The organism is Streptomyces sp. MBT53 (assembly GCF_016654115.1).
Classification (GTDB): domain Bacteria; phylum Actinomycetota; class Actinomycetes; order Streptomycetales; family Streptomycetaceae; genus Streptomyces.
On sequence record NZ_JAEQAZ010000065.1, the window covers coordinates 1 to 57,671 of the forward strand.

A 57,671-nucleotide genomic window follows, 5' to 3' on the forward strand; every position below is an offset into this window, starting at 1 on the left:
CCGCCAGTACGGTCGTTTGCAATCTCCATCCCCCGTCGGTGGAGGAAATGGCCGCCCACCCCCGCCCCTTCGCCCCTTCGCCCCTGTGGAGGAACCCGCTGCCGCATGACGGCGTCAGTGCCGCGCTCGTTGAGCAGCGCCTGCGGAGCAAGGGATGAGCCTCCAGGAACCCGCTCGGGTCCTGGAGGCTTCGTCGTCGCGGACCCGCCGACCACCGCAGGCGCGGCGTAAGCGCTCGTTGCTGAGATGCCCAACACCTTCGCCCCGATCACCCGCAAGCGCTCGTTTCCCAGACCCGGGAGGAGTAGGACACTGAGGCGTGTCACGAGGACTCGGGCGGGCACGGCGGGCCGTGCCGGCGTACATACGCAGCGAGCCCGGCGGCCTCAGCAACATCGGCGGCACCCCGCTGACCGCCTCGGTCACCGGCCTCGCCCGCATCGTCTACGAAGTCGGGCCCGACCGACGCCCAACGCGCCGCCGTCCGGCGGGCCGTGCGCCGCCTCGAGGCCGTCAGCCGCACCTACACCCCGCAGCGCGCACATCCCCGCTTCTGGCCGCCGCGCTACGACCGGCGCCTGACGGGGTGCACCGCCAAGGACGGCTGCCCGGGGTGCGCGGCGGACGACCGGCCGTCGCTGTACTTCACCGCGGGCGTCGTGGCGATGTTCATCGACCACTACGACAACCTCGCCGAGGCCGACCGCCGGCTGTGGCGGGCGACCGCGCACAGCTGGGCTGGCACCTGTACCCCGTCCCACTCCGGCACGATGGGCGGACGCATGACGACCCCGCACGGGCAGGCGACGGCTGAGCAGATGCTGCCCCACCCGACCGCCGCCCTACCGCACGGGGTACCGCGCGACAACGTAGGCCCGTCGCGCCGCGCAGCACCGGCGGCGTTCGACACGAAATCCCCGCCCCGCACGAGGCGCGGCGGGGACGGTACGCGAGTGCCCCGCCCGCCCGGGCACCGGAGTACAGGTTGGTCAGTAGGGCGGGTAGGTGCAGTTCGACTCGGAGTCGTACACCCCGTTCGCGGGGTTGCCCACCAGGTACGTGTAGGTGGCGCACGCCTCGGAGTGGATACCCGCGTCGTTGTGCCAGCCGGTGGGGCCGAAGGAAGTGGAGGGTGTCGAGGTGGAGTAGATGTTCGACACCCGCTGCAAGCCGCCGCCGGACGCGGTGTCCTGTTCCAGCCAGCCGGCACAGGTGTTGCCGCTGCGCATGCCGGAACCCGCCCAGCCCCACATCGCGGTGTCGCGGGTGCTGGGGTCGTAGTACAGGTCCGTGTAGCACTGCCCCACGACGACCTGATGCACCAGAGTCCCGCCGGGATTCGGTCCGCCGGCGTAGGCGGTGCTCGCGAGCGGACTGACCGCGATCACCGCCGCGGCGCCGCCGATGGCCAGAATGCGTCCGCTTGTCCTTCTGAGTCCTCTGAACGTGTCGGCACTCAACGTGCCACCCCCTGATCGAAAATCTGCCTTTGTGTCGATTCGTGGGGGCACAGTGGCACGGCCAGGTTCAGATGTCGTGGCTCGGCCCGGCTGCCGCGGACAGGATTTGCCGAGTAATTCCGCACGCCCGCCCAGGACTTGACACCGAGTGTCTGTACACAACATTTGGTAAAGCGGGCGCTCGATGTGATCAATACCGACGCCGACCGTCAGATCCTGCCGCTCCCCGGCGTCCGTCCGGGCGCGCCATCTGCGAGACGGCGCCGGTATCCGCTGTGCCGTCGTACCGACGGTGCCCCGCAGTCCGGGCACAACGCCGGAGCCGATCCCGGGGTTCTCGCCACCATGCGTAACACCCGCCCTCGGTCCTCACTTCCTCCACACCACCCTGTCCAGATGCGGCGCCACCGTCTTCAGCAACTCCTCCCCCTCGGCGAGTGTCGAGGAACAGGTGACGGAACGTCACCGGCGCAGTGTCCTACGTGCGTTTCGGTGAGATTGGGCTCGGCGCGGATGCCAGGCCGCGCAATGGTGTGGGTACGCTCCGCTGGTGTCCAAGAAGAAGCGGAAGCGGAAGCAGAAGCACCACTCAGTGGTCCGCGCTGTCGACGCGGGCACTGTTGTCCAGAGGCCGTTACCAGTGGCGATACCGTCCGGGACGGCTCGTCGTCGCCTGCACGTGGGTGTTGCGGTTCTGGGTGGGGCTAGTGCTGTGACCGGGAAGATTCACCGTGTCGCGACGGCTGGCCCGGCGCCTCGGCGCGTTGGTCGGACTATTGAGGTACGTGCGGTAGGAACCGTGGACCTCCGCCTTACGATGCACCGCACGGGCAGCCGACCGGGCGGCCCGCTTACGGTTGGTGACCTTCGCGCCCCGGTCCGGGCTCACACTCGCCGCCCCGCCCTCTCAGGCGGAAAAGACGGGGCATGCATTTAATCGGATGTGCGTGCGGCGCGGGGTTGTTAGGTTCGCTGTGTGGCGAAGCTGAATCAGATCATCGCAGTCGAAAAGGGCGTCAAGTCCAAGGCCCTGCAGGAGCTCACCCAGGCTCACCAGGACGTGCAGAAGCCCGCCCTGCTGGCTGGCATCTCCCGGACCTACCAGCCCAAGGACGAGGAGGGCGAGCAGCTGCCGCCCGAGTCCACGCGGGTGCAGATCAAGGCCGAGGATGCTCTGCGGGCGACCGCCGGGACGCTGACGCGGCTCTTCGACGTGACCGCGACGAAGGACTGGGCGAACCGGTCCGCGGTCGCGGACGTGGTGGTCGACGGTACGGTGCTGTTGCCCCAGGTGCCCGTCCCCTACCTGTTGTTCCTGGAGAAGCAACTCACCGACCTGCACACCTTCGTGCGCAAGTTGCCAGTGCTCGACGCCTCCGAGTCTTGGAACCTGGACCCCTCGACGGACTCGTGGAAGACGGACCCGGTGCGGACCATCCGCACGAAGAAGGTTCCGCGCAACCACGTGAAGGCCGAGGCCACGGAGAAACACCCGGCACAGGTCGAGGTGTACTACGAGGACGTCCCGGTCGGTTACTGGACCACGGTGAAGTTCTCCGGCGCGCTGCCCGCCCGGCGGGTCAATGAGCTCCTCGACCGCGTTGAGAAGCTCCAGCAGTCCGTCAAGTTCGCCCGCGAGGAGGCGAACAACACCGAGGTCACCGACCAGCGGGTCGGCGACGCGGTGTTCGGCTACCTGTTCCGGTAGCCTCCACACACGCCCTCCGTCGCGAGCGGAGGGTGCGCGATGAGCGCAAGCTGAAACTGATGTTGAAGCTGATGAAGGGGTGTCAGTTGGGGGTTCGAATCCCTCTCCCCGCACCACGTGCGGGGGTGGCCCAAGCCTGGCAGAGGCGGCCCCGTGAAACTCAGATTCTCGCTCCAGTCTCAGTATTCGCCGCCGAACACCGGATCGACCGAGCGTGGGCGAACATCGACGGATGGGGGTTCAAGTCCCCTCGGCGCCTCTCTCGTGGCGCTGTAGTTCAAAGGCAGAACACGTCGATCTCAACATGACCCGCGGTTCTTAAACGCCGCTGGTGTGCGCAAATGGGTGGCAAGCTGGAGCCCGGGAGCTGGACATGCTCCCGGGCTCCGTCACGTTCCGGCCCGCGGCCTGTGCTGTGACCGGGAAGGTTCACCGGGTTGAGTGGTCAGGCCGCGGTGGGTAGGGGTATGCCGCCCCTGCGGATGCCTCATTCGCTGCGGATGCGGGCGCGTTCGCATCGTCGGGCCGCGAGCATGTCGGGGTGACGGGCGTTCTGATTGGGCCAGCGCACGTAGGCATGCAGGGCCCGTGTCCGGACGGTGTGGTTCGGGTGGTTCGAGCTGGCCAGGGTGAACTGCCCGTAGCGGTCCGAAGTGCGCCTCGATGAGGTCGGCCCAGGACGCGTAGGTCGGGGTGAAGCACAGCTCGACTTTGTCCGGCCCGCCCACCCGCGGATTCTCCGGTTCAGGTGGGTGGAGAGGCTGTCGAGGATCACATAGATCGGGGCGCCGTCCGGGCGGGCTGCCCGGAGCGTCTTCAAGGCGGCCCAGGTGTGGTCGATGCCTTTGCGGCGCCGGTTGATCCCCCACATCTGGTCGCCGCCGACGGAGCAGCAGCCGTGAAAGCAGGTGATTCCCTGGGTGCGCCGGTAGGTGGTCGGGCTGCGACTGCTCGGCCCAGCAGGAGTCAGCGGCGGGGCGGATTCCCAGGGGCCCGAACTCGTCGAACGCGAAAGTGCGGCCCGGTCGTTCATTGATCGCATACTCAATCCGGGCGAGCTTCGCATCGAAGGCCACATCTGGGGAGTCCTTCCAGGTCTTGGTGTGCTGGAAGGAGATCCCGTGGCGGGCGAGTTGGCCGCCTGCACGAGTTCGGCGACCGGGGCGTCTTTGAGGAGGAATCCACCGGCCCCGGCGTGCCAGGCCTCGTAGACGCAGTCGTCGATGTCGAAGGTGGTCAGCATGAACACCTTGGGGCGGCGCACCACACCGGGCGGCGGGTCGAGCAGCTGGCGCGCCGCCTCCAGCCCGTCCATCTCCGGCATCCGTACGTCCATCAGCACCACGTCGGGATGCGTGCCGCGGCTGACCTCGATGCCGAGCCGGCCGTTGGACGCCTCCCCCACGACGTCGATGTCGTTCTGCGCCGACAGCAAGGCCGCGAACCCCGAACGCATCATGTCCTGGTCGTCCTGGTCGCCCAGGACGACCACCCCGACAGTCACGCACCTCTCTCCTGCCCCTGTCACCTGACGAGCTTCCAGCCTCCCCTCGCGGCAGGGGCCGCCGCCTCGGTCGAACGGCCATGAGCAACCGGCCCGGACGGGCGGGGCCTCGGCCGAACGGCGGATGACAGGACGTCACCAGTCCCCGGCGCCGGTCGGGACGTGGCCCTCTCCGCCCGGGACGACCGCAGCCCGGATCCCGCAGTCGGTGGGCCAAGCAAGGAACGAACCGCACCGTGACGCCGCGGGTCTCACCCGGCTACCGGCACCGGCCGCCGGTCTCTTTCACGGCGCCGGCGGCCGCGAGCCCGCTCCCTACGGCGTGGCAGAGCGCGCCACAAGGGTCACGACGACAGGTTCTCCATCGGCAGCGTCGCCGTGACCTCCCAGCCCCGGCGGTCGGGGCGGGGTCCGGTGCGCAGCTTGCCGCCGAGCGCGGTGACCCGTTCGGTGAGCCCGACCAGGCCGAAGCCCCCGCCGCGCGCGGCCTGGGGGAGCCAGGTGCCGCCACGGCCGTCGTCGCGCACCGTGACCTCCAGCACGCGGCCGTCGTAGGCCAGGCCGACCAGCACCTCAGTGGCGTCCGCGGCGTGCCGCCGCACGTTGGTCAGGGCCTCCTGGACGACCCGGTAGGCGGCGGCCTGCATCTCATGGGGCAACCCGTCGGGCACCGAGGGATCACGGCGCAACACGGCCTTGGGGCCGACGGGTCCGGCGAAGCCTCCCACCAGCTCGGGCAGCGCGGCCAGATCGCCCGTCGGGTTGCGGTCGGTGCCACCGGCCTCCGGTGCCTCGCGCATCAGGCCGACCGTGCGACGCATGGAGGCGAGGGCTTCGGTGGCGGAGCGTTCGACGTCCTTCAGGATCCCGTTCAGGCGCTCGGGGTCCGTCGTGGCGAGGAGCTGGGCCACCCGCGTCTGCACCAGGATCCCGGTGACGTGGTGAGCCACGAAGTCGTGCAGGTCGGCGGCCATGGCGAGGCGTTCGGTCCGCTGGGTCTCGGTGACCGCTAGACGGCGGCGGTGGTCCAGCGCGCGCAGGTACCCGCCGAGTCCGGCGACCACGGCGGCCAGCACCAGCATCGCGAACGGGTTGACTCCCGAGTCGCCGGGGGCCTGTCTGTAAGGCAGCGCCGAAATCGCGCCACCGTCCAGAACACCGCACACCGCCGCCCACCGCACGCGGTAGTCACGCACGGCGATCAGGAGCAGGCACAGCAGGATCGCGAGTTCGCCAGGGCCGGACAGCGCCTCCCCGCCGGACAGGAACACGGCAGCCGTCACAGCGCCGGAGAGGACCGCGGGCACGGCGGTGCGGACCACCGTGGTGAGCCACTCCGGCCGCCGGGCGGCGGGCCACAGGAGCGCCGCCAGGCCGATCGGAAGCACCGCCAGCTGAGGCCACCACAAACCGCCGTCGACGCCGGCCAACAGCACGTCCCCGCCTGCAGCCAACAGCAGAAGGGCGATGCCGAACGCTCTCAGAAGGCCCCGCCCACGGCTGGCCGCTGCGGGAGACGCACCGATGGCGCGCACGCTGCTCAGGAGATCCACGGCGCGACCCTAATCCCTTCACCGGCACAGCCGGGTCAGCCGAAAGGCCACCTTCCGCGACGCAGCGGGCCGCGCACACCGGCCGAATGGCCGAGATCGCGCGCGAACAGGCGTCTCCGCCGATTTTTCAGTGCCCGAGAGGGGCTACTGACCAATTCCCAGGAGACCAAGACTCGTTCACGGCCGACGGTACTGCACCACCGACGGCTCGGGGCGGCCCCAGCTCACACGCCCCCCTGTGTGGGCTGGAGCCGCCGGTGCGCCCGCCCGGACGGGCCCCATCCGCGACCATCCACACACTTGATTTACGGGGAAGCGAGACAGCACATTGCGCAACAAGCACAGCCGGACACGGAAGAAGTTGACGGCACGGGGTGCCGTGTACGGGATACCGGCCGTGGTGGCGGTGGCCGGGCTCACGGCCATCGCCGTCACCCCGGCGGCAGCGGGCTCGTCGGCGAACCTCGCGGCCTCAGAGGCGAGCGGGTCGGCCCGGGCCGGCGTCCACGTGACGCTGGTGACCGGTGACCTGGTGAGCATGGACGCCACGGGCCGGGTGACAGACGTGCGGCGCGGCAAGGGCCGCGAGCACATCGGCTTCTCGATACGGCGGTTCGCGGGCCACACCTACGTCGTCCCGCAGGACGCGACGCGGCTGCTGGACAGCGGGCGACTGGACCGTCGCCTGTTCGACATCACGCAGCTCGTCAAGGACGGCTACGACGACGCCCATCGCAAGCAGGTGCCGCTGATCGTCTCCTACCGGGGTGGCAGTGGCATCCAGGCAGGGGCCCGACGTGCCCTGGCAGCCGCCGACGCCGACGTCGAGCAGATGCTGCCCGCCGTCCGTGGCGTGGCGCTGTCCGTCGACAAGCCGGACGTCGGCGACGTTTGGCGGACGCTGACCGACCCCGTCGCCGACCACACCGCCGTGGCCGCCGCGCCCGGCATCGACCGGGTGTGGCTCGACGGACGGATCATGGTGTCCGCCCAGGACAGCGACGCGCCCGATCCCGAGGGCGGTGTCGCGCAGATCGGTGCCCCCGCGGCCTGGAAGAAGGGGTACGACGGCAAGGGCGTGAAGGTCGCCGTCCTGGACACCGGCGTCGACGCCACCCACCCTGATCTCAAGGGCAGCATCCTCAAGACCAAGGACTTCACCAGCTCAGACACCGGCTCCGACTCCGGCTCGACCGACGACAGGCAGGGCCACGGAACCCACGTCGCCTCCACCATCGTCGGCTCCGGTGCGGAAAGCCACGGCAAGTACAAGGGTGTGGCGCCCGGTGCGAAGCTGCTGGTCGGCAAGGTCATGGACGACACCGGCGTCGGATCCGACTCGTCGATCATCGCCGGGATGCAGTGGGCCGTGGCACAGGGCGCCAAAGTCGTCAGCATGAGCCTGGGCGACACCGACACCCCCGGAGTGGACCCCCTGGAGAAGGCCGTGAACACCCTGTCGGCCTCCTCCCACGCTCTGTTCGTGGTGGCCGCGGGCAACGACGGCCCCTCCGACACCACCGTCGGGACACCGGGCTCGGCCGCCTCGGCCCTGACCGTCGCCGCGGTGGACCGGCACGAAAAGGTCGCCGACTTCTCCAGCCGCGGCCCGACCACGGACGGCACGCTGAAGCCGGACATCGCCGCGCCCGGTGTCGACATCGTCGCCGCGCGGGCCGCCCACGGCAGCGAGGGCGAGGAGGTGGCGCCCGGCTACGTGAAGATGTCGGGCACCTCCATGGCCACCCCGCACGTCGCGGGCGCCGCCGCGATCCTCGCCCAGGAGCACCCGGACTGGACCGGCGAGCGGATCAAGGCCGCGCTGACCGCCTCGGCAAAGCCTCTGACCGGCACCACCGCGTACGAGGCCGGGGCGGGCCGGGTCGACCTGACCCAGGCGACCGACGCCACCGTCACCACCGAGCCGTCCTCCGTCGGCTTCGGCACCGCCGCCTGGCCGCACGACGACGACCGGCCGGCGACCAGGACGCTGACGTACCGCAACTCGGGCACGAAGCCCCTCACCCTGGACCTGACCTCCGAGGTCACCGGCCCCGGCGGCGGCAGCGCACCCGCCGGCATGTTCACGGTCTCCCCGGCCCGGCTGACCGTCCCGGCCGGCACCACCGCGCAGGCCACGGTCACCGCCGACACGCGGCTCGGCGGCGTCGACGGCGCCTACTCCGGCGCGGTGACCGCGACCGGCGGCGGGCAGAGCGTGCGCACCGCCGTGGGCGTCGTCCGCGAGGTGGAGTCGCACAAGCTGAAGTTGACCGTCACCCGCCGCGACGGCAAGCGCGACGACGCTCCTGGCGTCATCGTGGCGAACCTGGACACCGGCAAGCAGTACACGCCGTTCGACGACGGCAGGAACCATCCCGACGGCACGGTCACACTGCGGCTGCCCAAGGGCCACTACGTGGTCGACGTCCAGACCACCGACCCGCGGGGGAAGACCGCTCTACTGGTGGCGCCCCGCCTGATGCTCGACCACGACACCAGCCTCGCCCTCGACGGGCGCAGGGCCAAACCGGTCAAGATCACCGCTCTCGACCGCCGGGCCACCCCGCGCGACGCGCAGGTCCTCTTCGCGGCCCGCGGCGCCAAGCCGGCCTACGACTACGTCGGCGGGAACACCGTCGACGCGGGAGACACCGCCCTCGGCCAGATCGGCTCCGGCACTGCGGCCGGCTCCTTCGCCGCCCAGTTCGGCGGGATCTGGCAGCGCACCGCCGCCTCACCGACGTACGACCTGGTCACCACCCGTACCGGCGCCTTCTTCACCGGCCTGAACCGCACCTTCTCCTCCACCCGGGAGATGGCCCGGGTGAACATCTCCGTCGCGACCACGCTGAGCGGGGCCGACACCACGCCCCAGGTCAACTGGTCGGTCCCCGACTGGCCGCAGCTCGGCCGGGCCTCCGTCGCCCTGGAAGGCTCCCGGCGCCCGGCGCCGACCGCCTCCGTCGTGCAGTACCTGAGCACCGACCACGGACTGCGCTGGAACCTGGGCGCCGTGATCGGCAACGGCTCGCACAACGAGGACACCTTCAACTTCCTCACCGACCGCCGCTTCGAGCCGGGCCACACGTACCGGGCCACGTTCGACGGCGGTGTCCACGGGCCGGCCCTCGCGCCGGCCTCCGGAACCGGCGCCAAACGGCTCGGCGGGTTCTACTACGTGTGCGTGCCGATGTTCTCCGACGGCCCGGGCAACCTGGCCTACCTCCCCCAGGCCACCATCACCACCCGGCTCAGCTCCGGCTCCCGGGTCTTCACTTCCACCACCGACGACACCTGTCTCAGCACCTACGGCGGGCTGCCCGCCGGCCCGACGCGCTACCGGCTGTCCATCAGCACCGACCGCAGCGGGGACTACCGGACGAGCGACCACGTGGACGCGGTGTGGACCTTCACCTCCCGCGACAACGGCGAGACCAAGGGGGTCCCCTTCCCCCTCTCCGTCGTCCGCTTCCACCCGAAGCTCAGCCTGACCGACACGGCCAAGGCGGGCGCCCGCATCACGGTGCCGCTCTCGCTCCAGGGCCCGGCCGCGGCCAAGGGCCACCTCAAGTCGCTGACGGTGCGCGTGTCGTACGACGGCGGCCGTACCTGGAAGACGGCCGCCGTCCACACGGACCACGCCGGCAAGCGGTACCTGACCCTCACCCATCCGAAGAAGCCCGGCACGGTCTCCTTCCGGGCGTCCCTGACCGACACCGACGGCAACACCGCCGTCCAGACCGTCCGCACGGCGTACCGCACCGTGCGCTAGCCATCCGGACAGCTGCACGCCGTGTCTCCGGCCGTACCGGTCGGAGACACGGCGGTGTCGTGCGTCGGCCCCGTGTCCGCAGATTGGGCCGCAATTGCCTCGAATCGGCGGCCGAACGTAGGTTGGCGGCGATCATCCGGTGTGTTTGCACGTCGAAAGGTACGGCCCGGTGGGACGACGCGAAAAACCGCTGGACCCCGACGCCGGACCCGTGCAGAGGCTCGCGCACGACCTGCGTCTGCTACGCGAGAAGGCGGGAAAGCCGCCGTACCGGGAGATGGCCGAGCGGGCGGGCTACTCGACGACAGCCCTGTCCCAGGCGGCGGCCGGCGACCAGTTGCCCTCCCTCGCGCTGGTGCGGGCGTACGTCCAGGTACTGGACGCCGATCCCGACGAGTGGGAGCGGCGCTGGCGGGAGGCGGACGCGGAGGTCCGGGCACCCACGGCCGAGGAACGGGCACCGTACCGGGGCCTGGCCCGCTTCGAACCGGGCGACAAGGATCTCTTCTTCGGCCGGGACAAGCAGGTCGGAGAGCTGCTGGACCTGCTGCGCGCGCACCGGTTCGCGGTCGTGTCCGGCCCCTCCGGCAGCGGCAAGTCGTCGCTGCTGCGGGCCGGGCTGATCCCCGCTCTGCGGCAGGCGCAAGGCGCCGACCGCCCGGCGGTGATCCGGGTGCTCACCCCGGGCGAACAGCCCGCGCACACACACGAACGGGCGCTCGTCCCGAAGGACGGCGGGAACGGAGAGGACGGCGGCCTGGACACCTGGGTGATCGTCGACCAGTTCGAGGAGCTGTTCACCCTCTGCCATGACCCTGCGGAACGCCGCCGCTTCCTGGATCTGCTGCTGTCCGCTCGCGAGCCCACGAGCCGGCTGCGCGTGGCCATAGCCGTTCGCGGCGACTTCTACGGCCACTGCGGCACCCACCCGCAACTGGCGGAGGCGGCCGGCCGGGCGACCCTGCTGATCGGGCCGATGGGCCGGGAGGAACTGCGGGACGTGATCACGCGGCCCGCGACCGCCGAGGGCCTGAACGTCGAGCGCACACTGACCGCCCGCGTCATCGACGAGGTCACCGACCAGCCCGGCGCCCTGCCGATGCTCTCGCACGCCCTGCTGGAGACCTGGCGCCGGCGCCGCGGCCGCACCCTCACCCTGGCCGCGTACGAGGAGGCGGGCGGCGTGCACGGGGCGATCGCCGCCACCGCCGAACAGGTCTACGGCGACCTCGCGCCGGAGCAGGCCCGCGTCGCCCGCCGCATCCTGCTGCGGCTGATCGCCCCCGGCGACGGCGCCGCCGACACGCGCCGCCCGGCGTCCCGGGCCGAGCTGGGGCCCGACTCGCAGGACGTGCTGGAACGCCTCTCCGCCGCCCGGCTGATCACCCTGGACGGCGACACCGTCGAACTGGCCCACGAGGTGCTGATCACCGGCTGGCCCCGGCTGGCCGGCTGGATCGAGGAGAGCCGGGGACGGCTGCGCGCGCAGCGGCTGCTCGACGAGTCGGCCCGCGCCTGGGAGCAACTGGACCGGGATGCCGGAGTGCTGTACCGGGGGACGCGGCTGATCCAGGCCGAGGAGTTGTTCGACGGTTCCTCGCAGGACGACCTCGCCGAGCTGGAGCGGTCCTTCCTCGCCGCCTCGCGGGCCGCACGCGACGCCGAGCGGGAGGCCGAGGCACGGGGCACGCGTCGTACCCGGGTGCTCACCGCGGCCCTGTCCGCGTTCCTGGTGCTCGCACTGGCCGCGGGCCTGCTGGCCTGGCAGCGCGGCCGGGCGAGCGAGGAGGAGGCGGCCAAGGCGGCCGCCCGTCGCCTGGCCACGGTGGCCGACAGCCTGCGCTCCGCCGACCCCCGCACAGCCGCCCGGCTCTCGGTCGCGGCCTGGCGGCTCGCCCCGCTGACCGAGTCCCGCTCGGCCCTGCTGGAGGCCCTGGCCAGGCCGGAGCGGGACGCCTTCACCGACCCGCAGACGGGCGAGAACGTCCGGCGCTTCCTCACCGGTCAGGGTCGCTCCTTCGTCACCGTCACGGGCGGCAGGGTGACCGTGCGGAACGTGGCCGACCACCGTGTCACCGCCACCTACCATCTGCCCGCCGGTACGGAGGTCGCCGAGGGCGGCCCCGACGGTCGCTTCCTCGTGGTCAGCGGTCAGGACGGCGACCAACTGTGGAACCTGCCCTCCGGCAGGGCCGTCGCCCAGCTGGGCGACACAATCGACTGGGCACCCGACGGCAGCGCCTACGTCACCGGTCCCTCGGACGGCGCCGGCTCGGTACGCGTACAGAGGACCGGCGACGGCAAGGCGCTGTTCAGCACGAACGTGTCGCGCGGACTGACCACCTCCGCCGTCGGTCCGGGCGGCCGTCTCCTCGCCCTGTGCACGACCGGCGGCGCACCGCAGGTGTGGGACACCGTCCACGGCAGGAAGCTGCCGGGGGCCTGGGAGAAGGCACGCGGCGGCGTCTGCGGTACCGGTACGGGAGCGGACGGCGGCTCGCGGCTGCTGCGGTTCAGCGCGGACGGCCGGCGCCTGGCCGCCGCCGTGGGAAACACGTCCACGGTCTGGAACGTCTCCGGCGGGCGAGAGGTCGCCGACTTCGCCAGCGCCGGCACCACCGGCTTCACGGACGCCGTCCTTTCCCCGGACGGGGAGTTCCTGGCCACGGCCGACGACGAGGAGATCGCCGTGTGGCGGCTGGCCAACGGCGGTGGACAGGTCTTCCACCAGCCGTTGGCCGGCGCCGAGGTCAGCGATCTGGCGTGGGATCCGGACACGAGCCGCCGGACACTGCGCTATCTCGACGGCGCCACGGTCCGCACATACGACGTGAGCGATCGCCTGGACGCCCGCTGGCAGCGCACAGCGGCCGACTCGACCGCGCTCAGCCCGGACGGCACCGTCCTGGCCACCGCCACCCGCTCCGGCTCCGGCTACCGCTTCGAACTGCGCGCCACCGGCACCCGAGCCGTCCTCGCCCGCACCACGCTCGGCCCCCTCCCCACCGACGCCGGCGACGGCCCCCCGCAGCCGGCCTACAGCCCGGACGGCCGCTTTCTCGCCGTTGCCGACACCGTCTCCTCGCACGGCTCCCTGCGGCAGCGCTTCAGCGTTTGGGACGTCCGCGCGCACCGGGTCCGTACGTCGTTCGAGACATCCGGTGCGGCGGACCGCGCCGTCTACGCCCTGGCCCTCGGCCCCGGCGGCCGGACACTGCTGGCCGTCCGCTCCACCGGAACCGGCAGTGCGGCCGAGGTCTGGGACACCCGCAGCCACCGACGGACGACCCTTCTGAAGACCGTTTCCCAGGGCAGTCTCGCGCTGCGGCCCGACGGCCGGCTGCTCGCCGACTCCGCCGACCAGTACGCCGAGCTGCCGTCCGGTCGCGTGCACGGGCACGCCCTGGCCGACGGACGACAGGTCACCGCGCTGGCCTTCAGTCCCGACGGCACCCGGCTCGCCGTGGGCGACACCACCGGGCACGTGACGCTGTGGGACGGCGACCTGCGCCACCGCCTCGGCCTACTGACCGGCACCTCGGACACCGCCCCCCGCAGCGCCGCCGAGGCCGTGGGCGCGCTCGCCTTCTCCCCCGACGGCTCCACCCTCGCCGTGGGCGGCCAGTTCGGCACCCTGCGCCTGTGGGACACCGCCGGGCAGCAGCTCCTCGGCACCGACCTGCCCACCGCCGGCGACGAGATCGACACCCTCGCCTTCACCGATGACGACGCCACCCTGTACGCCGGTGGCCCGGACGTGCTGGTGCAGGGCTACCCGGTCGCTCCGGACGGCATCGTCCGCGTCCTGTGTTCCCGGGCCGGGGGCGGACCCACGCCTGCGCAGTGGCGGACGTACGTGCCCGACGTGTCGTACCGGCAGGTGTGCCCCGCGGCACGGTAAGTGACGACGGACGTGGAACGCCGGGAATTTTTTTGTTCACAGTGACTGCGACGGTCGCTGAAAAATAGCTCTGACCTGCAGGATCGGACCCCGATAAGCCCCCGATCCCAGGTTCTGGTCCTCATGCGCACACATCTCGTCATCCCCTCAGTCCTTCTGCTCGGCTCGCTCTGCGCGACGTCGGCATGCTCGTCCGAATCCTCCGGGACGGCGAGCTCGACGACCGCCGGAGCACGGCCCGGCTCGTCCTCCACGGTCTCCTCGGTGCGGTCGGTGGACCCCTCGAAGATCAAGGGCCTGCAGCTCGTCAGCGACAACAGCGAGAGCGCCTCCTGCGCGTGGGCCACCAGCTACCCGGACGTGCCCGGCGCGGGCGCGATGACCGACGCGATGAAGAAGTACGTGGAGAGGCGCCTGCAGACCTTCCGCTCCACGTGTCAGGGCGAGGACCAGCGCGAACTCAACATCAGCCACCAGTTCCTGGTCGCCTCGGGGGATGTCCTCGGCGTCCGGCTCACCACCCGGGACGGCTCCGCCGCCGGGAGCGGACTGTCCAGTGGCACGTACTGGTACGACGGGAAGGCCGGAGCGTACCGCACCCCACTCGCACTCGTCGCGGACGGTTCCAAGGACGCCTTCGTCACCGCCCTGAAGAACCAGCTCAAGAGGCGGGAGGGCACGGATGCGGACACGGTGGATGAGGCGTTCGCCGACAGGTCGAACCTCACGGCCCTCATCGACGACATGACCTTCACCGCGGACGGCGGGCTGCGGGTGGCCTTCGACCAGGGCGATGTCGGCGCCCCCGCCGCCGGCTCGTACCTCGTGACCCTCTCCAAGGCGACGGTCGACCCCTGGCTGTCCGCCTTCGGCAGGCGCGCACAGCACCAGACCGTCCAGCCGTCCCGCTCGCTCGACCTCGGGGCGACGAGCACGCCGACGGCCGCCGCGCCGACCCATGAGGCATCCGGCGACGACGACACCGACTGCAAGCGGGTCCGCTGCATCGCCCTGACCTTCGACGACGGTCCCGCCGCCCCGGAGACCGCGACCCTGCTGACCTACCTCGCGCAGTACAACGCGCGGGCCACCTTCTTCACGGTCGGCCAGAACGTGGTCGCCCACCCGGACCTCGTGCGTGCCGAGGCACGGGCCGGCAACGAGGTGGGCAACCACTCCTGGAACCACCCCGACCTCACCAAGCTCAGCTCCGAGCAGGTGGCCTACCAGCTGAACCGCACCAGCGCCGCGATCAAGGCCGCCACGGGCAAGGCCCCCACCCTCTTCCGGCCGCCCTACGGCGCCGTCAACAGCGCCGTGCGCGGGGCCACCACCCTCTCCCCGGTGCTGTGGACCCTGGACACCGAGGACTGGAAGTACCCCGACGCCACGAAGGTCGCCCAGTACGTCATCGGCACGGTGAAGCGCAACGACGTCGTCCTCATGCACGACATTCATCCCACGTCGGTCGCGGCGGTCCCCGAGATCCTTCGCACCCTCAGCGCCCGCGGCTACCACTTCGTCACCGTGAGCCATCTGCGCGCCACGATGTGACCACCGCCGAGAGATCCGCACGTCGTCGCCTCGACCCGCCCTCACGTCCTGTCATGGAGTTGTCACACCTTGTTCGCCCGCGCAACGTGCACCACGCTTCACGGAATGAAATCTTCCACGACGTGACGACGCACAGTTCCTCCAGGCCGCCGCGAGTGCTCGTCGTGGACGCCGACAGCGGTACGCGACCACTGCTGACGAGGCTGCGCGAGCTCGGCTTCGACGTGTACGCGGCCGGTCGCGGCGAGGACGCTCTCCCGGTCGGCGTCGCCGTACGCCCCGACGTCGTCATCCTCGAGGTGATCCTGCCGGACGGCGACGGCTTCGAGACCTACCGCGCCCTGCGCGGCGCCGACATCGACGCGCCTCTTCTCTTCCTCACCGCCCAGGACCGGACCGAGACCAAGGTGCGCGGGCTGATGATGGGCGCCGACGACTACGTCACCAAGCCCTTCGCGCTGGAGGAGGTGGTCGCCCGGGTCCATGTGCTGCTGCGGCGCGGGTGCGCCCTCGACTGCCGGCTGCTGCGCGCCGGGGACGTGACGCTGGATCCGGGAACTCGCGAGGTGTGGCGGGACGGCAGGGAAGTCGCCCTGTCGTGCCGCGAGTTCGACCTGCTCACCTTCCTGATGAGCAACGCCGGCCAGGTCGTCACCAAGGCGCAGATCCTCGACCGGGTCTGGCGGTCGGACTTCCACGGCGAGTCCGGCGTGGTGGAGACCTACGTCTACTACCTGCGGCGCAAGCTGGGCGACCGCGACCAGTCGCTGATCAGGACCGTACGCGGCGTCGGCTATCTGATGGCGCGGGACGCGGGTCACCGGGCGCCGTCGGCCCGGTGACCCGCGCAGGGCCGCCACTAGCAGCTGCCGGCCTTGTCACGGATGACGAAGTCCATGGCGGGGGTGCCGTCGCCGTTGACGACATCCGCGTAGGTGTCGACCCAGTAGCCGTACGACCAGATGCGGTCGTAACCGCGCCCGCGCCAGCTGTGGACCACCGTGCCGACCTCCGACTGGCCGTCGCTCCAGTTGTAGTTCTGGACGTGGAACACCGGGTTGACCCGGACGGTCCGCTTCAACGGGCGGGCGTCGATGTAGCCCTTCCGACCGTGCGCAGGGTTGACGGTGACCGTGCGGCCCAGCGTGTGGGTCTTGGACCAGGACCAGGAGTAGCTGGCACTGAAGCCGATCTCGGAGGAGAGGTTGTCCAGGAGCTTGAGGGAGAGCTTCGTGTTGACGCCGACCGATACGGAGGCACCGCGGGTGGTCGCGTAGGACTCGTTGACGGACAGGCCTGCCCCGCCGCTCCCGCAGTTGGTCACCGAGTCGTTGGAGATCTGGCGCTCCTTGTCGTACCAGGTCCAGGTGGACGACTTCGGGAACTCGCAGTTGCCGGTCACGGCCTCCCAGCCGTTCGTGAGCGCCCAGTGGGAGCCGCGCGGCGCCGTGCTGTTCAGGTACCGGGAGTCACCGCTGGCGAGGTGGTAGTACGGCGACTTCCCGTACGCCGTGCTGCTGGGCACGATCTCACCGGTGTTGATGTTGAAGACGAAGGACTTGTCGGCGCCGCTCATGTCGCCGCACATCTTGGACAGCAGGGTGTCGGTGTTGAAGGGCTCCTTGCCACGGATGTTGATGCCCGACGGCGGATTGGCGCTGGCCGCGGGGGCGGTGGCGACCACGCCCGCGACGGCGGTGACGACGGCCGCGCAGGCCGTCACGTAGCGCTTGATGGTGATGGTCACTCGTCTCTCGCTTCTGTGCCCTGAGGGTCGTGGACCGCGGGTTCCGACTGGAGGGGGGGCGTGGGTCGGGTCCCGCCGCTGCGCACCAGGAAACTGGGCGTGGCTCAAAGCGGCATCACAGCTGGATCAGAGCCTGATCAGAAACGCGGCGCGCTTGTTGTCGCGTCGTTCCTGAGGGTTTCCGTGTGCTCTCCGGTTGTTCGAACGATGGCGACTCGAGCAGCAAGAGCGTCTCGCTCACGTTCGACAAGGACGCCTACAAGACCAGGACCAAGACCGTTTCCACGGCGGACGGCGACAAAAAGATGACCTACCGCCTCTGGGAGGCGATCACGTACGTGACCAAGCCCGTGGACGAGAAGTACCAGAGCCTCAACGTCATGATGCCTGTGAAGATCGGGGACAAGGAGATCGACGCCTCCGGCGCTCCGATCCTCCTGGACAACGCCATCGCCGGTTACATGTCCTCGTCCGTGACCGGAAGCAGCGGCGGCGGAATGGGCGGGGGCGGGGCGGCTCCCGGCGGCGGTGCCGCCCCCAGCGGTGCCCCGGGTGGCGGCGGTGGCATGCCCAGTGGGGCCGCGCCGAGCGGCGGGGGGGCTCCCGGCGGCGCTGTGCCGAGCGGCGGGGCAGGCGGCGCCCCGAGCGGGGGCACGCAGCCCGGTGGCGGCATGACGAGCGGCGGTCAGATGGTTGGCAACGGCGACCTCGCCCTCGCGGCCGGTTACGTCGTCGTCCAGCCCGGCGCCCGCGGCCGTGACAACGAGAAGGACGGCAAGTACTACGGCAAGGCGCCGGCCGTGATCGTCGACCTGAAGGCCGCGGTGCGCTACATCCGCCACAACAAGGGACGCATCCCGGGCAACACGGACTGGATCGTCTCCTCCGGCACGAGTGCCGGCGGGGCCATGTCCGCGCTGCTCGGCGCCTCCGGCGACAGCCCGCTCTACGACGCACACCTCAAGGAGATCGGCGCGGCCGACGCCAGCGACGCGATCTTCGCGAGCGCCGACTGGTGCCCGATCACCGACCTCGACCACGCCGACATGGCCTACGAGTGGGCTTTCGGCGACGCCGAGATGGGCGGCAAAACCGTCGACCAGACCGTCTCCAAGGCCCTCCAGAGCCAGTTCGCGGAGTACCAGGCGTCCCTCAAGCTGAAGGGCGAGAACGGCTTCGGCACCATCACGGCCCGCAACTACGACGACTACCTCGTCAAGACGTACCTGGAGCCGGCGGCGACGAAGTACCTGAACGCGCTCTCGGCCACGAAGCGCACCGCCTACCTGAAGGAGCAGTCCTTCGACACCTCGGCCGCCGAGAACATCGAGTTCGGCGACAAGTCCGCCAACGCCCGGCACTTCACGCCTTGACCTTCCAGTGCACTGGAAAGGTCTAACGTCGACTGCATCCGCAGTGACCAGGGAGGACGCGGCCAGGCGCATCACGGTTCTGACGGTGCCCGACTGCCCCAACGCACCACTGGCGCGGGAGCGCATCGCGCAGGCACTCGACCGGCGAGCCGCCGACGTGGAGCTCGTCGAGGTCGCCGACGAGACGCACGCCGCACGCCTCGGCATGACCGGCTCCCCAACCGTCCTCATCGACCGCACCGACCCCTCCCCCGCACCGGGAACAGTCTCATCCGGTGATCTTGACGGGTGGGTTGTGCTGCTTCGTGTGCGACGACACGGTGACCACGAAGGAGCCCTGGGAACGTGGTTGTCGATGGCTGACGGTCTTGGCATGATCGCGAAATGAGTGGAAGCGCGGAGCGAATTGCCTTGTGGGGGCGTTCGCTGTTTGAGCGTCAGCGGGATCCGGTCGTGTGGGCGGGCGGGGTGCTCGAGGCTGCTTCAGTGACGCTGGGAAAGTCCCCCGAGATCCAAGCTGCGTTGGCTCTTGCCGTAGACAGCACGCACTGGCCGGAGGGTCGGGTGGTCTTCGATCGGATCCGTCAGCGCGGGCTCGACAAGGACAAGCCCCTGACGGCTGCGGAGGACCTGTGCTTCCGGCTCGCGGAGCTGGTAGCGAAGCTCGCGCACAACGCGGCTGGTCCGCCTCCGCCTTTCGATTATCACGCAGGCTGGCAGGTGGGGCCGATCGCTTACCGCCTGGCTGGGGAGTTGAAGGATCCGGCTCTTCGCCACCGCCTGGCTGCCGCCCTGGACGGGTGGCCGGAAGCTGAGTGATCCCCCGTGATCGCCCGGACTCCACATGGTCCTTTAGGCGTTTGGGCAGGCTGGACGCGCTTTGTCCGTGTTCGGGAGGTGAGCACGCTCCACGGTGCGGAGGCCCACCGGGTGCTGATCGTGGACACCGGCGTGCTGCTGGACCGCGGCCCACCTCTGCATGCACCGCCTGGCGGACCATGCCGCCCATGTCATCGGCGCAGCCTTCGAACGGCTGACCGGTGAGAGCAGCCGAGCCGAGGCCGGTATGCCCGTCCCCGGCATGCGCCTGGTGCGGCTGCCCGACGGCCTCGGGCGCACCCGGATCGACGCCGACGCACTGCGCGACCGGGTGGCCCGCGAACTCGCCGTGGAGGCGACCTTCACCAGCTCCCACGGCATCGGTTACCTTCGCGTGTCCGCCCACGGCTACAACACCCCTGCCGACTACGAGTAATTCGCCGAGCAATGCGTCCCCATACTGGGTGCCTGGGCCCGGGAATCCTGCCACTGAGACCGCAGTTCGGGAGTCCCGCCGCGGAAAGATCAGCCAAGGCGTTCCGGACGCTTGACTCAGCAGGCATGCGGCCCGATCCTCGTCCCAGGTATTGCGCGGGTCATGACAACCTCAACGGTCGGTCAACCGCGTCTTCTCACCGACCGAGGGATGTGGGCCTTGACGCCGCTTCGACGCTCGTACCGCAGACGCAGGCACGCCACCATGCTGTCGCTGCTGCTCCTGGTACTGGCCATGGCCCTCGGGCCCACCCCGAGTTCGGCGGCCGGCAACGACTGGTGGATCCCGACCGCCCGCCCCGCCCCGGACGTTCAGATCAACGTCACCGGCGAGCCCTTCACCGGCACCAACTCGGCAGGAGAGGTACAGGGGTTCGTCGACGCGCACAACCACCTCTTCGGCAACGAGGCCTTCGGCGGCCGGCTGATCTGCGGCAAGGTCTTCTCCGAGGCCGGTGTCGCCGACGCCCTGAAGGACTGCCCCGAGCACTACCCCGACGGCACCCTCGCGATCTTCGACTACATCACCCACGGGGGCGACGGCAAGCACGACCCGGTCGGCTGGCCGACCTTCAAGGACTGGCCCGCGTACGACTCGATGACCCACCAGGCCGACTACTACGCCTGGGTCGAGCGGGCCTGGCGCGGCGGACAGCGCGTACTCGTCAACGACCTCGTCACCAACGGCATGATCTGCTCCATCTACCCCTTCAAGGACCGCAGTTGTGACGAGATGACCTCGATCCGGCTGCAGGCGAAGATGACCTACGCGCTCCAGGCGTACATCGACGAGATGTACGGCGGCACCGGCAAGGGCTGGTTCCGGATCGTCACCGACAGCGCGCAGGCGCGGCAGGTCATCGAGGAGGGCAAACTCGCCGTCGTCCTCGGGGTCGAGACCTCCGAACCCTTCGGCTGCAAGCAGATCCTCGACATCCCGCAGTGCAGCAAGCAGGACATCGACAAGGGACTCGACGAGCTGTACGCCCTCGGCGTCCGTTCCATGTTCCTCTGCCACAAGTTCGACAACGCGCTGTGCGGCGTCCGCTTCGACTCCGGCGGCCTCGGAACGGCCATCAACGTCGGCCAGTTCCTGTCCACCGGCACCTTCTGGCAGACCGAGAAGTGCACCGGCCCGCAGCACGACAACCCCATCGGGAGCGCCACGTCCGAGGCGGAGTCGGACCTGCCCGCCGGCGTGGACGTCCCCTCGTACGACTCGAACGCGCAGTGCAACAAGCGCGGCCTCACCGAACTCGGCGAGTACGCCGTGCGCGGCATGATGAAACGCAAGATGATGCTGGAGATCGACCACATGGGTGTCAAGGCGGTCGGCCAGGCGCTGGACATCCTGGAGTCGGCGTCCTACCCCGGCGTGATCTCCTCGCACAGCTGGATGGACCTGAGCTGGACCGAACGGGTCTACGCCCTCGGCGGCTTCGTCGCCCAGTACATGCACGGCTCCGAGGGCTTCGTCGCGGAAGCCGCCCGGACCAAGGCACTGCGCGACAAGTACGGCGTGGGCTACGGCTACGGCACCGACTTCAACGGCATCGGCGACCATCCCGCCCCTCGGGGCGCGGACGCCGCGAACAAGGTGACGTACCCCTTCAAGAGCGTCGACGGCGGCTCCGTCATCGACAGGCAGACCTCCGGCGAGCGCATCTTCGACATCAACACCGACGGCGCTGCCCACGCCGGGATGATCCCCGACTGGATCGAGGACATCCGGCAGGTCGGCGGCCAGGACGTGGTGAACGACCTGTTCCGGGGCGCCGAGTCCTACCTGGACACCTGGCGGGCCACCGAACAGCACCAGGCCTCGGTGAACCTCGCCAAGGGGCAGCCGTCGACGGCCAGTTCGTCCGAGTCGAATCCGTTCACCAGCTACCAGCCGGGCCGAGCCGTCGACGGCGACGACGCCACCCGCTGGGCCAGCGACTGGAGCGACGACCAGTGGTGGCAGGTGGACCTGGGCTCCACCCACCTGGTCTCCCGGGTGACCTTGGACTGGGAGCGCGCGTACGGGAAGTCGTATCGCATCGAGCTCTCCACCGACGGCACGAACTGGCAGACCGCCTGGTCCACCACGAGCGGCGACGGCGGCCTGGACACGGCCCGGTTCACCGGGACTCCGGCCCGCTACGTCCGCGTCCACGGCCTCGATCGCGGAACAGACTGGGGGTACTCGCTGTACGAGGTCGGGGTCCACAGCGCCTGAGCCGGGGCGGTCNGGGCGGTCCGTCACGGCCCTCTCCCGGCACACTCCTGCTTTGCCTGTTCTGCCGCCCGCACCTCGTCGGCCTCTGCGCACCGGTCGACCTCGATCACGAGGACCGGCAGGTCGGCTTCCGGGGCGTGCGGCGCGATGTCGGCCCGCACGAGCACGCCGTACAAGGTGATGACGATGGCCCCGGATCGGGTCATTCCTTCGGGACCACGAACTCCGCCCACATCGGGAAGTGGTCGGAGATGTGCCAGGACAGGTCCGTGAGCGTACGGTCGCCCTGCAGCGAGTCGACGACGTCGACCTGGCCGCCGGCGACGGCCTCAAGGTTCAGGACCGGACGGCGTTTCTGCCCCTTGGTGAGCCAGGCGATCTGGTCGTAGAAGGGCTCCGCCCCCGGCGTGTCGAAGATGGTGCGCGCCGGCCCCGGCAAGTGTGGTGCCGGAGTCAGGCCGGTGGAGGTGAAGGCCTCGAACAGCGGGTCGCCGACACGGTCGATGTTGAAGTCGCCCAGCGCGATGAGGTTGTGGTCCCAGCCGAACTCCTGCTCCGCCCGCCGGGCCAGCCACTGCGCGATCGCCTTCAGCTCCGGCACCCGCTCAGCGGCCTTCTTGCCGTCGTCGACGTGGAGTGTGAACAGCGTGAACGTCTGCCCGGCCGCCAGAAAGCTCACCGCGTAGGGGGTACGGGCGAACTGCCGCTCCAGCGCGGCCGCACCGACACCCGCCTCCTGCCCGATCGGCACCCCCGACTCGCAGGCCAGCCCGGACGGCTTGATGCGCCGCGTATCGAACAAGAACGCCAGACGCTCGTCGTTGCCGGCCTTCCCTTCGGTGACGTCGGTCAGGATGAATTCCCAGTCCTCCCCCAGGACTTTGAGCACATGGCGCAGGGCCCGAAGACTCCCGCGCACCTCCTGCACCGCGACCACGTCGAACCGGCGGACCACCACGGCCATGGCATGCACGTCGGTGAGATTCGAGCGCCTCCTCCCAGCTCTCGATGCGGGCGACGACGCCGGCGGGCGGAGCGATCGCACGGCCGCGACTCTGAGTCCCCGTCGGCGAACCGGACCGGCGGGGACCCGTGAGTGACCGGGCCGGCTCTTCCCGGCATGGTCAATGGCCCTGAACTGTCGCCTCCAGGGGTGCCGCTTTCGGGGGACTGGACCGACGGTGTTGTGATGCGACCACCGCGACAACTCCCGCGAGGAGAATCCCGAGGACCAGGCTTATGGGCCCGGTCCCCAATTGAATTCCGTCCCCATAAGGGGCAGGTACGGAGAGCCAGTCCGCGACGGAGGCGCCCAGGGGGCGGGTGATGGTGTAGGCGAACCAGAAGGCCAGAACCTCGTTGAGACGGAACCAGCGATAGCCGGCCGCGGGGATCAGAATGATCCCCAGGAAGACGAAGGACGACGCCAAGGTGCCCAGTCCCAGGGTTACGGCCGCGAAATCGCCCGCGGCTGTTCCCAAGGCGAAGGTGCACAGGACGGTCAGCCAGTAGAACAGCTCCCGCAGACGGTTGTTGATGCTGTGCACGTCCAGGGTGCGTTGCGTGGCGTACCAGGCGGCGAAGACAGCTGCCTGGACGGCCACCAGCATCAGTGTGGAGGCGTAGAGCGGCATTCCCAGATCTTTGTTCAGGAAGTCCGCCGACATCGTCCCGAATATGCTCACGGCCGTCACCGCGAGCCAGTAGACCCACGGAATGTATTTCGTGGTGGTGAACTGCACGGCCAGGCATACGAGGAGCAGGCCGAGGCCCATGAGCATGGCCGCGTGCTGTCCGATGTAGTCGTTGAAGAAGACGTAGTCGGAGAAGGACTCACCGAATCCGGTGGTGCACAGTTTCGCGATCCAGAAGATGAGCGCGATCTCCGGAACCTTCATGGCCGTGGTCGCTGGTCGTTTTCTCATGCCGCGACGCTAAAAGCGCCACCGGGACAGGCACATCCGACAATGGTGGTCACTTTCCGCCGGATGTAAGACCTTCGATTGATGCCGCCGGGAGCGCCCTTCCGTAATGTCGGCGGAATGAAGCACCTCCAGCCGGCGCACGGTCCGTCGCGGGTCCGCCCGTCGCTGTCCCTCGTACTGCTCCTCGGGCCGCCCGTCCTGTGCGCCGTCGCCGCGTCGCACGAGCTGCTCTACAACCGGTCCCGTGTGCTGGACTGGGTGCTGGCGATCACCGTGATCTCCCCCCTCCTGCTGCGCCGCCGGGCTCCGGTCGCCGTGTTCTGGTTCTGCTGGGCCGTGGCGATGGGAACCTGGGTGCTCGGTACGGTCTCGTTCTCCGAGTTCGCCGTGCTGGTCGGGCTCTACACGGTCGCCGCCCACCGCGGTCTTCGGCACTCGCTCGCGGCTGCCGCGGCCGTCGAACTCGGTGTCGTCCTGATCGCGGTACGGTTCGCTCCGGCCACGAGCGTCAACGATGCCTTCGTCATCCTCAGCGGTCTGGGCGCCGCGGCGTTCTTCCTCGGCACCACCGTGCGGGCCCAGCGGCGCTACCTCGCCTCCATCGAGGACCGCGCGCAACGCCTGGAGCAGGAGCGCGCCCAGCAGGCACAGCTCGCCGCGGCGGCCGAACGCACCCGGATCGCGCGGGAGATGCACGACATCGTCGCCCACGGCCTGGTCGTCGTCGTGGCCCTCTCCGAGGCTGCCGCCGCGACCACCGCGACCGATCCGGAGGGCGCCCGCGGGAAGATGCTCCAGGCCGCGTCGACCGGTCGGCAGTCCCTCGCCGGAATGCGCCGGCTCCTCGGCGTCCTGCGGGCCGACGACGGTGGCGACCGGGCCCCGCAGCCGGACCTCGGCTCGCTCGATGCCCTGGTGGACGAGGCCCGCGGCACCGGCCTGGATGTCCGGCTGACCGAGACCGGCAGCCCGGAGGCCCTGAGCGCGGAGGCGCAGACGACGGTCTACCGGATCCTCCAGGAGTCGCTCACGAACGTCGTCAGGCACGCCCGGAACGCCTCGACGGTGGACGTCGTCCTGCACTGCGGCGGTGACCTGGTCGGCTTCAGCGTCACCGACGACGGCAGACCGGCCTCCGGGTCCGGCGCCGCAGGACATGCCGGCAACGGGCTGACCGGGATGCGGGAACGGGTCGCGATGTTCGACGGTGACCTCCGGGCAGGACCCACCGCGTCAGGGTGGGTCGTCTCGGGCGAGCTGAAGCTGGGGGAACCGCGATGACCATCTCGGTCCTGCTCGCCGACGACCAGGCACTCATCCGCATGGCCTTCCGCAGCCTCCTCGACACGATGCCGGACATCACTGTCGTCGGCGAAGCCGCCAACGGGCAGGAGGCGGTCGACCTCACGCGGCGCACCCTGCCGGACGTGGTGCTCATGGACGTACGGATGCCGGTCATGGACGGGATTGAAGCGACCCGGCGCATCACCTCCAGCACAGCCTCGCGCGTTCTCATCCTCACCACCTTCGACCTCGACGAGTACGCCTTCGAGGGCCTCCGCGCCGGAGCCTGCGGGTTCCTCCTCAAGGACGTCGTCCCGGCCGCGCTCCAGGCGGCGATCCGGGCCGTGGCCTCCGGCGACGCCGTCCTCACCCCGCGCATCACCCGCGGTCTCGTCGACCGCTTCGCCCAGATCGCCCCGTGGCCCCGCGCAGACGACGCGGGCGCACTCTTCGCCCGACTGACGCCCCGCGAAAGGGACGTGTTCCACCTCATCGCCGCCGGCCTGTCGAACGCCGAGCTCGCCGAACGTCTCTTCCTCACCGAGGCCACCGTCAAGACCCACATCACCCGCATCCTCACCAAACTGCAGCTCCGCGACCGGGTACAGGTCGTGATCTTCGCGTACGAGCATCGGCTGCGCACGCAAGGCGGGTAGCGGGTGCGAAGTCCGGGCGGGTGGCGGGCGGAGTGGCTGCTGTAGCCAGTGAGGACGCCGCGAACACGGGCGGTGGCAGCGAGGACTTGAGAAACTTCGTCACCGTGCCCCGCTGCAACGATTTCTGTTCCAGCATCTGAAGCAGACGGTAGACGGAACAGTTGAAGAAGGCAGGTTACAGAAGGTCCACTTCGCGCGGGATACTTACTAAAGTCGCATTTAGCCCCCTTATGGGCCTTCGGTGATGGCGTGGTCGTCCCCGCCTCGGCTTGGCGGGTTTCGCGATGACGACGCTTGCATGCGTGCATCGAAGTCGAAGTCGATCGTCGCCCGATAGATCCGGTGGAGGCCTCATCGGGACACGTGAGAGCTTTGCGGCGGCCCTCAAGGAGATGATCCTGGGAATCTACGTGCTGCGCCGCTTGAAGCCGCTGTCGGAGGCGGGTTCAGCGTGGTCGTCCAGGAGGGCGTTGCCGACCATGCGGCCATCACGCGCGTAGCGGATTTGCTGTTGCGGCGCCGTGTTTTGTCGAGGGGCCTTGACCCGGTCAAGGCCCAGCAGTGGCCTGCCCCGCTGGTGGTGCTACCTGAGTTCAACGGAGTACGAGCTGCCGTCGAAAGTCCATCCGTCGGTCCCTTCACCGATGTCCGCCACGATGACGTCGTCGATGAAGTGGTCCTCGAACCCGGTGTCGGTGAGCTCGCCGGCCATCCAGAGATCCTCGATCGCGTCCCAGTCGCCCCGGCTCCCGTCGATCCGCAGGGGCGCGGCAGCGCGTGTTCCGCGCTCGCGGCGGTCGGTTCCGGTGGTGACGTAGCCGCTGATCTCCCACTGGCCGTCCTTGACGTGGTCGGGGATCGGGTCGGCTGGGACGAGAGCGACGTTCTCGTAGGCGGTGTGGATGAGGTCCCGGTAGCCGCGGCGGACGTTGTACTCGGGATCGGACAGCCAGTTGAGGAGCGTCTTGGCGGTGACGTCGAGGCCGGCCTCGTCCAGGGCGTGGTAGCCGCGGTGGGTCGCGGTGAGCTGGGAGAGCTGGGCGTGCCAGTGTTTGGCGGTGTAGGACGACAGGCGGTGGCGGGGCGTGACCTGGGCGCGCAGGAGGTCGCCCAGAGCGGCGCCGAGGGAGTCGCCGCGTCCGGTGGGTCCGGCCATCAGTCGTCACCCTCGGGGATCATCTGCCCTCGTTCGATGTACTTGGCCTTGACCTCGCCGAAGCCGGTCCCGATCCGGTAGGTGGCGGGTGATGCCTCCTCGGGTGTCCAGAAGACGGCCGCATCCACGTTGCGCAGTGCGATGAGCGTGTGGCCGGCCTGGACCGCCTTGAAGGCCGCCATCCAGTGCCGCACGGACGCCTCCGCGACCATGCTCATGCGCCAGTCCGGCCTCCAGAACGGGGACCGCTGTTCCTGCCGCTTGGGCCACAGCAGACGCAGCGCGATCGACAGCCGTGTCTTGTACGCCTTGTAGGGTTCGCCGCCGGCCACGACGAGTTCGGTACGCGCCTTCCGGGTGGCCTCGTAGAACGGTTTGAACAGTGACTCGTTGGCCTTCCCCGTCCACGAGTCGTGGATCGCCGGCATGGCGGCAAGGTGCTCTTCGCGGACGAGCCTCGCGAGCAGCTTGATGTGCGGGGTGGTGACCCACACGCGCCCCTGGTCGTCGGGCCGGTCGATGATCCGCCCCAATGGGTGCGGCATGTCCGTGCGCGTCCACTGCGGGATGCCGATGAGGTAGATACCGGCGCCGGCCTTGTCGAACGCCTCAAGTGGGCCGGTGTGCAGCAGCTTGTTCGGGGCCAGGGGGACGGCTGAACAGGCGGACGGATAGGAGCCGTTGCGGTCGATCAGGCACATCACGCCCGCGCCGAAGGAGTCGGGCACGTCGAGCAGGTCTCGCCGGACCCGCTTCCCGTTCTCCCGGAGGAGGGGAACGCGCGTGCTGGTGACGTCGGGGTGGACCCAGCGGGGCTCGCCGTCCATGTGCTCACTGATCAGCGGCCACGGACCGCTCTCCCGTGCCTCGATGCCGATGACCGGGATCGGGTGCATCTTCGACCGGCCGACCGCGTCCTTGAGGATCCTCAACGCCGGGAAGACCGCTGTCTCGGGCTCGTCCTCCTCGTCTCCCGGCTGAAGTTCCACCTCTTCTTCTGTGTCGTCTTCGTCGTCCCGGCCGTGGCCACTGGTCTCGGTGGACTGAACGGCGACAGGCTGTTCGGTGGCGTCGGCGGGCGCGGCGGCGGCGTTGTATGCGTTCAGCGCGGCGGCGAGGCGGCGTCCCTCGTCGGTGTCCGGCAGTCGGGGTGGTGCCGCGGCGATATCGGCGAGCGACGGCCGAAGGTCGTCCAGGGAGTTCTGGGCGCCGTTGGTGAGTGCGGTGCGCAGTGCGGCCAGGACGTGGGTGACGGCTGCGGGCAGTCCCTGCCGGGCGCCGGAGGTGTAGGGAAGCGCTGCTTCGGCCAACTCCCGCTCCACGGTGCTGCCCAGAATGGGCGCGGATCGGTCGCCGACCGTAGGGGTGGCGGAGGTGTTGCCGGTGTCGAGGAAGCGGGCGTGCAGCAGGTCGGGGCTCAGGTGTGCCGAGCCGATCGTGCCGAAGTCACGCTCGGCGACCGCCACCTGGACCTTGGCAGGGTCGTCGGTCGACGTGAGCGTCAGCGTGATGTCGGCGTCCAGGAGTCCCAGGAGCGCGGGGTCGTCGCTGTCGACGATGGCGAGAACCGGCACGTGCAGGGTGCGCGCGAGGGAGGCCAGGACCTGGGAGGCATCCGGGAGACGGTCCCCGGACAGCGGCAGCCGGGCGCTGTGGGCGGCCTGGAGGCGGTCCACGACCACGAGGGCCAGGCCCTCCATGTGCGGGGCGGTCTCCGCGATGTCCTCGGCGGTCAGGTCACTGCCGTCGTCGATCATCAGGAGGTCGCCCGCCTGGACCAGCTGGTGGGCGACCTCCTGCTCGTGAGGAGTGAGGCGGCCCTGCTTCAGTCGCGGGTAGTCGCCCCCGGTCTCCGCGGCAACGATCCGGCGGAAGATGTCGTCGCGGTTGGGGCCCGACGCCGCGTACAGGACCGTACGGCGGTCCACGAGCGCGCTCTGCCGCGCGGCGGCCAGACCCAGCAGGCTTCCGCCGACGTTCGGGGCCGCCGCCACGAGGGTCAGCCGGCCCGGCTGCAGACCACCCGTCGCCGCGTCCAGCCCGGCCAGCCCGAACGTGGGGCCTGCGGCGGGCCCGGAGGCGAGGACGGACCCCACAGCGTCGCCGAGCGTGGCGAGCCTGCGGGGCGCACTGCCGCGGTCCTGAATGTGTGGGCTGTTCACCGCACCTCCTGCAGACGCCGCGCCCGGGTGCGCGGCCGTGTCGGACGAGAGGACACCTGGGGCAGCAGCGGGGAGCAGCACCGCGATGGGCGTGGTGTTGCGCCTCAGCACCTGCGGGTTGCCCTGAGCCGCACGAGTGACGAGGTCGCCGAGGTCTTTCTGGGCCGCGCTCAGTGCGTGGGACGGGAACGCGCCGGACTTGCGGGCTGCCGGAAACCGGGCCAGCGGTACCAGCAGGGCGTACTCATCCCGCTTGTGGATCAGCGTCGAGACCCCGTCCTCCTCAGCCCGCTTCACCAGGGCGAAAAGCTCGGCACGCGCCTCGGTCGCGTTCACCGCAGTCTCTCCGCGCGACTGATCCACTCACCCTCCCAGAACGCTCAACTGGGCCCCACGGTAGCAATATTCACTCACCAAACTGTTTAGACTCACACCTTTTCCCTGGACGCTTCACTCACTTGTCCGACTTCCGGAGCTGCAGCAGCCCGTCCCGCACGAGACGCGACCACATCCCCCCGACCTCGCCGACCGTGCCGTGCCGACTCAAGAAACGGCCAAGCGTGTCCCTGGCAGACGTCCTCGCACTCCCACACCTTGATCGGGTGCACCACCGGCAAGAGACACCATCCCCGGAAGAGTCATGTCAATGAGGGCTTCGCCGATCAAAGTCACGGCGGGCGGGCTGCCGTGCCCTCGCGTGCGGTGGTTCAGTCTTGGTGGGGTCCTTCGACCGTGATCTCGCCGGAGCCCCGCTCGATCAGCCGGGTCGGAATGGTGACCGCCCGGGTGGGTGACCGGTCGCCGTCCAGTCTGCGGAAGAGCATCTCGGCGGCCGTCCTGCCCAACTGCTCGACGTCCTGGGCGATGACCGAGATACCCGGGCTGAGGATGTCGGCCAGGGGGAAGTCGTCGAAGCCCACGTGGGCGACGGTGTCCTGGAGACCGAATGCGCGCAGCGCGCGTACCGCCCCTATGGTGACGAAGTTCTGGCTTGTGAACAGCGCGGTGGGCGGGTTCGGCAGCGCCAGGAGCCGCTCGGTCGCGGCGATCGCGGATTCCTCACTGGCCCCGGTGTGCCGGACGATCTCGTCGTCGTACTCGATGTGCCCGACTTCCAGGGCGTGTCGGTAGCCGTCGAAACGCTGGGCGGCGGTGGAGATGGTCGCGCGGTCACCGAGGTAGGCGATGCGGCGGTGGCCGGACTTCAGCAGGTGGTTGACGGCGGTGAGGGCACCCTGCCGGTTGTCGGAGACGACGGTGTCCGCGTCGAGCAGGCTGGGCTCGCGGTCGACGAAGACCACGCAGGTGCCCGAACGCTGCTCGCTGATCAGGTAGCTGTGGTCGCGGCCGGCCGGCACGATCACCAGGCCGTCGACCCGCCGGTCGATGAGAGCGCGGGCCAACTCCCGTTCCCGGGCCGGGTCCTCGTCGAGGCTTCCGACCAGCACGAGCACTCCGCGCTCCCGTGCCACGTTCTCGACGGTTCGGCTCAGGGCCGCCGAGAAGGGGTTCGCCGCGTCCTCGACGAGCATCCCGATCGTGGCCGTACGGCCGTCCCCGCGGCGCAGGCTGCTGGCGGTCAGGTTGGGCCGGTAGCCCAGTTTGTCGGCCGCGTCACGCACCCGGGATGCGATGGCCGGATCGACGGTGGGCACGTCGTTGACCACGCGGGAAACCGTCTTGATGGCGACGCCTGCCAGTGCCGCCACCTCGCGCATGGTGGGCCGGCTGCGGGGGGACGGCGACGGCGGCTCGCCCTGAGTCATCGTTGTCTCCAACTGGTTGCGCGTTACCGACTTGTTGCCGACGCATGTTTACCAGTGTCTTGACGCGCTCGTCCATACGGGCTCAGTATCCCGTCGAGTCAACGTTGTCTCAGCGTCGACCAAGAGACGGCTCGAAAGGGATCACCTCATGAACCTCTCCTCCAGCCAGGCGTCGGGCCTCCGCAGTCGGCGCACCCGGGCGGCAGCCATCGGCGTCACCGTCTGCCTCGGCGCCACTCTCGCCGCCTGCGGCTCCTCCGGCTCGGGCTCCTCGTCGTCCGGCAGCGGGAAGGTGGGCGTGTCACTGATCCTGAAGACGCTGAGCAACCCGTACTTCGTGAGCATGGAGAAGGACGCCAAGACGCAGGCCGCCAAGGACAAGGTGAGCCTCACCGTGGCGGCGGGCACGTCGGACGGCGACACCCAGACCCAGATCACCGCCATCGACAACGCCGTCTCGCGCGGCGACAAGGGCATCCTGATCACCACCAACGGCGACGCGGTGAACACCGCGCTGAAGCGCGCCAAGCAGGCCGGCCTCTTCGTGATCGCCCTGGACACCGCGCCGAATCCGGCGAACGTCGCGGACATCACCTACGCGACCGACAACGAGCAGGCGGGCAAGCTCGACGGCCAGTACGCGGCGGCCGCCCTGGACGGCAAGCCCGCGGTCATCGCCATGCTCGACCTGTTCAACAACCAGGTCGTCTCGGTGGACATCGACCGCGACCACGGCTTCCTGGAGGGCATGGGCATCGACCCGGGCAGCAAGACCGAGAACGGCAAGGAGGCCAAGTCCGGGAAGTACACCGCCGGCAAGGGCGGCACGTACACGGTCGCCTGCCACCAGCCCACCCAGGGCGCCATCGACGGCGGACGCACCGCGATGGAGAACTGCCTCTCGGCCAACCCGAACATCAACGTGGTGTACGCGATCAACGAGCCGGCGGGCGAGGGCGCGTACAACGCGCTGAAGGCGGCGAACAAGGAGAAGACCGTCGCGATCTACGCGATCGACGGCAGCTGCTCGGGTCTGAAGAACGTCACCAGCGGAGAGTTCGCCGCCGACGCCGTGCAGTACCCCGGCAAGATGGCCGCCCTCGGCGTCAGTTCCATCGCGAAGCTGGCCCGCGGCGGCAGCAAGCCCAGCGTCACCAACGGCAAGTCGTTCTACGACACCGGCACCGCGCTGGTCGCCGCCAAGGCCATCGGAGGTCTGACGGTCCAGTCCCCGACGCAGGCCGCTTCCGCCTGCTGGGGCAGCTGACCCGGTCGGCCCGGTGCGCCGCCGGTCCGGCACTGGCGGCGCACCCGCACCACACGCGCCCACAAGCCCGCACGAGGGACAGAACCGGAAGGACCCCCTGTGACCACCCACGTGGACAGTGAAGCAACACCGGCGCCGGCGGAGGACTTCCTCAACCGGCCCGCCACGCCGGCCCAGCGCATCCAGTCGGTGCTGCACCGTCAGCCGGCGCTGAGCCCCGCGATCGTCCTGGTGCTCGCCGCCATCGTGTTCTCCCTCATCAACGACCGCTTCTACGCCTTGCAGAATCTGTCGCTCGTCGCCCAACAGGTGGCCGTCATCGGCTCGTTGGCCGTCGGCCAGACCGTCATCATCCTCACGGCCGGCATCGACCTGTCCATCGGCGCGGTCATGGTGCTGGCCTCGCTGCTGATGTCGAAGCTCGTCGCGGACAACCACCTGCCGGGCGTGCTCGCCCTGCTCGCGGGAGCGGCCGTGGCCATCGCCGCGCAAGCGGTCAACGGACTGCTGGTGACCAGGATCAAGCTGCCACCGTTCATCGTCACGCTCGGCACCCTCAGCATCTTCACCGCGATCACGCTCATCTACGCCAAGGGCCAGACCGTGTCGCTGGACCCGGGCAACATCCTCATGTGGAGCGCGGACACGGTCTCCATCGGGCAGTTGAACCTGACCACCGGCGTCCTGCTCATGATCGCCCTGTACGCGGTGGTCGGCTACGCGCTGCGCTACACCGCCTGGGGCCGGCACCTGTACGCCGTGGGCGACGACATCGAGGCCTCCCGCCTCGCCGGCATCTCCGTCAACCGGGTGCTGCTGAGCGCCTACCTGGTCGGCGGGTTCGCCATCGCGGTGGGCGCCTGGATCCTGGTCGGCCGGGTCGGCGGCGGCGACCCCAACAGTGGTCTCAACGCCAACCTGCAGTCCATCACCGCCGTCGTCATCGGCGGGACCAGTCTGTTCGGCGGACGCGGCGTGGTGCTCGGCTCGTTGATCGGCGCGCTCATCGTCCAGGTCTTCGTCAACGGTCTGGCACTGGCCGGGATCGACCCCAACTACCAAGTCCTGACAGTCGGCGTGCTGGTGATCGCGGCTGTCTCCGTCGACCAGTGGATCCGGAGTGTGAAGTCGTGACGACCACCACCGCCCCCGTTCTCGAAGCCAAGGGCCTGGTCAAGGTCTTCGGCCGGGTCGTCGGCCTGAACGACGTCGACCTCACCCTCTACCCAGGCGAGGTCCTCGCCGTCATCGGCGACAACGGCGCCGGCAAGTCCACCCTGATCAAGTGCCTCTCCGGGGCGCTCGTGCCCGACCGGGGCAGCATCCTGGTCGACGGCTCCGAGGTGAACTTCAAGCGCCCGCAGGACGCCCGCGAGGCCGGCATCGAGACGGTCTACCAGACTCTCGCCGTGGCCCCGGCGCTGGACATCGCCAGCAACCTGTTCCTCGCCCGCGAGATCCGCCGCAAGGGGGTGCTCGGCTCGGTGTTCCGCATGCTCGACACCGGCGAGATGAAGCGCCAGGCGTCCGACCACATCAAGCGGCTGGGCATCAGCACCCTGCAGAACATCAACCAGGCCGTGGAGACGCTCTCCGGCGGCCAGCGCCAGTCGGTGGCCGTCGCCCGGGCGGGCGCCTTCGGCGGCCGGGTCGTCATCCTCGACGAGCCCACCGCAGCGCTGGGCGTCCGCGAGACCGGCCAGGTCCTCAAGCTCGTCCGCGACCTGCGCGACCAGGGTCTCGGCATCATCCTGATCAGCCACAACATGCCCAACGTCTTCGACGTCGCCGACCGCATCCACATCCAGCGCCTCGGCGGCTGCGCCGGGGTCATCACCCCGCAGTCGCACTCGATGGAGGACGCGGTGGCCATCATGACGGGCGCGAAGAAGCTCGTCCCGGAAGCCGGGTGACAGGCGGGGGCGGTGGCGCAACGGCCGACACGTTCCGGATCGCCGAGGGCCACCTCGGCGACGAACCCACCGTGACGGTCTCCGCGCCGGACGGTGCTGTGCGCGCCGTCCTCGCCCTGCGCGGGGCGACGCTGCTGAGCTGGCAGGTCGGACACGGAGCGGCCGGGCAGTTCACGGAACTGACGGACGGCTACCGCGACGAGGCCGAACTGCGATCGCAGGACGGCGTACGGGCGGGCCTGCTCGCCCCGTTCCCCAACCGTGTCGCCGACGGCCGCTACCGCCACGGCGGCCGCGACCACGACCTGCTGCCCGGCCGCGTCGGGGACCGCACGGTCTACCACGGCTTCGCGCGTGAAGCGCCGTTCCGGCTCGTCGCGGCCACCATGACGCCCGACTCGGCACGGCTGCTGCTGCGCGGCACGAGCATCAGGCCGGGCCGGCACCCCGGCTACCCGTTCGCGCTGGACCTCGACGTGGAGTACACGATCGGCCGCCGCGAGCTGGGCGTCGAGATCCGGGCGACGAACGTGGGAGAGACCACCGCCCCCTACGCGGCGGGCTGGCACCCGTACTTCACCCTCTCCCGCCCCATCGACGACCTGGTCCTGCGGATCCCCGCCCACACCCTCATCCGTACCGACGCCTCCCTCATCCCCCTGCGCGGAAAGGACGCCCTGCTGCCCCTGGACCGCTGCCCCGACATGGACTTCCGTACGCCCAGGAGGCTCGGCGACGCCGTCATCGACGCCTGCTTCGCGGACCTGGCCCCCGGACCCGGCGCCCGGGCCGAGACTGTGCTGAGCGACCCCGCGACCGGAGCCGAACTACGGGTGTGGCAGCACGGCGGGTACCTGCACGTGTTCACCGGCGACACCCTTGCTCGCGACCGGCGCGGGTCCATCGCCCTGGAGCCCGTCGAGGTACCCACGGACGCGTTCAACCGCCCGGAACTCGCCACCGCCGTGTCACTGGAGCCGGGCCGGCGGCGGGAGTTCCGTTTCGGGGTCGCGTACGTGCCCTCACTTCACTGAGCCGGGACCTGCGGGTGGGCGCCCGCAGAGCAGCGTGGGACGAAGGCGTCCGCGCCATCCGTTGCGCGTGGTGGCGCGGGGCGTCAGCCGACCACTGTCGCCTCCGGCCCCCGCTCCGGCTCCAGCTCCGGCTCCTGCTCCTGCTCCTGCTCCTGCTCCTGCTCCTGCTCCTGCTCCTGCTCCGTGATGATCGCCTCGACATCGTCGAAGCGCTCGGCCTCCCGGGTGGCGTGGGCGGCGTACGCCACGGGGCGTCGCTCGGCGCGATCGGGGAGGAGCCGGGACGTCGGGGCGTGCGTAGTGCCCGCCCAGGTCGGCGGTGGCCTTGGCGAACCGGATCGCGGCCAGGTCGATGTCGGCGTACAGGATGCCCTCGGCGTCCTCGGGCAGTGGGTCGGCCAATGGGCGGCCGCCGGGACCATAGATCCGGGCGACGACGAAGACCTGGCCCTCCCCGGCGTAGATCTGCTGCGCGTGCCACAACGGCCCTGTCTCAGTGACGAGTTCAGCAATCGACGTCGGCGACAATCCAGTGATCCGGCACTCCGCCACGATCAGTTCGCGCGCCCCAGCCCCCACCATGCCCAGTCCAACGGGCTACCGGAACGGCGGGCCACGGCCAGCAGTGCACGAGGTTGTTAAAGGGCTCGCTTTACAGGTGGGCGAGATCGCTCCGCTGATCACCTCAAGTACGGGAAAACGGGGCTGGACGTCCCGGTCAGCCGATGGGCCCGCGATGCGAGCGAGCTCGTTTTACAGGATGGCGATGGGGGCCGGCCAGGGGACCACGGATTGTTGCCGGGGCATCGGATCCCCGGTGCCGGAGAACGTGTGACCAGACCCGGGAATCGCGCCGAGCGTCTTGCAGTCCCCTGTCCCGAGTAGGGCGGAGCCGAGTCACTTCGCGTTGCCGGCCTGTTCCCGCTCACTTGCCGAAGCCGGCGGTGAGTCCGCCGATGAGCTGGCGGCGGCCCAGGACGTAGAGCACGAGGATGGGCAGTGTGGAGAGGACCACTGCGGCCAGGATCGCCGGGACGTTGATGGTGAACTCGCCCTGGAAGCTCCACACGAACAGGGGCAGGGTTCTCTTGTCCGGGCTCTGGGTGAGGATCAGCGGGAAGAGGAAGCCGTTCCAGACGTTCAGGGCGTCGTAGATGACGACCGTGATCAGAGCGGGGCGGGACAGGGGAAGTGCGAGGCTCCACAGCATGCGCCAGTGTCCGGCGCCGTCGGCGCGCATCGACTCGTACAGTTCGCCGGGGATGTCGCGCAGGAAGTTGACCAGGATGATCACGGTCAGCGGGATCGCGAACGCCGCCGAGGGGAGCACGATCGCGCCCAGGGTGTCGTACATCTGAGCTTTGGCGATCAGATAGTAGACCGGGATGATCGTCGCCTGCAGCGGGATGGCGAGGCCCAGCAGGAAGACGCTGAACGCCCAGCGCAGGGCCCGGCTGGTGCCGCGCACGATCGCGTAGGCCGCCAGGAAGGAGACGACGACGGTCAGCAGCGTCGCACCGATGGTGACCAGCGTGCTGTTGAGGAGGTAGTGCGTGAAGCCGTTGTCGAGGACCTGACGGTAGTTGTCCAGGGTGGGGTGTGAGGGGACGGAGAGCGGGTTGGCGTCGAAGAAGCCCTCGCGGGTGCGCAGGCTGGTGACCAGGACCCAGTAGACCGGCACGAGGACGATCACCAGCCAGAGCAGTCCGCCCACTGCGCCGAGCGGGTTGGCGCGGCGCAGGCTGCCGAGGGGATTGCGCCGGGGGTGTGCCGGCGACGGAACGTCCTGGGGCGGTGTGCCGGGGGAACCGGTGGACGGGGCGTGGGAGAGCACGGACATCACATACCTGCCTGCTGGCTCCGCATCCGGTTGAAACCGGAGAACCGAGTGAGGGCGAGGGAGACGACGAGTCCTGCCACGACGAGCACCACGGAGATGGCGCTGGCGAGGCCCATCTCGTTGCTCTGGAAGCCCGTGATGTACATGTCGAGCGGCAGGATGCGGGTGGCGTAGCCGGGGCCGCCGCCGGTGAGGACGAACACCAGGTCGAAGTAGGTGAGCGAGCCGACGACCATCAACGTCGACGACGTGACGATGGTGTAGCGCATCTGGGGCAGGGTGATGTGCCAGAACTGGGTGAGGCGGCCCGCGCCGTCGATCGACGCGGCCTCGTAGAGCGAGGCGGGGATCTGCCGGGCTCCGGCTTGGTAGAGCAGGGTGTGGAAGGGCACGAACTGCCAGGTGATGACGAACACCACCGCGTAGAAGGCCAGTTGGGGGTCGCCGAGCCAGTCCTGGCCGAGGATGGGCAGGTTCAGGGCTGCGCCGAGGCCGAAGTTGGGGTCGAGGAGGTTCTTGAAGATGACGGCGATCGCGGCCGTGGAGATCAGCAGCGGGACGAAGTAGAAGACGGCGAACAGGGCGCGGTAGCGCTGTTTCCCGGCGACGAAGACGCCCAGCAGGAGGCTGACCGGGGTCTGCACGATCCAGGAGAACACCATCATCTTGGCGGTGAGCCACAGAGCGTGCCGGGTGACGTCACTGGTCAGTGCCTCGCGCCAGTTGTCTGCTCCTGCCCACGCGGGGCTGCCCAGGCCGTCCCAACGGGTGAAGCTCAGGTAGATCACGATCGCCATCGGCACGAGCGCGAACAGGGCGAACAGCAGCAGGGCGGGCAGGGCCATGAGGAACGGCGGGCCGCCGGCGCCGGAACGCGTCGGCGGGGCCTTGGACGCGGTGGAGGCGCTCACTTCTGCGCCGCCTTGTCCATCTGGGCGCAGAACTGCTGCGGGCTGATCTCGCCGAGGAAGAGCTGGTCGAGGTGGGTGAGCAGTTCGTTGCCGAGTTCGGGGGTGAGCGCCTGGTCCCAGGAGAGCTGGAAACTCTTCGCGTCACGGGCGAGACCGTAGACGTACGTCGTCCAGTCCGCGTTGTCGGTGGCCTTGAGCTTGGTCTCCAGGTCCTTCACGGGCGGGACGTCGCCGTTCTTGAGGAGGCTGTCGATGTAGGTGTCGTTGTAGACGCCGTCCTTGAGGTAGGCCACCGCGGTCTTCTTCTCCTTGGCGCCGGCCTGTGCCGACACCGAGAAGAAGTTGGCCGTGTTGCCGACGATGTCGCTCGCGTCGCCCCTGCCGCCGGAGACGGCCGGGAAGCCGGACCAGCCGAGGTTGCCGGCGGAGACGAACTTCGGCGAGCCGGTGGCCATCGTGCCGTAGGCCCAGCTGCCCTGCAGGATCATCGCGGCCCTGCCGGTGTAGAGCTGGGCCTCGGCCTGGCCGGTATCGGCGGAGACGGAGGTGAAGCCCTTGGCGAAGCCGCCGGCGTCCACGAGCTGCTTGATCATCTCCGCTGCCCTGAGGACGGCCGGGTCCGTCCAGGCGCCCTTCCGGCCGGCGGCGATGTTCGCGAAGGTCTCGGGTCCGCCGACGCGGTCGACGAGGTACTCCAGCCACATCAGGTCGGGCCACTTGGAGGCGCCGCCCATGGAGATCGGCGCGATGCCCTTGGCCTTGAACTTCTTCACCAGGGCGAGCAGGTCGTCCCAGGTCTTCGGCGGCTCGGCGCCCACTTTCTCGAACAGTTGCTTGTTGAAGTAAAGGACCACCGGCTGCACGCCGTTGACCGGGACGCCGTAGGTCTTGCCGTCGAAGGTGGTGGACTTCAGCACCGAGGGGAAGATGCGGTTCTTCCACGCGGGGTCGGCGTTCAGATCGGCGGTGAGGTCGGCGACCTTGCCCGCGTCCACATAGGTCTTCAGGCCGCCGCCGCCCCAGTTCTCGAACAGGACCGGACCGTTTCCGGCGCCCACGGCGGTGCGCAGCTTCTGCTTGTAGGGGTCGTTCTGGAAGTACTGGTAGTTGATCTTGCTCTCGGGGTGCTCCTTGTTCCACTCCGTGGCGGAGGCCCGGAAGGTCGCTTCGGAGCCCTGGGTCAGTGCCCAGGCCAGCGCGCCGTCACCGGAGCCGCCGCCGGCGGTCCGCCCGCCGCTGCCGCAGGCGGTGAGGGTCAGGGCCAGGACCGCCGCCGAGGCGGTGACCAGGACACGGGAGGGGATTCTCGAGGGCATGGGGAGCTCCTTCGGCTCTTCAGAGGATCGAACGCGCCGGACGGCTCGTAGGGCTCGCCAGCAGCGCGATACACGACTCGAAACTTTTCGAAACCTCTGCGTTTTCTGGCCGACAAATTAGGGGCCGGTTTGTGGCGGGTCAAGATGCCTGCCGAAATAAATCTCTCCTCCAGGCCCGCTCTGGACCACTCCGAAACCTTGCGCTACCTTTCCCGTAAACCTTCGAAAGGATCAGCATGGCGAAGAGAGCCGTCGAGCGGACGACCCTGACCGGCATCGCCGAGGCAGCCGGCGTCTCGGTCGCCACCGTGTCGAAGGTGGTCAACGGCCGCAGTGACGTCTCGCCCGAAACCCGGGCCCGCATCGAGCAGCTGCTGGTCGAACGCGACTACGTGGCCCGTGGCCCGGGCGGCGCGCAGTCGCCGGTACGGACCATCGATCTGACCTTCGACCAGCTGGTCAACCCCAACAACCTGGTGATCACCCAGGGTGTGACGCAGGCCGCGGCCGAGGCCGGCGTCGACGTCGTCATCGGCACGGCGCCCGACGACCCCCTGGGCGCCGCCTGGGCCCGGAAGGTCACGAACGCGGGGCGGGAGGGGGTCATCCTGGTGACGTCCGAGCTGACCGCCCGCCAGCGTGCGCAGTTCGCGCAGCACGGCATCCCGCTGGTGCTGATCGACCCGATGAACGTGCCCGACGACACCGTGCCCAGCATCGGCGCGACGAACTTCAGCGGCGGCATGGCCGCGACCGAACACCTGCTGAAACTCGGCCACCGCCGGATCGCGATGATCGAGGGACGGCATGACGCCGTGTGCAACACCGCCCGCCTGCACGGCTACCAGGCCGCGCTCAGCGGTGCCGGCCTCACCCCCGATCCCCTCCTCATCAAGCGGGGAGCCTTCCGGTTCGAACCCGCCTACCAGGCCGCCCAGGAACTCTTCGCCCTCGACGAGCCGCCCACAGCCGTCTTCGCCGGCAATGATCTGGAGGCGTTCGGTGTCATCGAGGCCGCCCGGATCCAGGGACTGCGCGTGCCGGAGGACGTCAGCGTCGTCGGCTTCGACGACACTGCCGCCGCCAGCACCTCGGCCCCGCCCCTGACCACCGTCCGGCAGCCCTTCGCCGAGATCGGCCGCGCCGCACTGCGCACCCTGCTCCGGCTCACCGCGGGCGAACCCCTCGACAGCCACCGGGTGGAACTGGCCACCCAGCTCGTCGTCCGGTCCTCCACGGCACCACCGCCCGCCCCTTCCCCTTCTTCCTGAATCACCCGCGCCGTCCTGCGCCACCACCCCGAGGAATGCACCATGACCACACCTTGGGCCGATCCGGCCTGCCCCCGTACCGACAGGGTCGAGGCCCTGCTCACGGAGATGACCCTGGAGGAGAAGCTGGCCCAGCTCGGCAGCGCCTGGCCCGGGGTCGAGCGCGTCAGCGGCAACGTGGCCCCGATGCAGGACGTCTTCGCCCGCCACACCGACTTCGCACAGGCCAGCAAGGACGGCCTGGGCCACATCACCCGCCCGTTCGGCACCAAGCCGGTCGATCCCGCCCAAGGGGCCCGTGAACTCGCCGCCCTCCAGCGCGAGTTGATGGAGAGCACACGGCTCGGCATCCCCGCCATCGCCCACGAGGAGTGCCTGACCGGCTTCACCGCCTACCACGCGAGCGTCTTCCCCACCCCCCTCGCCTGGGCCGCCGCCTTCGACCCCGACCTCGTCGAACGCATGGCCCACGCCATCGGCACCAGCATGCGCCAGGTCGGCGTCCACCAGGGCCTCTCACCCGTCCTGGACGTCGTACGCGACTACCGCTGGGGCCGGGTCGAGGAGACTCTCGGCGAGGACCCGTACCTCGTCGCCACCAGCGGCGCCGCCTACGTACGCGGCCTGGAGAACGCCGGGATCATCGCCACGCTCAAGCACTTCGCCGGGTACTCGGCCTCCAGGGCCGCCCGCAACCACGCCCCCGTCTCCATGGGACCCCGCGAGTTCACCGACGTCATCCTGCCGCCGTTCGAGACCGCGATACGCGAGGGCGGCGCCCGCTCGGTGATGAACTCCTACGCCGACGTCGACGGCATGCCCGCCGGCGCCGACGCCGGGCTCCTGACCCGGCTCCTGCGCGAGGACTGGCAATTCGAGGGCACGGTCGTCTCCGACTACTGGTCCGTCGCGTTCCTGCGCACCATGCACCGCATCGCCGCCGACTACGGCGAGGCCGGCGCCCGCGCCCTCACGGCGGGCATCGACGTCGAACTGCCCGACACCCTCTGCTACGGCGAACCCCTCGCCGAACTCGTCCGCGCCGGAACCGTCTCCGAAGACCTCGTCGACCGGGCCGTGCGCCGCGTCCTGCACCAGAAGGTCGACCTCGGGCTGCTCGACGCCGGCTTCACCCCGGAGGGCGACATCGAGGGACCGATCGACCTCGACCCGCCCGCGCACCGCGCCATCGCCCGCGACCTCGCCGAGCAGAGCATCGTCCTGCTCGACAACCGGGAGAGCCTCCTCCCCCTCACCGCGGACACGGCGTCCATCGCCCTGGTCGGCCCCTGTGCCAACGACGCCAACGCGTTCTTCGGCTGCTACTCCTTCCCCAACCACGTCCTGCCCCACCACCCCGGCCACGACAAGGGCATCAAGGCGCTCTCCCTGCTCGACGCCCTGGCCACGGAACTCCCCCGCGCCCTGATCACCTACGAACAGGGCTGCCCCGTCAAGGACATCGACCGCGACGGCTTCGACGCGGCGGTGGAAGCAGCCCGGCAGGCGCAGGTGTGCGTCGCCGTCGTCGGTGACCGTGCCGGCCTCTTCGGCCTCGGTACCTCCGGCGAGGGATGCGACGCCGAGGACCTCGCGCTGCCGGGGGTCCAGGGCGAACTGGTCGAGGCCCTGCTCGCCACCGGCACCCCGGTCGTGCTCCTCGTCGTCTCCGGCCGCCCGTACGCGCTCGGCGCCTACACCGACCGTGCGGCCGCCGTCGTCCAGGCCTTCTTCCCCGGCGAGGAGGGCGGCGCCGCCCTGGCCGGCGTGCTCTCCGGGCGGACCACCCCGTCGGGCAGACTGCCCGTCCAGATCCCGCGCACCCCGGGCGGCCAGCCCGGCACCTACCTGCACGCCCCGCTCGGCGGCAACACCGAGGGCGTCAGCAACCTCGACCCCACCCCGGCCTACCCCTTCGGACACGGACTGTCGTACACGACGTTCGCCTACGACGGGTTCGAGCTGAGCGCCCAGGAGATCCGCACCGACGGCGAGGCCGAGATCAGCTGCCTGGTCCGCAACACGGGCGAGGTCCCCGGCTCCGAGGTGGTCCAGCTCTACACCGCCGACCCCGTCGCCCAGCTCCCGCGCCCGCTGACCCAGCTGACCGGCTTCGCGCGCGTCCGGCTGGCCCCCGGCGAACAACGCAGGGTCACCTTCCGCCTGCACACCGACCGCCTCGCGTACACCGGCCCCGACCTCAGGCGCATCGTCGAACCCGGCGAGATCTCCGTGATGATCGGAGCCTCCAGTATCGACATCCGCCTCACCGGCACCATCCACCTGACCGGACCGGTCCGCGAGGCCGGCCACGACCGGGTGCTGAACACACCGGCCGATGTCCACTGAGCGCGGCGGCCCCGGCAACGGTGACTTCCGTTCTCGGCCGCAGGCGTCCGCAAGGAGGGCACCTGTTCCCGCAGCCAGGACCGCGACCACCGTGTACTGCGCTCGCGCCCGGTTCTGACGGCCGGCGCGGTACGGCTGGTGTCCGAGCGTGAGGGCACCGCGTTCTTCGTCACCGATCCACGTGCGCGGGCTGGTGGTGTACCTGCAGTCGGACGACCGGGACACACTTCTGGTGGCGGCAGCCGCCGATCTCGCGGCCCGCCAGGGCGGACGGGCGGCGGCCTGCGAACCGGGAGGAAGTGTTGAACGACGCCATGGATCGCTCCGCCGGAAGGGGAGGCGTTCATCGGGACTCTTCGTCCGGGCCCGTCCATTGTCCCCGGCGCAGTGGGTGCACGACGGTCTGCGGCCATTCACCACCAGAGGGTTGCCCGCGGCCATACCGGCACTTACGTTTGAGCCCAAACAATTTTCGTCAGACCGAAGGGCCGAGGCCGATTCCCATGACCGCCACCCCCCGCATGCTGCTCGTCCTCAGCGAGAACTGGACACTCACCGGCGGCCGCGCCGACCTCCCCGCCACCGTCCGCTGGGCCCGCGAGGCGGAGGACGCCGGGTTCGACTCCGTCATGATCAGCGAGCACATCGTCCTCGGCCCCGACGCCGTCGCGGGCGGCATCATGGGCAACCCCCGCGACTGGGCGCTGCCGGGCAACCAGGACCCGTACACCCCCTGGCCCAACTCCCTGCTGATGCTCGCCTCCATCGCCGCCGTCACGCAGCGCCTGCGTCTCGCGGCCGCCGCCGTCCTCGCCCCGCTGCGCCACCCGCTGCTGCTCGCCCGCGAACTGGGCACCCTCGACCTGCTCTCGCAGGGCCGGCTCATGGTCCAGCCCACCGTGAGCTGGAGCCGCGACGAGTACGCCGCCCTCGGCGTCCCCTTCGCCGAGCGTGGCAGGCTCCTCGACGAGCACCTCGCCATTTGGGCCAAGCTCTGGAACCCCGATTCGGGCCCGGTCAGCCACGAAAGCGACCACTACCCGTTCGAGGATGTCTACTTCGAGCCCAAGGCCCACCGCCCCGACGGGCCCCGCCTGTGGTTCGGCGGCGAGACCCTGCACGGCCCGGTGCTGCGCCGCCTCGTGCAGTACGGCCACGGCTTCCATCCCCTCGGACGGCCCACGGCGGCGGAACTGCAGACTCTCAAGGACGCCCTCGCCGCGGCCGGCCGCGACCTCGCCGACCTGGAGATGGTCGGCGGCACCCGGCCTGTCTTCCTCGACGACCACTGCCCCGCCGACCTCGGACAGGCCCTGTCCTCCATCCCCGAGCAGATGGAGCAGGGCTTCGGCCTGTTCTGCGTCAAGCCCAACCAGTTCATCGACGACCCGGCCGGGGTCGGGGACTTCTGCCGCGACGTGATGCGGAGGGTGGAGCGGTTCGGCCAGTGAGTACACGACGGGCCCGGTCCGCCGTGCGGACCGGGCCCGTTCCACAGCGTCACCGGCGCTCGTGGACGACCTCGCCGTCGAAGACCGTCAGGTCCACCTCGATCGACGTGATCTCATGCGGGTCGGCCGCCGCCGCCTGGACCAGGTCCCGGTCCAGGACCACCAGGTCGGCCACCTTGCCCGGCTCGATCGAGCCCTTCCAGTCCTCCGCGAAGTCCTGCCGGGCCGCGTTGATCGTGTACGCCCGCAGCGCGTCGGCCAGACCGACGCACTGCTCCGGACCGCTCTGCCGCCCGCTGGCCTTGGACTCCCGCAGCAGCATCCCCGCGACGCCCTGCCGCCAGTCCGGCTCCGTGATCGGGGCGTCGGAACTCGCACACACATTGACCCCCGCTTCGACCGCCGCCCGCACCGGCCACTGGTACGCGGACCGGCGCTCCCCCACGATCCCGTCCATCAGATCCGAGATCGTCCACTTGATGCCGGGGTTCATGTTGATCCCGTAGCCCTGCTCCGCGAGCCTCTCCAGGCTTTTCGGGCTCACGAAGTCGCCATGGATGACGTAGTGCCGGGCGTCCGGGCGAGGGCTCCGCTCGTTCGCCGCGACGAAGGCGTCGACGACCGCGTCGATGGCCAGGTCTCCCGTCACATGCACGCCGAGCTGGTAGCCCGCGTCGTGCGCGATCCGGATCATCTCGCGCAGTTCGTCCGCCCTCAGCGCGGTCGTCGCCCCGTGTACGCACAACGAACCGTGTCCACCCCCGGGATACGGCTCGCTCATCCACGCCGTGCGGTTCGGCGGCACCCCGTCACCGAAGATCTTGACCCCGATCACCCGGAGCCGCCGCTCGTCCGCAGACTCCACGGGCCGCAGGCCCTCCAGCCCCTCGCGTACGTCCGCGGCGGAGCCGCCCATCGCGGCCGGCAGCAGCAGCACGCTCACCCGAACCCGCAGTGCTCCTTCCGCGACCAGTTCCACGTACGCCGTGAGGTTGTGATCGCTCAGTCCCCCGAAGAGGGTGTCCCCGCCGGCCGCCCCCAGGCCCGGTTCCGTATAGCTCGTGATCCCGCGCGCGTGCAGCTCTCTGACCAGCGACCCGATGGCCTCCCTGCGCTGTGCGACCGTCGGCGACGGCAGCAGGCTCTGAACCAGCCGCTGCGCCGCCTCCCGCAGGATCCCGGTCGGCTCCCCCGCCTCGCCGGCGTCGATCACCGCACCCGCCGGCGCCTGCGTCGTCCGGTCGATTCCGGCCGCGCGCAGCGCCGCACTGTTGGCCCACACCATGTGCGACGAGAAGTCCGTCAGACACACCGGATTCCCCGGCGCCGCCTCATCCAGGTCCCACCGGTTCGGCAACCGCCCCGGCTCCGCCAGGCACTCCGCCAGATATCCCGGGTCCCATCCGAGCCCGACAATCCACTCCCCCGGCGCCGCTCCCCGGGCTGCCTTCCGCACCGCCTCGGCGATGTCGGCGATCGACCCCACCGCCGGGTGGCTCACGTCGATCGCGAACGGCGGCTTCGTCATCGCGTACGCCGCGCCATGCAGATGCGAGTCGTTGATCCCCGGCAGCACGGTACGCCCCGCCAGATCCACGACCCGCGTTTCAGGACCCGCCAGGGCAGCGATCTCGGCTGCCGTGCCGACCGCGGTGATCACCTGGCCCCGGACGGCCACGGCCTCGGCGATCGTGAAGTCCGCGTCGACGGTGAGCACTTGGCCGCCGGTCAGGATGAGGGTGGGGGCGGAGGAGGTCATGGGCGACCCTTTCTGTGCGGTGCGGTTTGCCATGGCTGACGGTTCCGTCCTCACACGCCGGACGGGCTGGTTTGGCGTGGGGTCGGTGCCACCACCGGGGATCTCTCCTCGGCGCCGGCGACTCCGGTCGGCCGTATCCGTGCCCGGATCCCTGCTCGTCGCGCTGCGGGAGAACCACGGTGTGCCCTTCCCGGCCGGAGACGTCCGCTTCAGCCCGTCCGGCGTTCGAGGACACGCCCGAAGGACGTCCGCGGGCCCGGGGCGAAGCCCTCGGCGGGTCCGGGCGGAACCCGTTTTCGGGAAGGGGCGGGGTGGGGGAAACCCCCTCGCCACGGTCACGCCCGGCGCAATCGGGGACCGAAGAACGCGAGGGCCGCCCCCACGACAAGAGCCGAGCCCTGCGCGATCTGCTGCCAGAACGTGGGGACGCTGAGCAGCGTGAGCCCGTTCTGGAGGCAGCCGAGGAAGAGCACGCCGAGCAGGACGCCGAAGATCGTCCCGGAGCCGCCGCTGAGGGCGACGCCGCCGAGGAGGACGGCGGTGAGGACGGCCAGTTCGAAGCCGCTGCCGGACGTACCGGAGGAGACGCTGTCGAGGGTGGACGCCTTGATCGCACCCGCGAGGGCCGCGGCGGCACCGGTGAGGAGGAAGAGAGCGAAGGGCGTACGGCGGATGCTGATCCCGGAGAGATACGCGGCCTCGCGGTTGACGCCGATGGCGAAGACGTGACGCCCGGCAGGGGCGAAGGCCAGGAAGGCGGCGCCGGAAAGCAGTACAAGGGCCGCGATGACCACGGGCGCGGCGATCCCGGCGAGCGTGGCACCGCCCAGCCAGGCGAATCCCGTGCCGAATCCGCTGAGCGGCAGCGGATAGAGCTGCTGGGCCAGGCCGCGTACGGCGGTGAGCATGCCGAGGGTGACGATGAAGGGCGAGAGGCCGAGGTAGCAGCAGAGGATGCCGTTGACGAAGCCGACCGCGGCCCCGGCTCCGAGCGCGCCGAGCACGGCGACGGCGAGGGACTGGTGGTGGGCGCCAGCCAGTTGCCCGGCGACCAGGCCGCCGAGGGCGAGGCTGGAGCCGACCGAGAGATCGAGGTAACCGCTGATGACCAGGAGGGCGAGCGGTACGGCGACGATGGCGATGGTGGCCGCGTCGGTGGCGATTCCGCGCAGGTTGGCCGCGTCCAGGAAGCTGCCGGTGGAGAACTGGAAGGCCAGTACCAGGGCGGCGAGCACGGGCAGCAGGGGGTTGCGCCGAATGACCGCCAGACCGGTCGATGCGAGGGCCCGCCCGGCGGGCCTGAGGGGTTCGGCAGCAGCGGCGGCGGTCATGATGGGTTCCTTAAGAATGTGAGGCGGTCCGGAAGGACCGGGTGTGGCTGATGATGTGCTGGTCCTTGATGGCTCCCGGAGAATGGCCGCCCGGTCCTTCGGGACGCTCCGACTGCTGATTGAGAACTGCGGGCATCGCTGGTCAAGGACCTGTCGGCGGAGTGTTCCTCGGGCCACGGAAGTGCTGGTCACGGTGGAACGGAGCGACGGCTTGAGCACGTCTCACTCGCGGATATGGGTCGGCATAGACGCCGGCCAGGGGCATCACTGGGCGATCGCGGTTGACGCCGAGGGTGAGGCATTGCTCCCGACGAAGGTGATCAACGACGAATCTCAGATCCTGAGTTGATCGCCACGGCCCGGGAGAAGGCCGACGAGGTGCGGTGGGCGGTGGACATCTCCGGCCGGGCCTCCGCCCTTCTGCTGGCCCTGCTCACCGCGGGAGTACCACCTCAAGAAGCGCGCTGAAGGCGTGCTCCACACCCAGGCCCTGCTCGCGCTCGCCCGGCGCCGGGTCAACGCGTTGTGGGCGATGCCGCGTGACAAGAGGCTGTGCACCTCCGTCGAACCAGTCACGCAGACGGCTTGACACGGTCATCGAGATTCTCCTTGAGCGTGAGGGGCACCGTCGTGGATCGCCGACAGCAGCGCTTCCTCGGTCAGCCCGGCTCCCGACAGTTCGCCGACGACGAGGCCCCCGGCGACGACGAGGCAGCGGTGGGCGAGGGCGACGATCTCCTCGGGGTCGGAGGAGGCGAAGAGCACGGCCGTGCCGCGTTCGGCGGCGAGGCGGTTGACGACGCAGTAGATCTCGGCGCGGGAACCGACGTCGACGCCCTGGGTGGGTTCGTCGAGGAGCAGAATCTCGGGCGTACGGAAGGAGTTGACCCAACGGCCGAGGACGAGCTTCTGCTGGTTGCCGCCGGAGAAGGCGGACGCGGGCAGCCTGGGTGCGAGAGGGCGCAGGCCGATGGATCGGGCCAGGTCGGTGAAGATCCTCCCTTCGGCGCCCCGGGACCGCAGACCGCGGCGGGCGAGCGGACGCACGGCGGGCAGCAGGGCATTGTCGTGGGCGCTGAGGCCGGCGAACAGGCCCTGGGCGCGGCGGTCTCCGGGGACGAGGGCGATGCCGGCGGCGAGGGCGTCGGCGGGGTGGGCTGCATGCACCGTCCGGCCTGCGACGCGGACGGTGCCGCCGGTGCGAGGGCGGCGGCCGAAGAGGGTTTCGAGCAGGCGGGTGCGACCGGAGCCGATGAGGCCGTAGAGGCCGACGATCTCGCCGCCCGCGACATCGAGGCCGACCGGGCCGAAGCCAGGGCCGGTGAGGGACTCGGCCTCCAGGACGGGAGGGCCGCTCACCGTCGTCTTGGGCACCGGCTCCTTGGAGGCGGACCCGGCGACAGAAGCCGTACCGGCGATCGCCTCGACCAGATCCCGCCGGTTCAGTCCCGCCATGGGCGAAGCGTGGCTGACCCGGCCGTCCCGCAGCACGGTGACCGCGTCGGCGAGCCGTTCGACCTCCGAGAGGAGGTGGGTGACGTAGACGATGGCGAGGCCCTGGGTGCGCAGGTCCTCGACGCGTTCGGCCAGCGCGCCGCTCTCGGCGGTGGAGAGAGCGGCGGTGGGCTCGTCCAGGACGAGGACCGAGGCGCTGCGGCTGAGCGCTTTCGCGATCTCGACCAACTGCCGCTGTCCCATGGGCAGATCGCCGACCCGGTCGCGGGGCGAACAGCTCGCGGCGACCCGTTCCAGCAGCCCGGCGGCGGCGTTCTCCTGAGCGCGGCGGTCGACGGCGCCCAGCCTGGAGCGCCGGGTCCACTCCTGCCCCAGGAAGATGTTCTCCGCGACCGTGAGCGGCTCGACGACACTCAGGGTCTGGAAGATGATCGCGACACCGGCCGCGATGGACTCGCGCGGGCTCAGCCGCTCGTACGCGACGCCGCCGACCTCGATGGTGCCCGCGTCGGGTGCGTAAGCACCGCCCAGGCACTTGATCAGGGTCGATTTCCCGGCGCCGTTGTGACCGAGCAGGGCGTGCACCTGCCCGGCGGGGACGGTGAGGTCCACCCCGTCCAGGGCTTTTGCGCCGCCGAAGGACTTGGCAAGTCCGCTGATGCGCAGGGACATGGGGGCCGCCTAGGCGTTCTGCGCGAGCAGCGCGTCGATCTTCGCGCCGTCGGCCCTGGTCACCAGGGTGATCGGCACGTCCACGCTCGGCTTGGCCTTGCCCGCCGCCACGGCGAGGGGTACGTCGACGATCGCGTCGGCGATGTCCTGGGGTGCGAGCGCGGCCGAGGCACGGTAGAAGGTGCCCTGCTTGATCGCGGCGAGGCACATGGAGGCGCCGTCCTGGCCGCCGACGTAGGTCTTGACGTCGGTCGCGGACCGGCCGGACTGCTGAAGTGCCTTGAACCCTCCGTACGCTGCGGCGTCGGTGACCCCGAGGATGAGGTTGAGGTCGCGGTGCTTGGCCAGGATCGCGTTGGACTTGGACAGGCCGGTGTCGGGGTCGATGGCCTGCTCCTGCGCGACGACGTCCACGCCGGGGGCGAGCTTGGTGAAGGCGTCGATCATGCCCTTCGTACGGTCGCGGCCGAGTTGGATCGTGCTGTCGGTGAGGAACGCGATCTTGCCCTTGCCGCCCAGCGTCTCGTTGGCCCATTTCGCCGCCGCCGTGCCGAGCAGCCGACCGCCCTCGGTGAAGCTGAACTGGATGTCGGCGCTCTGATTCTCCAGCGAGCCGCCGTACGTGACCCAGATCAGCCCGGCGTCCAGCGCGCTCTTGGCGGTCTTCTCGGTGGCCTCGAAGACCATCGGGAACGACACGATCGCCGGGATCTTCTGGCTCACCCAGGCGGCGAGGTTGGAGGCCTGGGTGTCGGGGCTGGTCTGGTCACTGGTGGTCACCAGGCTGACGCCGTGCTTCTTCGCGCCGGCCGTGGAGAGCCTGACCAGGGTCGAGTACAGCGGAAGCTGGGTGAAGGGGTAGTCCAGGCCGATCTTCGCCAGGCTCTTGGCCGTCGATGCGTGCGGCGCGGACGTCGAGGACGTACTGGCGGGAGCGCTGCACGCGCTCAGCGCTGCGGCGGCGGTCAGGCCACCGGACAGGGCGAGGAAGTGTCTGCGGGAAGGGAGGGAATCCAGGTGCAGGGCGCTCATGACGGGGCCTTCCAGGGAACCGGCGGCGGTGTGTCGGCGGTATGGCGAACAGGAAAGCCCCGTACGTCGTCGCTCCACCATCCGTACATCTACCGACCCCGCAGGACGCCGCCCTGGGCAGGTGACGGCGGTAGGGCGTTCCGGTTACGTCGCCGAGAACCTCTTGTCCGGATTGCCACCCCCCTCTACCATTCGGCTTCAAACAACTTTCCGGCTCGCCCGCTCCCAGGAGGCGAGAATGCTCAGCCATCACCAGGTCGCGGCGGCCACCCGCATCGGTATGCTCACCCGCGAGCGCGACACCGCGGCGGCCGGCGCCGAGGCGCTACGCCTGCTGGCCCAGGTGCTGCCGAGCGACACCTCCACGCTGACCGCGCTCGACCCGCTCAGCGGCGCCCATGTCCGCGTCGCCGGTGACGCCAACCGGTCGCTGACCGAGGAGTTCGTCGGGACGTCCTGGTACGACAAGGTCCTCACCGAACCACTGCCCCTGTCCATCTCCGACGAGTCCGAGCCCGGACAGCCCTATCTCCAGGGCAGGTTCTACGAGGAGCATGTCCGCCCCGCCGGCTTCCGCGACGGCATGAGCGGCGCCCTCTACCACCGCGGCCGCCACGTCGGCATGATCCACCTGGCCACCGAGCATCCCGGCACCTTCACCCGCGAGGCCCGCCACCTGCTCGCCTCCGTACTGCCCGCGCTCGCCGCACTCGCCGATCCCGCCGACCGGATCGGCGAGCACCACGGCCTGCCCGACGATGCCTCCGCCACCCTGGTCACCCCTGACGGCCTCATCGACCTGCCCGGCCGTGACCGCCCGCCGGTCCTGGGCAGCGACGAATTCCTGGCCCTCCTCAAGGAGTTCGACGCCTCCGGCGGGCGGTCGGTACGACTGCTGTGGCCCATGGCCCGCGACTGGTACCGCGTGGTCCTGGCCCGGCACACCCTCCCGCTCCCCGCCTCCCGCCCGGTCGTCCTGGTCCACGCCCGCCCCACCGCGATCCCCTACGGGCTCAGCCCCCGCGAGATCGACGTCCTCACTCGCGCCGCCATGGGCCACACCAACCAGGCCATCGCCCAGCACCTCTTCCTCTCCCCCCGCACCGTCCACACACACGTCGAGCACATGCTCCGCAAGACCGGCACCTCCTCCCGCGCCGAGGCCACCGCCCTCGCCGTCCGCGACGGCCTGCTGCGTCCCGCCCCGGGCGGCGTCGCCCACTTCGTCGAACAAGCCGGTCCGGTCACGCCACAGCGCTGGTGAACCGGAGCGTCGCCATGGCCGTGGTGCCAAAGCCCGCGCACAGTGGACTCACCCATCCAAACCGGGCCCACGTCACCGGAGGGGCCCGGCAAAGTTGCGCAAGTCGGCTCGGTGATCGACATCAGCCACGTCCCTCCGTCCGGTTATTCGCAGCCACGATCGAGACCGCCCCGCTGCGGGAAAAGACTTGAGGTGCAGGAGGGTTCCGGCGACGCCGTAGCAGTCGTCCGCGCCGAAGCAGGAGACGAGCGCTCGGGCTTCCTCTCCCGTGACCGGCCTTGGAATCGCGTCGAGCTGCTCGACGCGCCTGTCGATCTCTTCGCCGCTCGCCTCCCAGTCGGGGAGCGGACCGTCGGCGACGAACGTCTGCACTTCGGGTCTCATGGGCGATTGATCGGCTGTCTTCGTCACCGCGGGCAAGACGTCGGCGCTGGTCAGGCTGCCACCACGAGTGACGGCGTGGGGAACGCCGACTGTTCGTCGAAGTGTTCCAGTTTCTGGAGGCAGTGACAGAGCCCGCTGTTCATGCGGTTGAAGAGGCTGCGCTCAGCGGCTGCGTGCCAGTCGCCGTGCTCGCGTCGTCGCCGGCAGTGGGCGTTGGCACCGGCGGAGGCCCTACGGAACTGCAGCATCGATGACATTCTCCGCCACGACCTGGCCGCGGACCTCCTGCCTTTGCGACCGGACGACCGCCATCAACGCCGGTACGCACGCGATACGGCAGGACCCGTGCTCCTCCGCAGCGGCGAGCTCCGCACGGCCTTCCGGGGCTGGTCGGTGCAGGACGGGGCCGACCTGATCAACGCGATGGCGCCGAGTCCCGGCGCCAGTGGGGCGGGCGGATCGGCCCCAACGCCCGGCCGTTCCTGATCGCCTATGCCTACCTGCTCGGCGAGTTCACAACCTTCGAGCGGCTCGGACGGTTCATGCTGCCGAGCCTGGCCCGCAAGGTGTTCGGGACCGGGCCCGTCCTCCCGGTGCACCGCAGAACCGCCGCGGCGTTCCTCAAGGACGCGCCCGCTTCGGTGCCTCGTCCTGAGCACCCCTCTCCTGTGCCCCAGCCGTCGAGCACCACCCAGGGCGCAGAAGTCGGCCCCGGTCATACCCGTGAAAACCCTGTGGCAGCACTGTCGGTGCGGGCACATATGCTGCACCGAACGATCACGCGGGACCTGGGGAGGGCGCGGCATGTTGGACAAGCTGTTCGGTAGGGGCGGGGCGAGACCGGCAGCGGATCCGCACGCGCTGCCCGCTCGGCGCGGGCTGACGAACCGGATGTACAAGCTGCGCGCGCTCGGGGACGCGCGAGTGCTCGCCCTGGTGGAGGCGGCCGGCGCGGGTGACTGGGCGGCGGTCAAGGCGGCACTGGCCCCCTTCGATCTCGGCCGGGACCACCAAGTACTCGGCCAGCTGGCCGAGTTGAACGGTGTCCAGGACTGGATCGGCCGGGCCGTGGAGGACGACAAGGAACACCGGGCGACGGCCCTGCTGATCTCCGGGGCGCGGCACGTCGCCTGGGGCTGGGAGGCGCGCACTCGCGCCAACGCGGCGAACGTCAGCCGGGAGCAGTGGCAGGTCTTCCACCAGCGGCTCCGCATCGCCGAGGAGCAGCTGCTGGAGTGCGCGGAGTCGCGGCCGGAATGGGTCACGCCGTGGCGTCACCTGCTCACTTCCGGCCGCGGTATGTCGCTGGGCCCCGTCGTCTGCGAGACCCGGCTGGACGCCGCCCTGCGCCGCGACCCGCTGGACCTGGAGACCCACATCGAGAGGGTGTCGCAGTTGCAGCCCCGCTGGAGCGGGGAGCCGGGTGAGGCCCTGGCGTTCGCCCGACAGGCGTTCGCGCGGGCGCCTGCGGGCCATCGCCTCGGCTGTGTCATCGCCGTCGCACACATCGAGGAGTGGGTCGAGTCCGACCGGATGAACTCGCTCATCACCCCGGAGACCCAGGACGAGTTGCTGGAAGCGGCCGAGCACAGCATCCTCCACCCCGCCTACGTACGACGCCCCGGCTGGCAGGAAGACTTCAACACCTTCGGCATGGCCCTGTCTCTGGCCTCCGAACGCATCGCGTTGCCGCACGTCTTCCGCGAACTTCGGGGCGCCTACACCTCCTGGCCGTGGAGGTACATGCCGGAGCCGGAAAAGATGTACGCCCGCGCCCGTCGCAACGCCTGATCCCGGCACCCGGCCCGCCGCACCGCTCCCTCGTCGAACACTCACCCCGGACTGCCCGATGACTCTGCCCCACGCCTCTTCGAGCCCGGCCGACGCCGACCGCACCTTCCAGGTGGATCTGCGCGGCCTCGTCGATCTCCTCTCCCACCACCTGTACTCAAGCCCCCGCGTCTATCTGCGTGAGCTCCTCCAGAACGCCGTGGACGCGCTGACCGCGCGGCACGCACTCGAACCGGCCGCCCCCGGTGCCCCGCTCGGCATCCGTCTGTACGCCGACGGTTCGGTGGTGCGTGTCGAGGACGACGGCGTCGGTCTCACCGAGGCCGATGTGCACACCTTCCTCGCGACGATCGGCCGCAGCAGCAAGCGCGCCGACCGGATCGCTGAGCAACGCGCGGACTTCATCGGCCAGTTCGGTATCGGGCTGCTCTCGTGCTTCCTGGTGGCCGACGAGATCCATGTCGTCAGCCGTTCCGCCCGCACTCCCGATGCCCCGGCCGTGGAGTGGCGGGGACGCGGCGACGGCAGCTACTCCGTCCGCACCCTGCCCGCATCCGCCCGTCCACGGCCCGGCACCACGGTCACCCTGACTCCCCGCGCAGACGCGGGCGAGTGGACCCGCCCGGCGCAAGTACACGCGCTCGCCCGGCACTTCGGCTCCTTGCTGCGCCACCCTGTGACCTTCGACGAGGGCACCGGCGGTGGCGCGACCGTCAACCCCGAGCCCGCACCCTGGGCGCGCACCTACCCGACGCCCGGAGCACGCTCCCGCGCGCTGGCCGCGTACGGCGAGGAGACCTTCGGGTTCACACCCCTGGACACCATCGAGCTGGACCTGCCGGCCGTGGGTCTGAAGGGCATCGCGTGCGTGCTCCCCGAAGCAGTACCGGCCGGCCGCCGCCACGGCCACCGCGTGCACGTCAAGGGCATGCTGCTGTCCGAGCAGGCCGATGAGATCCTGCCCGAGTGGGCGTTCTTCGTCCGCTGTGTCGTCGACGCAGAAAGCCTGCGCCCGACGGCGTCCCGCGAGGCCCTGTACGAGGACGACACCCTCGCCGCTGTCCGTGACGCTCTCGCCGAACGGCTGCGCGCGTGGATCGCCCGGACCGCCGCCAGCGACCCGGAGCTCCTCGGCCGCTTCCTCCAGGCGCATCACCTGGCCGTGAAGTCCCTCGCCGTGCACGACGACGAGATCCTGCGGATGCTCCTGCCGTGGCTGCCGTTCGAGACCACAGACGGACACGCCACCCTCGACGAGTTCGCGCGCACCCACCGCACCGTGCTCGTCACCTCCAGCGTGGAGGAGTTCCGGCAGGTGGCCGCGATCGCCTCGGCCGCCGGGCTCGGAGTCGTCAACGGCGGCTACACCTACGACCGTCAACTGGTCCACCGGCTCCCGGAGATCAGGCCCGAGGTGAGCGTCGCCGATCTCGACCCGGCGACGCTCACCGCCCATCTCGACCCCGTCGACCGGGAGACGGAACTCGCCGCCGCGGCCTATCTGGCCCAGGCCCGCGACGCCCTCGCCGTCTTCGACTGCGACGTCGCGCTGCGCACGTTCCAGCCCGCCTCGGCCCCCGCACTCCTCCTCGACAGCCGCGAGGCCCGGCACGAGCGCAGCCGCTCCCAACTCGCCCGCGAACAACAGGGCGGCGTCTGGGGCGACATCCTCGGGCATCTGCGCCAGGAGGCCCCGCGGGCCCAGCTGATCCTCAACCAGCTCAACCCGCTGGTCCGTACCGCCGTCGGCATCGACGAACCCGAACTGGCCCGCACCAGCGCCGAAGCCCTCTACGGGCAGGCCGCGATGCTGTCCCGTCGACCCCTCAGGCCCGCCGAGTCGAGCTTGATCAACCGCTCCTTCCTCAACCTCCTCGCCCACGCCCTCCGCAAGGACAGCTGACGATGCCCACCGCACCCCACCCGCAGAACACGGACGAACTGTTCCGGGCGCTCCAGGAGAACAACCGGCGCCCCTACGGCCGTAGCCGCACCGTCACCGCCGAGGAACTCACCGAGGCAGCCGAGCAGTTCGCGGAGCCCGTCCCGCTGGTTCACGCGCTCATCGAGCTCCAGGAGGCGTACGCCTACGGTTCCGAACCCCGGAAGTCACCCGTCGTCTTCGCCCGGTTGCTCGCCCTTTTCGACGAGCAGCCCGACATCTTCGACGAACGGCTGCGCCACACGCTGTTCTGGCGCTTCAAGTGGGTGGCCAACGCCCTCGTGGCACTGCCGGAGATGCCTCTGACGAGCGTGCGCCAATGGCTGACCGAGATGCGCGACCGGTACGAGAAGGCCGGTCTCGAACTCCAGCCCTACTACGGACAGGCCTACCGGCTGGCCGCTCACACGGGCGAGGACAGCGCTCTCGCCTTCGAGCTCTGGGCGGGACGGCCCCGCACCAGGCTCAGCGACTGCGAGGCCTGCGAGATCTGCGAACGCGCTCTGTACCACCTCGCCGCTGACGACGACGAGCGGGCACTACGCGCCTGGGAGCCCGTCCTGGACGGAAAGGAGTCCTGCCAGGAGGAGCCCGCCCGCTCCGTGTCGCACGCGCTGCTTCCCCTGCTGCGCACCGGCCGCACCGACGAGGCCCGCGCACTGCACCTCACCGGGTACCGCGCCTGCCGTCGTAACCCCTCGATGTCCGGCGAGGTCGGCCGGCACCTGGAGTTCTGTGCGCTCACCGGCAACGAGGCTCGCGGCCTGGAACTCCTCGCGGAGAACCGGAACCTGTTCGACGACGTCGACTCGCCCCAGGACCTGCTGGCTTTCCTCACCGGCGTCGAAGTCCTCCTCCGACGCGTCGAATCCCTCGGCCACGGCGAACTGCCCGCCGCCGGATACCCGGGTCGTACCTGGACGGTCGCCGCTCTGCGCGCCGAGGTGCGAGGCCGTGCCGACGACCTCGCGGCCCGTTTCGACGCCCGCAACGGCACTACGGCGCACTCCGACCGGCGCCGGGCCCGCCTCGACCGTGGCCCGCTCCTGGAGGCGCTCGAGCTGACCCTGCGCTCCCGCGCCCTCGACGACGTGGCCCCGGCCGCCGTGCCCGCCACCGCCCGCACGGCCCCGTCCGTCCCCGAGGAACTGCCCGAACTCATCACTCGGGCACGGGCGTTGGACGAACAAGGGCATCCGGACGCGACGGCCTGCTGCGCACGGCTGCGTGTGCTCGTCGCCGCCCCCGGCTACGTCCACCCCGACGACCCGGCCGTGGGACCGCTCGTAAGGCTGCGCGCCGACCTGCTGGCCGATGAGGCGAACTCGGCGGGCGACAAGGACGAGTTCGCCGTCGCCGCCGCCCTCCACGAGGAGGCTGCGGTTCTGTACGACGACGCCATGGAGCCCGGCCACGCGGCGCTCGCCCGCGCGCGTGCCCTGCTCGCCGGTGCCCAGGTCGGCCCGGAGAGCACCGACAGCTCCGACGCGGCCGAGGCGACAACCGCCGCGCTGAGCAACGCCTACGCCGCGATCGTCCGCCTCCACGAGGAGGTGTCCGGCCTAGCTCCGTACCAGGAGGCCCAGTTGCTCAGGCTGCGGGCGACAGTGCTCGGTCTGCGGTTCCATAC

Annotated in this window: 43 protein-coding genes and 4 pseudogenes (1 of these 47 running past the window's edge); 25 read left to right on the forward strand and 22 right to left on the reverse strand. The window is 70.2% G+C overall.

Annotation, left to right across the window (positions count from 1 at the left end; genetic code table 11):
• Nucleotides 1–989: 989 nt before the first annotated feature.
• Complete coding sequence (locus JHN45_RS23845; RefSeq protein ID WP_201050556.1) at nt 990–1,460, reverse strand: hypothetical protein; 471 nt, start codon at nt 1,458–1,460, stop codon at nt 990–992.
• A gap of 976 nt (nt 1,461–2,436) precedes the next feature.
• Here JHN45_RS23845 and JHN45_RS23850 point away from each other — a divergent pair.
• Nucleotides 2,437–3,168 carry a hypothetical protein gene (locus tag JHN45_RS23850; protein WP_201050557.1) on the forward strand — a complete coding sequence of 244 codons (732 nt, stop codon included), beginning with the start codon at nt 2,437–2,439 and terminating at the stop codon, nt 3,166–3,168.
• Between the two features lie 487 nt (nt 3,169–3,655).
• On the opposite strand, the pseudogene JHN45_RS23855 reads toward JHN45_RS23850, so the two are convergent.
• From JHN45_RS23855 to JHN45_RS23865, 3 genes and pseudogenes are all read right to left on the reverse strand, one after another.
• A pseudogene (locus JHN45_RS23855) lies at nt 3,656–4,301 on the reverse strand (transposase); the annotation flags it as partial.
• Between the two features lie 4 nt (nt 4,302–4,305).
• Nucleotides 4,306–4,672 (reverse strand): annotated as a pseudogene (locus tag JHN45_RS23860) (response regulator transcription factor); the annotation flags it as partial.
• A gap of 344 nt (nt 4,673–5,016) precedes the next feature.
• Nucleotides 5,017–6,225 (reverse strand): sensor histidine kinase, encoded by a 1,209-nt coding sequence (locus JHN45_RS23865; RefSeq protein ID WP_307783173.1) that lies wholly within the window; start codon nt 6,223–6,225, stop codon nt 5,017–5,019.
• A gap of 379 nt (nt 6,226–6,604) precedes the next feature.
• Between JHN45_RS23865 and JHN45_RS23870 the strand changes: the two genes are divergently transcribed.
• The 4 genes from JHN45_RS23870 to JHN45_RS23885 all read left to right on the forward strand — a co-directional run bounded on the left by JHN45_RS23870 (nt 6,605) and on the right by JHN45_RS23885 (nt 16,297).
• On the forward strand, nt 6,605–10,000 hold the full coding sequence (locus tag JHN45_RS23870) for a S8 family serine peptidase (RefSeq protein WP_307783174.1): 3,396 nt from the start codon (nt 6,605–6,607) through the stop codon (nt 9,998–10,000).
• Nucleotides 10,001–10,169: 169 nt separating this feature from the next.
• Entirely contained in the window at nt 10,170–13,901 is a 3,732-nt protein-coding gene (locus JHN45_RS23875; RefSeq protein ID WP_201050559.1) for a hypothetical protein, read from the forward strand.
• Nucleotides 13,902–14,024: 123 nt separating this feature from the next.
• On the forward strand, nt 14,025–15,455 hold the full coding sequence (locus JHN45_RS23880) for a polysaccharide deacetylase family protein (protein ID WP_201050560.1): 1,431 nt from the start codon (nt 14,025–14,027) through the stop codon (nt 15,453–15,455).
• A gap of 122 nt (nt 15,456–15,577) precedes the next feature.
• The gene (locus JHN45_RS23885) at nt 15,578–16,297 is read left to right on the forward strand and encodes a response regulator transcription factor (RefSeq protein ID WP_307783175.1); all 720 of its coding nucleotides are present in this window, start codon (nt 15,578–15,580) and stop codon (nt 16,295–16,297) included.
• 17 nt (nt 16,298–16,314) lie between these two features.
• Here JHN45_RS23885 and JHN45_RS23890 read toward each other — a convergent pair whose 3' ends face one another.
• The gene (locus JHN45_RS23890; RefSeq protein WP_201050562.1) at nt 16,315–17,202 is read right to left on the reverse strand and encodes a hypothetical protein; all 888 of its coding nucleotides are present in this window, start codon (nt 17,200–17,202) and stop codon (nt 16,315–16,317) included.
• 185 nt (nt 17,203–17,387) lie between these two features.
• Here JHN45_RS23890 and JHN45_RS23895 point away from each other — a divergent pair, with 185 nt between their 5' ends.
• The 5 genes from JHN45_RS23895 (at nt 17,388) to JHN45_RS23915 (ending at nt 22,110) form a co-directional block, all read left to right on the forward strand.
• On the forward strand, nt 17,388–18,575 hold the full coding sequence (locus JHN45_RS23895; protein WP_201050563.1) for a subtype B tannase: 1,188 nt from the start codon (nt 17,388–17,390) through the stop codon (nt 18,573–18,575).
• Between the two features lie 43 nt (nt 18,576–18,618).
• On the forward strand, nt 18,619–18,963 hold the full coding sequence (locus tag JHN45_RS23900; protein ID WP_201050564.1) for a hypothetical protein: 345 nt from the start codon (nt 18,619–18,621) through the stop codon (nt 18,961–18,963).
• Nucleotides 18,960–19,394, forward strand: a complete 435-nt coding sequence (locus tag JHN45_RS23905; protein ID WP_201050565.1) for a hypothetical protein — start codon at nt 18,960–18,962, stop codon at nt 19,392–19,394. The genes JHN45_RS23900 and JHN45_RS23905 overlap by 4 nt, the downstream gene beginning before the upstream one ends.
• A gap of 160 nt (nt 19,395–19,554) precedes the next feature.
• Nucleotides 19,555–19,830, forward strand: a complete 276-nt coding sequence (locus JHN45_RS23910) for a hypothetical protein (protein WP_374195639.1) — start codon at nt 19,555–19,557, stop codon at nt 19,828–19,830.
• A gap of 210 nt (nt 19,831–20,040) precedes the next feature.
• On the forward strand, nt 20,041–22,110 hold the full coding sequence (locus tag JHN45_RS23915; RefSeq protein WP_201050566.1) for a discoidin domain-containing protein: 2,070 nt from the start codon (nt 20,041–20,043) through the stop codon (nt 22,108–22,110).
• A gap of 23 nt (nt 22,111–22,133) precedes the next feature.
• Here JHN45_RS23915 and JHN45_RS23920 read toward each other — a convergent pair whose 3' ends face one another.
• From JHN45_RS23920 to JHN45_RS23930, 3 genes are all read right to left on the reverse strand, one after another.
• A complete protein-coding gene (locus tag JHN45_RS23920) occupies nt 22,134–22,316 on the reverse strand; it encodes a hypothetical protein (protein WP_201050567.1) in 183 nt (60 codons plus the stop codon).
• Nucleotides 22,313–23,083, reverse strand: coding sequence for an endonuclease/exonuclease/phosphatase family protein (locus tag JHN45_RS23925; RefSeq protein ID WP_201050568.1), 771 nt, complete (start codon nt 23,081–23,083; stop codon nt 22,313–22,315). Before JHN45_RS23925 ends, JHN45_RS23920 begins: the two co-directional genes overlap by 4 nt.
• Nucleotides 23,084–23,234: 151 nt before the next feature.
• Entirely contained in the window at nt 23,235–24,035 is an 801-nt protein-coding gene (locus JHN45_RS23930; protein WP_201050569.1) for a hypothetical protein, read from the reverse strand.
• Nucleotides 24,036–24,152: 117 nt separating this feature from the next.
• Between JHN45_RS23930 and JHN45_RS23935 the strand changes: the two genes are divergently transcribed.
• The gene (locus tag JHN45_RS23935; RefSeq protein ID WP_201050570.1) at nt 24,153–25,316 is read left to right on the forward strand and encodes a sensor histidine kinase; all 1,164 of its coding nucleotides are present in this window, start codon (nt 24,153–24,155) and stop codon (nt 25,314–25,316) included.
• Nucleotides 25,313–25,975 (forward strand): response regulator transcription factor, encoded by a 663-nt coding sequence (locus tag JHN45_RS23940; protein ID WP_201050571.1) that lies wholly within the window; start codon nt 25,313–25,315, stop codon nt 25,973–25,975. Before JHN45_RS23935 ends, JHN45_RS23940 begins: the two co-directional genes overlap by 4 nt.
• 406 nt (nt 25,976–26,381) lie before the next feature.
• Here JHN45_RS23940 and JHN45_RS54760 read toward each other — a convergent pair whose 3' ends face one another.
• From JHN45_RS54760 to JHN45_RS23955, 4 genes are all read right to left on the reverse strand, one after another.
• The gene (locus tag JHN45_RS54760) at nt 26,382–26,456 is read right to left on the reverse strand and encodes a hypothetical protein (RefSeq protein WP_374195641.1); all 75 of its coding nucleotides are present in this window, start codon (nt 26,454–26,456) and stop codon (nt 26,382–26,384) included.
• Between the two features lie 102 nt (nt 26,457–26,558).
• Nucleotides 26,559–27,131 carry a hypothetical protein gene (locus tag JHN45_RS23945; RefSeq protein WP_201050572.1) on the reverse strand — a complete coding sequence of 191 codons (573 nt, stop codon included), beginning with the start codon at nt 27,129–27,131 and terminating at the stop codon, nt 26,559–26,561.
• Nucleotides 27,131–29,629: a DnaB-like helicase C-terminal domain-containing protein gene (locus JHN45_RS23950; protein WP_201050573.1), complete on the reverse strand. Its 2,499-nt coding sequence runs from the start codon at nt 29,627–29,629 to the stop codon at nt 27,131–27,133. Before JHN45_RS23950 ends, JHN45_RS23945 begins: the two co-directional genes overlap by 1 nt.
• A 371-nt stretch (nt 29,630–30,000) precedes the next feature.
• On the reverse strand, nt 30,001–31,059 hold the full coding sequence (locus JHN45_RS23955; RefSeq protein WP_201050574.1) for a LacI family DNA-binding transcriptional regulator: 1,059 nt from the start codon (nt 31,057–31,059) through the stop codon (nt 30,001–30,003).
• Nucleotides 31,060–31,207: 148 nt separating this feature from the next.
• Between JHN45_RS23955 and JHN45_RS23960 the strand changes: the two genes are divergently transcribed.
• The 4 genes from JHN45_RS23960 to JHN45_RS23975 all read left to right on the forward strand — a co-directional run bounded on the left by JHN45_RS23960 (nt 31,208) and on the right by JHN45_RS23975 (nt 35,273).
• Nucleotides 31,208–32,326: a substrate-binding domain-containing protein gene (locus tag JHN45_RS23960; RefSeq protein ID WP_201050575.1), complete on the forward strand. Its 1,119-nt coding sequence runs from the start codon at nt 31,208–31,210 to the stop codon at nt 32,324–32,326.
• A 99-nt stretch (nt 32,327–32,425) separates the two neighbouring features.
• Nucleotides 32,426–33,460: an ABC transporter permease gene (locus tag JHN45_RS23965; protein WP_201050576.1), complete on the forward strand. Its 1,035-nt coding sequence runs from the start codon at nt 32,426–32,428 to the stop codon at nt 33,458–33,460.
• Entirely contained in the window at nt 33,457–34,239 is a 783-nt protein-coding gene (locus tag JHN45_RS23970; protein ID WP_200709180.1) for an ATP-binding cassette domain-containing protein, read from the forward strand. Before JHN45_RS23965 ends, JHN45_RS23970 begins: the two co-directional genes overlap by 4 nt.
• Nucleotides 34,236–35,273 carry an aldose 1-epimerase gene (locus JHN45_RS23975; RefSeq protein ID WP_201050577.1) on the forward strand — a complete coding sequence of 346 codons (1,038 nt, stop codon included), beginning with the start codon at nt 34,236–34,238 and terminating at the stop codon, nt 35,271–35,273. Before JHN45_RS23970 ends, JHN45_RS23975 begins: the two co-directional genes overlap by 4 nt.
• Nucleotides 35,274–35,356: 83 nt before the next feature.
• Here JHN45_RS23975 and JHN45_RS53145 read toward each other — a convergent pair whose 3' ends face one another.
• The 4 genes from JHN45_RS53145 to JHN45_RS23995 form a co-directional block, all read right to left on the reverse strand.
• A complete protein-coding gene (locus JHN45_RS53145; RefSeq protein ID WP_236584014.1) occupies nt 35,357–35,521 on the reverse strand; it encodes a hypothetical protein in 165 nt (54 codons plus the stop codon).
• 677 nt (nt 35,522–36,198) lie between these two features.
• A complete protein-coding gene (locus JHN45_RS23985; protein WP_201050578.1) occupies nt 36,199–37,113 on the reverse strand; it encodes a carbohydrate ABC transporter permease in 915 nt (304 codons plus the stop codon).
• Nucleotides 37,113–37,958: a carbohydrate ABC transporter permease gene (locus JHN45_RS23990; RefSeq protein WP_201050598.1), complete on the reverse strand. Its 846-nt coding sequence runs from the start codon at nt 37,956–37,958 to the stop codon at nt 37,113–37,115. Before JHN45_RS23990 ends, JHN45_RS23985 begins: the two co-directional genes overlap by 1 nt.
• A 62-nt stretch (nt 37,959–38,020) precedes the next feature.
• A complete protein-coding gene (locus tag JHN45_RS23995) occupies nt 38,021–39,340 on the reverse strand; it encodes an extracellular solute-binding protein (protein ID WP_201050579.1) in 1,320 nt (439 codons plus the stop codon).
• 236 nt (nt 39,341–39,576) lie between these two features.
• Between JHN45_RS23995 and JHN45_RS24000 the strand changes: the two genes are divergently transcribed.
• The 3 genes from JHN45_RS24000 to JHN45_RS24010 all read left to right on the forward strand — a co-directional run bounded on the left by JHN45_RS24000 (nt 39,577) and on the right by JHN45_RS24010 (nt 44,411).
• Nucleotides 39,577–40,611, forward strand: coding sequence for a LacI family DNA-binding transcriptional regulator (locus tag JHN45_RS24000; protein WP_201050580.1), 1,035 nt, complete (start codon nt 39,577–39,579; stop codon nt 40,609–40,611).
• Between the two features lie 42 nt (nt 40,612–40,653).
• Nucleotides 40,654–42,960: a glycoside hydrolase family 3 N-terminal domain-containing protein gene (locus JHN45_RS24005; RefSeq protein ID WP_201050581.1), complete on the forward strand. Its 2,307-nt coding sequence runs from the start codon at nt 40,654–40,656 to the stop codon at nt 42,958–42,960.
• Between the two features lie 503 nt (nt 42,961–43,463).
• Nucleotides 43,464–44,411, forward strand: a complete 948-nt coding sequence (locus tag JHN45_RS24010; protein WP_201050582.1) for an LLM class flavin-dependent oxidoreductase — start codon at nt 43,464–43,466, stop codon at nt 44,409–44,411.
• A 49-nt stretch (nt 44,412–44,460) separates the two neighbouring features.
• Here JHN45_RS24010 and JHN45_RS24015 read toward each other — a convergent pair whose 3' ends face one another.
• Both JHN45_RS24015 and JHN45_RS24020 read right to left on the reverse strand, forming a co-directional pair.
• Nucleotides 44,461–46,170, reverse strand: coding sequence for an amidohydrolase (locus tag JHN45_RS24015; RefSeq protein WP_201050583.1), 1,710 nt, complete (start codon nt 46,168–46,170; stop codon nt 44,461–44,463).
• Nucleotides 46,171–46,505: 335 nt separating this feature from the next.
• The gene (locus JHN45_RS24020) at nt 46,506–47,501 is read right to left on the reverse strand and encodes an ABC transporter permease (RefSeq protein ID WP_201050584.1); all 996 of its coding nucleotides are present in this window, start codon (nt 47,499–47,501) and stop codon (nt 46,506–46,508) included.
• Nucleotides 47,502–47,712: 211 nt separating this feature from the next.
• On the opposite strand from JHN45_RS24020, the pseudogene JHN45_RS24025 reads away from it, so the two are divergent.
• Together JHN45_RS24025 and JHN45_RS24030 are read left to right on the forward strand one after the other, a co-directional pair.
• Nucleotides 47,713–47,942: pseudogene (locus JHN45_RS24025) on the forward strand (transposase); the annotation flags it as partial.
• Nucleotides 47,935–48,090, forward strand: a pseudogene (locus JHN45_RS24030) (IS110 family transposase); the annotation flags it as partial. The pseudogenes JHN45_RS24025 and JHN45_RS24030, both read left to right, overlap by 8 nt.
• Before the next feature lie 5 nt (nt 48,091–48,095).
• Here JHN45_RS24030 and JHN45_RS24035 read toward each other — a convergent pair.
• Together JHN45_RS24035 and JHN45_RS24040 are read right to left on the reverse strand one after the other, a co-directional pair.
• On the reverse strand, nt 48,096–49,628 hold the full coding sequence (locus JHN45_RS24035) for a sugar ABC transporter ATP-binding protein (RefSeq protein ID WP_201050585.1): 1,533 nt from the start codon (nt 49,626–49,628) through the stop codon (nt 48,096–48,098).
• A 9-nt stretch (nt 49,629–49,637) separates the two neighbouring features.
• Nucleotides 49,638–50,660: a sugar ABC transporter substrate-binding protein gene (locus JHN45_RS24040; RefSeq protein ID WP_201050586.1), complete on the reverse strand. Its 1,023-nt coding sequence runs from the start codon at nt 50,658–50,660 to the stop codon at nt 49,638–49,640.
• 238 nt (nt 50,661–50,898) lie between these two features.
• Between JHN45_RS24040 and JHN45_RS24045 the strand changes: the two genes are divergently transcribed.
• Nucleotides 50,899–51,924 (forward strand): response regulator transcription factor, encoded by a 1,026-nt coding sequence (locus tag JHN45_RS24045; RefSeq protein WP_201050587.1) that lies wholly within the window; start codon nt 50,899–50,901, stop codon nt 51,922–51,924.
• A 72-nt stretch (nt 51,925–51,996) separates the two neighbouring features.
• Here JHN45_RS24045 and JHN45_RS53150 read toward each other — a convergent pair whose 3' ends face one another.
• On the reverse strand, nt 51,997–52,308 hold the full coding sequence (locus tag JHN45_RS53150) for a hypothetical protein (protein WP_236584015.1): 312 nt from the start codon (nt 52,306–52,308) through the stop codon (nt 51,997–51,999).
• A gap of 50 nt (nt 52,309–52,358) precedes the next feature.
• Nucleotides 52,359–52,556, reverse strand: coding sequence for a hypothetical protein (locus JHN45_RS24055; RefSeq protein ID WP_374195640.1), 198 nt, complete (start codon nt 52,554–52,556; stop codon nt 52,359–52,361).
• A gap of 556 nt (nt 52,557–53,112) precedes the next feature.
• On the opposite strand from JHN45_RS24055, the gene JHN45_RS24060 reads away from it, so the two are divergent.
• The 3 genes in view from JHN45_RS24060 to JHN45_RS24070 are tightly spaced (at most 58 nt apart) and all read left to right on the forward strand, a layout consistent with a single transcriptional unit that may run on beyond the window.
• Entirely contained in the window at nt 53,113–54,099 is a 987-nt protein-coding gene (locus tag JHN45_RS24060; protein ID WP_201050588.1) for a hypothetical protein, read from the forward strand.
• 58 nt (nt 54,100–54,157) lie between these two features.
• Nucleotides 54,158–56,002, forward strand: a complete 1,845-nt coding sequence (locus tag JHN45_RS24065; RefSeq protein ID WP_201050589.1) for an HSP90 family protein — start codon at nt 54,158–54,160, stop codon at nt 56,000–56,002.
• Nucleotides 56,003–56,004: 2 nt separating this feature from the next.
• A protein-coding gene (locus JHN45_RS24070; protein ID WP_201050590.1) for a tetratricopeptide repeat protein crosses the window boundary here: on the forward strand, nt 56,005–57,671 show its 5' portion. Its footprint extends 1,276 nt past the window's final position; only the first 1,667 of its 2,943 coding nucleotides appear in the window; the start codon lies at nt 56,005–56,007; its stop codon lies beyond the right edge, outside the window.

Bases quoted from the DNA above. Each gene is read 5' to 3' on its own strand.
- JHN45_RS23880 (WP_201050560.1), top strand. From the start codon at position 14,025: ATGCGCACACATCTCGTCATCCCCTCAGTCCTTCTGCTCGGCTCGCTC.
- JHN45_RS23905 (WP_201050565.1), top strand. From the start codon at position 18,960: ATGAGTGGAAGCGCGGAGCGAATTGCCTTGTGGGGGCGTTCGCTGTTT.
- JHN45_RS23910 (WP_374195639.1), top strand. From the start codon at position 19,555: ATGCACCGCCTGGCGGACCATGCCGCCCATGTCATCGGCGCAGCCTTC.
- JHN45_RS23915 (WP_201050566.1), top strand. From the start codon at position 20,041: ATGTGGGCCTTGACGCCGCTTCGACGCTCGTACCGCAGACGCAGGCAC.
- JHN45_RS23920 (WP_201050567.1), bottom strand. From the start codon at position 22,316: ATGACCCGATCCGGGGCCATCGTCATCACCTTGTACGGCGTGCTCGTG.
- JHN45_RS23930 (WP_201050569.1), bottom strand. From the start codon at position 24,035: ATGAGAAAACGACCAGCGACCACGGCCATGAAGGTTCCGGAGATCGCG.
- JHN45_RS23935 (WP_201050570.1), top strand. From the start codon at position 24,153: ATGAAGCACCTCCAGCCGGCGCACGGTCCGTCGCGGGTCCGCCCGTCG.
- JHN45_RS23940 (WP_201050571.1), top strand. From the start codon at position 25,313: ATGACCATCTCGGTCCTGCTCGCCGACGACCAGGCACTCATCCGCATG.
- JHN45_RS23945 (WP_201050572.1), bottom strand. From the start codon at position 27,131: ATGGCCGGACCCACCGGACGCGGCGACTCCCTCGGCGCCGCTCTGGGC.
- JHN45_RS23955 (WP_201050574.1), bottom strand. From the start codon at position 31,059: ATGACTCAGGGCGAGCCGCCGTCGCCGTCCCCCCGCAGCCGGCCCACC.
- JHN45_RS23960 (WP_201050575.1), top strand. From the start codon at position 31,208: ATGAACCTCTCCTCCAGCCAGGCGTCGGGCCTCCGCAGTCGGCGCACC.
- JHN45_RS23985 (WP_201050578.1), bottom strand. From the start codon at position 37,113: ATGTCCGTGCTCTCCCACGCCCCGTCCACCGGTTCCCCCGGCACACCG.
- JHN45_RS23990 (WP_201050598.1), bottom strand. From the start codon at position 37,958: ATGGCCCTGCCCGCCCTGCTGCTGTTCGCCCTGTTCGCGCTCGTGCCG.
- JHN45_RS23995 (WP_201050579.1), bottom strand. From the start codon at position 39,340: ATGCCCTCGAGAATCCCCTCCCGTGTCCTGGTCACCGCCTCGGCGGCG.
- JHN45_RS24000 (WP_201050580.1), top strand. From the start codon at position 39,577: ATGGCGAAGAGAGCCGTCGAGCGGACGACCCTGACCGGCATCGCCGAG.
- JHN45_RS24005 (WP_201050581.1), top strand. From the start codon at position 40,654: ATGACCACACCTTGGGCCGATCCGGCCTGCCCCCGTACCGACAGGGTC.
- JHN45_RS24010 (WP_201050582.1), top strand. From the start codon at position 43,464: ATGACCGCCACCCCCCGCATGCTGCTCGTCCTCAGCGAGAACTGGACA.
- JHN45_RS24015 (WP_201050583.1), bottom strand. From the start codon at position 46,170: ATGACCTCCTCCGCCCCCACCCTCATCCTGACCGGCGGCCAAGTGCTC.
- JHN45_RS24020 (WP_201050584.1), bottom strand. From the start codon at position 47,501: ATGACCGCCGCCGCTGCTGCCGAACCCCTCAGGCCCGCCGGGCGGGCC.
- JHN45_RS24035 (WP_201050585.1), bottom strand. From the start codon at position 49,628: ATGTCCCTGCGCATCAGCGGACTTGCCAAGTCCTTCGGCGGCGCAAAA.
- JHN45_RS24040 (WP_201050586.1), bottom strand. From the start codon at position 50,660: ATGAGCGCCCTGCACCTGGATTCCCTCCCTTCCCGCAGACACTTCCTC.
- JHN45_RS24045 (WP_201050587.1), top strand. From the start codon at position 50,899: ATGCTCAGCCATCACCAGGTCGCGGCGGCCACCCGCATCGGTATGCTC.
- JHN45_RS53150 (WP_236584015.1), bottom strand. From the start codon at position 52,308: ATGAGACCCGAAGTGCAGACGTTCGTCGCCGACGGTCCGCTCCCCGAC.
- JHN45_RS24055 (WP_374195640.1), bottom strand. From the start codon at position 52,556: ATGCTGCAGTTCCGTAGGGCCTCCGCCGGTGCCAACGCCCACTGCCGG.
- JHN45_RS24060 (WP_201050588.1), top strand. From the start codon at position 53,113: ATGTTGGACAAGCTGTTCGGTAGGGGCGGGGCGAGACCGGCAGCGGAT.
- JHN45_RS24065 (WP_201050589.1), top strand. From the start codon at position 54,158: ATGACTCTGCCCCACGCCTCTTCGAGCCCGGCCGACGCCGACCGCACC.